The following is a 54,160-nucleotide window of genomic DNA, read 5'->3' as shown; positions in this document are numbered from 1 at the left end:
GCCTTTTTGGGTTTGGGGCGAAAGCCGGCATGTTTCCAATGCACATCTGGCTGCCCAAGGCCCACCCGGTGGCGCCGGCACCGGCTTCGGCGCTCTTGTCCGGCATCCTGACGAAATCTGGTATTTATGGGATTTTAGTCATCAGCTGCAATCTCTTTCTATATGATGTGCCATGGGGCAAGCTCATTTTGCTGTTAGGCGTGATCACCATGCTGGGGGGCGCGGTGCTGGCGGTGTTTTCCATCGACCTGAAGCGGACCCTGGCCTGCTCGTCCATGTCCCAGATCGGGTTCATCCTCCTGGGGGTGGGGATGCAGGTGCTGCTCAATGAGGAAAATGCGCTGGCCGCGGCGGGAACCGTGCTGCACCTTGTGAACCATTCGCTGATCAAGCTGGTGCTGTTTGTGGCCGCAGGCGTAGTCTACCGGGGCACCCATTCGCTGAACCTCAACGTGGTGCGGGGCTTTGCAAACGACCGGCCCGCCCTGGCCACTGCCTTCACCATCGGGGCGCTGTCCATCTGCGGCGTGCCGATGTTTTCCGGCTATGTGAGCAAGACGCTGCTCCACGAGAGCATTGTGGAGTACATGCACCTTCTGGCGGCGGAGGGGCTGAGCACTGCGGCCTTACAGGCGGTGGAAGTGCTGTTCCTCCTGACCGGCGGACTTACAGTGGCCTATATGACCAAGCTCTTTGCGGCGCTGTGCATTGACCCAAAGATGCCCGGGCACCATGTACCGCCGGCCCAGTATATGGACCATTCCACTGCCGCGGCCATGGGAGTTGGGGCGCTGGCGCTGGTGGGAATGGGGATGACGCCCGCTCTCACCATGGAGCGGCTGGCCCGCTTCTCTCAGGGGTTTCTCCGCGCCGCGCCATTGGAAGGCCACGTCCACTATTTTGCCTGGGTGAACCTGAAGGGGGCGCTGATCTCCCTTGGCATTGGGCTTTGTGTCTACTTTTTGTTCGTCCGGACCTGCCTGATGAAGCGGGGGCACAACGGAGAGTGGGTCTACCTGGATCGTTGGCCCAGGTGGCTGGACATTGAGGAGGCAATCTACCGTCCGGCTTTGGATGCTGCGTCCTTTCTTGGTGCCATGGCGGCGCGGACCCTGGCCTCCGCGGGCGACACAGTGCTGGAGATGGGACGGAGGGTGCTCTTTTTGAAGGCGCCGGGGATTATCGTGCCAAAGGGCAACGAGGAGTTCGGCACCTATGCAAAGGAGCCCCGCAAGCACACAGTGCTCAAGACATTTTCCTTTGACCTGCTCTTGGCGGGGCTGGGATTGGTGGCTGCGCTGCTTTACATTTTAATCCGTACATAGGAAAAAGGGAGAGGCTGCCTCTCCCTTTTTTGATCGCCATGCACAGAGGAGAACAAACGGCAAGAGGGAAGGAAAGGAATCATGCATGGGGGTTATAGGAAGCATTTTGACCATCACCGCCATTGCCGGCGTGGGCGGCACTGGGCTGGGCGGCGCGGCGGCCACCTTGTTTCGGCGGGACTCGGACAGGACGGTGAGCCTGCTCATGTCCTTTGCGGCCGGTGTAATGACCAGCGTGGTCTGCTTTGACCTGCTGACAGACGCGCTGGACCCGGCGAACAATGCGGGGGTCTCCAATGTGCTGGCGGTGGTGCTTGGCGTATTGATAGGGTATGGCGTCATCGGGCTGCTCAACGGCTGGATAGAGGGAAAAGGCGAGCAAAAGCGCAGGGTCATGCTGGTAAACCTGCGGGGCGCAAGGAAGAAGGAGCAGTCATCAGACCGGGAGCATTCCCGCAGGCAGCTCTTTATAGCGGGTGTGGTCATGGCGGCGGCCATTGCGCTCCACAATATGCCGGAGGGCATGGTGATCGGAGCATCTTTCGCCCGCTCGGGGGAAGAGGCGTCCCGGGGCGGTATCCTGATGGCAATTGTCATTGGCCTGCACAACATTCCGGAGGGGGTGGCGGTGGCGGTTCCGCTGATTGCCGGAGGGATGGGTGCCGCGAGGGCGGTGGGCATTACGGCTCTGTCCGGGCTCCCAACGGTCATAGGCGCGCTGATTGGGTTCTACCTTGGTTCCATGGGCCCGATGGCGCTGACACTGTCGCTGAGCTTTGCCAGCGGCGCCATGCTCTATGTGGTGTTCGGGGAGCTTTTGCCGGAGGCAACGGAGATGTGGAGGTCCAAGGCTCCGGCCTTCGCCGCCACGGCCGGGATGATGGTGGGCCTGATCATCGTTTACGCGTGAGGCGGGGTATGCGGATTCCGGAGACAGCCACATATCCTTCCGGACGTGACAAAAGAATTAAAAAAAGAGATTCCATCCCGTACGGGATGGAATCTCTTTTTTGCCCGGAGGAGGTGAGAGGCTGTCTTGTGATAGAGATCAATATGTAGTATGGGGAGAGATGTAATTTTAAAAGGCTCCGGGCAAGAGAAAGGGTGAAGATTGAAATTCAGCGGCCTTGAGAGGGAATTCCTCTCCTACCAATTTTATTCTATCAGATTTTGTCAAAAATACACGTTAAGAGTGTGCCAAGTTTCCAGCTCATAAAGAAGAGCGTGTGGTCCTCTAAACCCATCTAAGGAGACCTGTGAAAAAGAGTTTCCCACCGCAGATGAAAGACTGCGGCGGGCAGACAAAAGGCTGGCGCGAAAGCGTATAAAAAGGCGCTGCCGTCAAGGCAGCGCCTTTTATTCAGTCACCTTCAGCCAAACGGTACCCTACACCCACCTCCGTGAAGAGATATTCCGGTTCGGCGGGGTTCTTTTCCACTTTTCGCCGGATGTTGGCCATATTGACCCGGAGAATCTGGTTGTCGCCGCTGGCCCGGGGGCCCCACAGTTCCTTGATGATAAAGTCATAAGTCAGCACCTTACCAGCATACTTGCCTAACAGCGCCACAATGCGGAACTCGCTGAGGGTCAGATGGGCGTTTTCCCCGCGGACCAGCACCTGGTGCTTGTTATAGTCAATGGTGAGGTCCCCTACTGTGTAGGTGCCCTTCTGGGCAATCTCATCGTTGCCGGAGGAGGTGCGAGTATGGCGGATGGCCGTGCGCACCCGGGCCAGCAGCTCATCGGTGCCGAAGGGTTTGGTGAGATAATCATCGGCGCCCAAGTCCAGGGCGTTCACCTTATCGTGTTCATGGGAGCGGGCGGAGACCACCACCACCGGGAGACTGGACCAGCTCCGCAGGCTGCTGAGGACATCCAGGCCATCCATATCCGGCAGCCCCAAATCCAGGATGATCAGATCCGGGCAGTGGGAGGAAATCATGGAGAGGGCCTCCTCCCCCGTGCGGGCCTGCATGGTTTCATAGCCGTTGGAGTTTAAAATGGTGCAGATGAAGTGGGAGATGCTCTTTTCATCCTCCACCACCAAGACTTTTTCACGAATGGTCATAGGGATTCCTCCTCAAAAAGGGGCAGACGAAATGAAAATTCTGCGCCTCTATCTAAATTTTTGGCTTCCATGGTGCCATTGTGGGCCCGGACGATAGCCATGCAGACGGAGAGCCCCAGGCCCATGTTGCGCTTGCCGTCTCCGGATGCAGTTTCATTACGCTTGAGGGTGCCGTCAAAGAGGGTGGGCAGCTCCCTTGGGGGAATTCCGCAGCCGTTGTCCGCCACGGAAAATCGGGCATAGCGGCCCTCAGACTGGACGGAGAGCAGGATGCAAGTGGTGGTCTCCCCGTGGAATACGGCGTTTTCCAGCAGGTTGGACAGGACCTGCTCAATGAGGATTGCATCCATGGGGACCAGAAGCAGTTCCTCCGGAGCCTCTACCCGTATAGAGACCGAGGGGAAGCGCTTACGGAACTTCCGCACGGCCTCGCCCAGCACTTCTTCCGCCGCCTCCGGCTCCTTTGTGATCTGGGCCTGGGCGTCGCCGATCCGGGTGATGGACAATAGATTCTCCACAACCCGGATGAGCCACTGGGCCTCGTCCCGGGCATCCTCCAACAACTTTTTCTGCTCCTCTTTGGAGAGGCTTGGATTTTCCAGCACAGCTGAAGTGGAGCCCATGATGGAGGTCAGGGGAGTGCGGATGTCGTGGGAGACGGAGCGGAGCAGGTTGGCGCGCATCTTCTCCTTTTCCGTCTCCGCCCTCAGCCGATCCTGCTGCTTGATCTTTGTGGTCATGGTGCAGGTAATCAGGGAGACGCCAAGCAGCGTGAGAAAGGTCAGGGGGTAGCCGGAGATGGTGAAGTTGAACGCCCAATAGGGATAAGTAAAGATATAATTGACGCCGATGACGCCCAGAATGGCAGAAATCAACCCGAAGAGATAGCCTGTGGTCAGGCGGGAGATCAGCAGCACGGCAAGCACGAAAATCGGCGAGGCAAAGCCGTCGGAGGTATCCGCCATCCTCAGCAGGATACATAGCTCCACCGCACAAAAGAGAATTCCCACAGAGATCAGCAGGTCTTTCCAGGAAAATGGGAAAATCTGCGGCTTTTTTGTGTTCAAAAGGCACCTCCTTTTCTCCGCAAAGGCCGGAGAAACAGATGATTGCTGCATGGGCTGGCCGAGACGGACTGCAAAACAACGCTTACTACTATAACACAGAAATCCCAATTTGCACAGCGGATTCTGCTGGAAAGGAATTGCCTGTTGTTTATGGATACGCAGTTCTTTGCGCTGCAGCGGACGACTATTTTCGACTATTATAACAAATGACGCGTTAAATTTCCGCTAAAATCGAAGAGGGAGACCAAGTGGCTGGGGGCCTTCTTGACAACCGCTTAACAAGGGGGCATTGAGCTTTAGCAGCAGTTGAACGGGTTCTTCCCGTATAATAAAAGCAAGCAGAAGACCTGCATAAGCTGATAAAGGAGTGTGTCCTCATGGAGAAAGAATTGAATGATTTTCTGAGAAAGAATGAAGTGGTGCGCTGGCAGGGCAAGCCGACGGACTTTCCACTGTTGGACGGCGAGAACAAATTCCGCATTTTGCGCACCTGGATATTGACGGTGGCTCTTACCATCGGTTTACTGATGCTCTACTGCTCTAAAAACGAGGAGTGGAGCATGGGGTTCATTGCTTTGACGCTGGCGGTTGCCACGCTGATTATGGTGTCCCCCATCTTAGAACGGATCAATCTGCGCAAGCAGAAGTACTGGCTCACGGACCAGCGGGCAATCGTGATGACAAAGGGCAAGGCCCTCTATTATATGGAGCTCTCCGACGTTGACGATTTTCAGATGGTGACGGATGTGGCGACTCAGGATTGCCTCGTCTTAGGCAGCGAGCTCTTCAGCGAGGTGCACAAGCAGCTCCGGTGGCGCGCCTGCCACCCCAAGATCGACGTGATGACCAACGACGATCAGGACTGCGCCGCAGGGTTGGTGTTCTACTGCATCAGCAACGCGGAGGCCGCTGCCCTGATTTTGGAGCAGGGCAATATAAAGCGCAGCGCGTAAAAACCGCATCAGACGGGATACCGCAGGGAAGATTCCCTGCGGTATTTTTTTGCCCGCAGGCACTGCTGCGGCAAAAGAAACCCGGTTCAAATGCATACAGGCGTGCAATTTTGAACAGCCGCCGAGGAGTGTATGAGAGGACGGAGGTGAAGAGGATCGTGAAAGAGATGTGCGCCGGAGGGGACCGGCAGAAATTCTGCGAGGCATATCTGCGGACCATGGACCCGGAGCGGGCCGCGGCTAAGGCGGGCTGCCGGGACGGATTTTCCGCCCTGTCCCGAAAGAGCGTGCAGGAGCAGCTGGAAAAGATGCGGGAAGCGGCATCGGGACAGCTCAAGCGGGAAGATGTGCTGCGGCGTTTGGCGCAGCTGGCATTTGGACGGGTCAACGACGCCATTCGGCTGGCGCTCCATGAAGGAACATACGACCCCGATGAGCTGGACCTGTCTGCAGTGGCGGAATTCAAGGCAACGGACAAAGGCCTGGAGGTAAAGTTCGTGGATCGGGTACGGGCCCTTGAGGCGCTTTACTCCCTGTTGGGAGATGGAGCAGGGGACGGGGCCGTGGACTTTTTTCAGGCTCTTGAGGATGCCGGGAACGAATGAGGATCAGACGGTTTTCCCCAAAGCAAAGAAAAGTCCTGACCTGGTGGATGAAGGACAATCATCACGAGGCGATCATCTGCGACGGGGCCGTACGAAGCGGCAAGACACTGTGCATGGGCATCTCGTTTGTCTTTTGGGCAATGCGCTGCTTTGACCGCAGGCAGTTTGGACTGTGCGGAAAGAGCATTGTCTCGCTGCGGCGCAATGTGCTCAGCGAACTGCTGCCTTATCTGAGGCAGCTTGGCTTTCAATGTCTGGAAAAGCGTTCGGAGAATTTGATTCTGATCCGGTATGGCAGCCGGGAGAACCGCTTCTATCTCTTTGGAGGCTACGATGAGTCCAGTGCCGCACTGATCCAGGGCATTACGTTTGCCGGAGTGTTGTTGGACGAGGTGGCGCTGATGCCCCGCTCCTTTGTGGAGCAGGCCTGCGCCCGGTGCTCCGTATCGGGAAGCAGGCTGTGGTTCAGCTGCAACCCCGAGGGGCCCCAGCACTGGTTTTACCAGGAGTGGATTTTAAAGAGCTGTGAACGCCGCGCCCTGTACCTCCACTTTACCATGGAGGACAATCCGGCCCTTTCCGAGCGAATCCGCGCCAGGTACCGAAATTCCTACAGCGGCATCTTTTACCGCAGGTTCGTCCTGGGGGAATGGACCGCCGCACAGGGCCTGATCTACGACTTTTTTGAGCCGGAATCCTGCTGCGTCACACCGCCGGAGGGGGAGATGGAGCGCTACTGCATTTCCGTGGACTACGGAACGGCCAACCCCACCTCCTGCGGTTTCTGGGGGCTTAGGGACAATGTGTGGTACAGGCTGCGGGAGTACTACTACAATTCCCGGAAGGAGGGGCGCCAGAAGACGGACGCCGAATATGTGGAAGCCATCCGCGCTCTGGCGGATGGACGGCCGCTGGCGGCGGTGCTGGTAGACCCCTCCGCCGCCAGCTTCATCGAGGCCCTTCGGCGGGAAGGGTTCCCTGTGGAGCGGGCCAAAAACGACGTGTCCGACGGAATCCGGGTGACGGCGGATCTTTTGAAGCGGAAGCGGATCGTGATCTGTAACACCTGCGGCGACTGCATCCGGGAGATGGGGCTTTACACCTGGGACGAGCGGTTGGGCCATGACGCGCCCAAGAAAGAAAACGACCACGCCATGGACGACATGCGCTACTTTGCCATGTGGGTGCGAAAGCAGGAGGAGGGTGGATTCGCCGCCACATACGTGGAGCGGTAGTTTGAGTTTTCATGAAAAAGGAGAGTCAGATGGGCTTTTGGAAGAAGAAGGAGACGGCACCTGCATTTGTCCAGCTGCGCCAGCCGGACCAGCATCCCTTTGGGCTGCTGAACAACTGCGTGCCCATGCGCGGAGGCGAGACCCAGCTCTGCCGCGCGGTACGGGAGGCGGTGCCCATTGTGGACGCGGCCATCTACAAACTGATCCGCCTGGTGGGAGGCGTCCGGGCCCAGTGCCCGCAGGCCCGGGCTGACGAGGCGCTGAATCAATTTTTGAAGACGGTCAGCGTGGGGCGCGGCCAATTTGGGCTGAATTCCTTTGTGGACTGCTATGTGGATTCCCTGCTGACCTGCGGCAGGGCCATTGGAGAAATCGTGCCGGAGCGGGGAAACCGGGACATTGCGGCGCTTCTTTGCGGCCGGGTGGACAACCTGGAAATCCGGGAGGGGCGCAACCCGCTGGAATTTGTGATCTGCGGCCCCGATGAGCATGGGGCTGTCGTTCCGCTGCCCTATCAGAACCTGCTGCTGTTCACGCCCCTCAATCCGGAGGCGGACAACCCCTATGGCGTGTCGCTGCTGCGCTCACTGCCCTTTTTGAGCGATATCCTGTTGAAGATCTACAACGCCATCGGCGTCAACTGGGAACGGTGCGGGAACGTCCGGTTTGCCGTGGTGTACAAGCCTCAGGAAAAGGAACTCTCCGGCGTGCAGGCCCAGGAGCGCGGGCAGCAGCTTGCAAGGGAGTGGGCCAGCGCCATGCAGAGCACGAAAAGCGGAAGCGTCCGGGACTTTGTGGCTGTGGGCGATGTGGACATCCGGGTCATTGGGGCAGACAACCAAATTTTAGACAGCGAGGTGCCGGTGCGGCAGATCCTGGAGCAGATTGTGGCCAAGACGGGGATCCCACCCTTTATGCTGGGGTTGAGCTGGTCCTCCACGGAGCGGATGAGCTCCCAGCAGGCGGATCTTCTGACCACGGAGATCACAGCCATCCGGCGGACGCTGACGCCCGTGCTGGAGCGGATTTGCCGGCTGTGGCTCAGAATGCAGGGCATGAGCGACCAGGTGGAAATCCTGTGGGATGACATCAATCTCCAGGATGAGCTGGAAGAGGCCAAGGCTGCCCTATACAGAGAACAGGCAAGAAAGCTGCGGATTGAAAACGACGCGGCGGAACCACAGCAGTGAAGGAGGAGAACATGGAAATCAGAAAAGAGCGGGAGGGGACGCTGAGCTGCCCCGCAGACGAGGCGGATTTGGCGCTCATCAACCAATTGGCAAAGAGCAAGCTGACTGCGGAGCAGGTGTACACCTTTGCCGTGCGGCTGTGCGACAACGAGGTGGACCGGGACTATGAGCGCTTTGACGAGCCAGCCCTCCACAAGCTGGGCGACCTCTTTGTGGGCAAAAGCGGTATTTTTGACCACCAGTGGGCCTCCAACGGGCAGACCGCCCGCATCTACCGCACAGAGGTATGTTTTGAGCCGGAGAAAAAGACATCCCTGGGGGAAACATCCTGTTATCTGAAGGGGTATGCCTACATGCTCCGCAGTGAAAAGAACAAGGACCTGATTGCGGAGATTGAGGGCGGCATCAAAAAGGAGGTCAGCGTGGGATGCAGCGTGGAGCGGAGCGTCTGCTCCATCTGCGGCAGCGAAATGGGGAGCTGTAAACACCAAAAGGGAGAGGCTTACGGCGGCAAGCTCTGTTTTGCGGAGCTTCGCAATCCCACGGACGCCTACGAGTGGTCCTTTGTGGCCGTGCCCGCCCAGCGCCATGCCGGCGTCATCAAGCGCTTCGGCACGCTGAAGCAGCTTGTGGAGACGGCGGAACAGGGCGCGTGCCTGGAGGAGTGGAAGGCGCTGGAGCAGCAGGCGGAGTTGGGTCGCAAGTACCTGGGCGCCTTACGAGCTGAGGTGAGCCGTCTGGCCGCGCTGAGTGACGAATCGCTGGATGCGGAGATTTTTTCCGGGATCGCAGGCAAGCTGAGCGAACCGGAGCTCCTGGAACTCAAGCGGGTATATGAGAAGCAGATGCGGAGCAAATACCCGCTGCAGACCCAGCTGCAGGACATGGAGCGGGCCGCAGACAACAAAGCTGTTTTTCTCGTGTGATGAGAGAGCGGAATATAAAAAGGGAGGACGACAATGAACATTTCTTTTGACGGCATGAACCAGTGGACGGCGACCTTTGCCACCTCGGACGCAGTGGAGGGGCACGTGGTCAAGATGACCGCAGGCGCCACGGTGGGCGCCTGCGCCGACGGCGACAGCTTCTGCGGCGTTACCGCCGCTAAGCGGGCGGGGGACGCCTGCGCCGTGCAGCTTGCCGGCGTGGTGACGGCGCCCTACACCGGCACCGCGCCCACCGTGGGCTACGCTAAGCTCTCGGCCAACGGAACCGGCGGCGTCAAGGCCAGCTCCACCGGCCGGGAGTACCTGGTGCTGGACATCGATCCCAGCGCAAATACCGTAACCTTTGTACTGTAAGGAGGAAGATGGACATGGCCTATCATTTTGACAATTTGAAGCTGGACAAGGGCATGTATGCCCAGTCCGGCAAGAGCTTCACCCAGACCCTGGAGGAGATGGACCCCAGCGAAAACTACCGGGGCACCGCCCTGGAGGGGATGGACGCCTTCCAGCGCCAGCTCAAGCGCTTTGACATCCATGTCAAGGGAGTCGGCAGCGACATGGTGGAGAAGTTCTTCCACACCACGGATTCCGCAGTGCTGTTCCCGGAGTTCGTATCCCGGGTGGTGCGCCAGGGCATGGAGTCGGAGAATATCCTGCCCAGCATCACCGCAACGGTGACCAATTTTGACGGTATGGATTACCGCTCCATCGCCTCTGTGCCCACGGAAGAGGAAAAGTCTCTCCGGCGTGTGGAGGAGGGCAGCGAAATCCCCACCACCTCCATCCGCACCCAGGAAAACCTGGTGCGGCTGCACAAGCGGGGCCGGATGCTGGTGGCGTCCTATGAGGCCATCCGCTTCCAGCGGCTGGACCTTTTCTCCGTGACGCTGCGCCAGATCGGCGCCTACATTGCCCGGATGCATCTGGAGGACGCCATCTCCGTCATCCTCAACGGCGACGGGAACAACAACGCCGCCAAGAGCTTCGCCGTGGGCACAAAGCCCATCGGCGGAACCGCGGGCACCCTGAGCTATGATGCGCTGCTGGACTTCTGGGCCCAGTTTGACCCCTATGCCCTGAACACCATGCTGGTTGCAGACGACGTGATGCTGGCCATGCTGAAGCTCAGCGAGTTCCAGAACCCGCTGACCGGGTTGAACTTCCAGGGCACCGGAACCCTGACCTCCCCTCTGGGGGCAAAGCTGCTGCGCACCTCCGCCATGCCGGCCGGCAAGATGATCGGCATGGACAAGAACTACGCCCTGGAAATGATCAACGGCAGCGACGTGACGGTGGAGTATGACAAGCTGATCGACCGGCAGCTGGAGCGTGCCGCGATCACCAGTATCTCCGGCTTTGCCAAGCTTTACAGCGACGCCTCCAAGGTGCTGTCGGTGTGAGTTAAGGCCGCGCGGAGCGCGGCAGGGGGAGGACGAACATGAGTGATGAAATTTTGAGACTGGCAAAGACGCTCAGCGGCGCATCGGAGCAGGAGTCAGAGCTGTTGGAGACGCTGTGCGCCGCCGCGGAGGACTCCCTGCGCACAAAGCTGCGTCAGGGCATCACGCAGCAAAGCTGCGCCGCAGCCTATCCCTGCGCGGCGGCGATGCTGGCCGCCGCCAGCCTTCTGGAATGCCGGGGCGGCCAGGGCGGATTTTCCTCCTTTACGGCGGGCACGGTCTCTGTCAGCGGCATGTCTGCGGCAGAGGCCGGCGCCTCCGCTGACCAGCTGCGCCGGGAGGCCTGGCGCCTGATGGAGCCCTATGTGAACGAGAGCTTCTTGTTTTGCGGGGTGAGAGGATGACAGAGCGGCTGTCAGAGATTGTGTCCCGATACGGCCAGGAGGCGACTTTGATCCGGGATGGGGCAGAGACTCCCATCCGGGCTTTTATCCAGCCCTCGGCCGACCGGAACCGGCTGGAAGACGCGGCGGACGTATTGGGACGAGGAGACGAACGCCTCTACGTCTATCTGGGGCGGACGGCCGTGGAGCCGGGGGATGTGCTGGTCTGGCAGGGGCTGCGGCTGCGGGTAAGGACCTCCTCCCCCTACTATGTGGGGCGGGAGCTGAGCCACTACTGGGCGGCCCTTCGGATGGAATGGGAGGCGGCGGTATGACAGGAATGAATCAGGTGCGCGGCGCGGTGATCCGCTGCTTGCAGGAGGCTGGGCTGGAGGCTGTCCCCCGGCTGGGACAGCAGCGGGAAAAGCGCCCCGCCGGAGCTGTGGCGGCCGTGGGCGTCCGGCAGAGCAGCGGACGGGCCATGGGCTTTTGCAGCTATCTGGGACAGGTTTATGACGAGGAAAAGGGGACGGTCCGGGAGCTCTACGGCAAACGGCTGGAGGTGGAGTTGGCGGTGGACGTCTACGCGCCCGGAAATGACGAGTGTGAAGCCGCGGTGGAAACGGCGGCAGAGGTGCTGCTGGCCGGCCTGCCCTCCGGACTCAAGCCGCTGGAGGCCAGCTGGGGTGAGATGAAATGGGATCGGGACCGGGAGCTGTACGTTCGTCAGGGAGCGGTCCGGTGCACGGCGTACTTTACAGCGACAGGCAGCGAGGAGAGCGGAGCGCTGCTGGATTTTGAATTGAAAGGTGTGGTACTTCCTTGTTGAGTACAGTTCATGAGCGCCCGGGGGTCTATTCCTCCTACGACGCTTCCGCCGTGTTAAACGGCGGCGCCGCCATCCGGATCATCGGCTTGGCGGCTTCAGCCACAAAAGGGACGGCCAATGAAGCCGTGACTCTGACCAGCTATGCTGCGGGGCTTGCCGCCTTTGGCGAGGATGCCGAAGGCAGCGCGGGCATGTCCACGCTGCTGAGGCTGCTGTTTGCCGGCGGCGCGTCCACTGTGGTGGCGGCCGCGGTGGAAGAGAAAACGGTCAGCGGCTATACTGCGGCCTTCGAAGCCCTGGCCCAACAGGAGAATATTCAGATTGTGGTCTGCGACAGCGCCGATGCCGAAGTGCATCAGGCCTTGAGGCAGAGTGTGGATTCCACTTCCCAGAACCGCAGGGAACGCATCGCGGTGGTGGGGGGCAGCGGCGAGAGCGCGGCGCAGCTCAAGGCCCACGCAGCGCAGATCAACAGCGAGCGTGTGGTGCTGGTGGGTCCTGACGCACTGGACGAGTCCGGAAAGACCCTGCCCGGCACCTGCAGCGCGGCGGCAGTGGCCGCGGCCATTGCGGTCAACCGCGACCCGGCTGTGCCCCTCAACGGCGTGAAGCTCTACGGCCTGGGCGGAGTGAGCCAGCGCTACAGCGACAACGACATTGATCTGCTGGTGCAGGGGGGCGTGATGCCTCTGGAGGAGGTAGCGGGAGTGATCTCACCCGTCCGCGGCATCACCACCCGCACCACCACCGGCGGCGCGGCCGACAGCACCTGGCGGGAGCTGACCACCATCCTGATTGTGGACAATGTGATTCCCGCCATCCGAAACTCCCTGCGCAGCAAATTTACCCGTACCAAAAACACGGCCCAGACAAGAGGAGCCATCCGCTCCCAGGTGGTGGTGGACCTGGAGAGCAAAGTCAAGGCGGAGATCATCGACAGCTACGGCGAGGTGTCGGTGAGCGTATCAGAGGAAAATCCCACCGTCTGTCTGGTGGAGTTCAGCTTTGCCGTGGCCCATGGGCTCAACCAGATCTATCTCACGGCCCACATTACGGTTTAAGGAGGCGAGTTCATGGAGATTGCAGGTTTTCCCACCAGCGCGGACATCTATCTGGAACTCAACGGAAAGAAAGTGGCGGTGGTACAGAGCTACTCCGCGAAAGTCACCCGGAGCAGCCAGACCATTGAGGCCTTCGGCGAAAGCGAACCGGTGGCCACCATTCCCGGCCAGTGCAAATACACCCTGGAGCTGACCCGGCTCTACGCCACCGACGAGGCCATCAGCGACGGCATCAGCTTCTACCATCTGGAGGACTTCTCCCTTGTGATCTGCAAGCCGGACCGCAAGGTGATCTACAGCGGCTGCCAGTGGAGCAACATCTCCGAGCAGGGGGAGCTGAACGCCATGGTGGCGGAAAAGGTGACAGTGCTGGCCACGGGCCGCATTGAGATCGCCGCGTGATGAATGGAATCGACGAGCTGCGGCCAGTGACGGCGGCCCAGCTGCTGAAGCTGCGGCGGGACCCGCTGCTCAGCCAGTGCGCGCCGGAGGAGTCCGGCCTTCTGGGCAATGCCCTGGTCCTCTCCAAATGCTGCTATCAAGAGGGCAAGCCGGCATTTGAATGCGCCGCACAGGTAATGGAGACGCTGACGGCGGAGCAGATCGAGCGGCTGATCCGCCTGCTCTGCGCCGGGGAGCAGCCAAGGGAGCGCCCGCTGGACGCAGGAAAAAGTGCCGCCTTTGACCAGGAGCGGTTTCGCTGTATGCAGGAGGAGACCACATGAATTACATCGAACAGCTCCTGCTGCGGCAGAGCCAGCTTTGGAGGACGCTGCTGACGGGGGAAGAGCAGGAGGAGCAGGAGGGGCAAGAGCCCTGGGCCGAGGCCGCCGAGGCGCATACGCAGCAGAAGAGGCGCCGGGAGGCGCTGCGTGCCTGGGAGCAGGAGGGCTCCTTTCAGGCGGAGGAGAGCCGGGAGGCTTTTCAGGCGGCCGGGGAGCAGAGGGATGAGAGGATCGACTTCCCATCCCGGCGGCTGCTCCTGAACGAGGGCGTGGCAGCTGCCCGGAAGGCGGTCCCCCAGGAACCGGAGGGGTGGGGAGAGCCGCAAGACGCGATCAAAGCAGCGCTCCCACAAGGAGAATCGCCGGCGGACGTTTCCCGGCAGATTCAAAGGGATGCCCGCCGATACGACGGCGGATACACCCTTTACTGATCAGGAGGGATCGGATGGAACTGACGCCCATGCGCTTTAAGGACTATGTATGGCCCCACAACCCGGCCACCTACAGCATCACCTACCAGAGAAAGGTGGCGGTTCACAAGGTGCCCTTTGGCAGGTACTGCATGCAGGACCTGGACCTTGGGAACAGGGTGATGCGTGGCGAGGGAGAATTTGCCGGGGAGGGAGCCTATGATGAGTTCCGCAAACTGGCGGTGGTATTTTACAAGAAAGGGCCGGGACTGCTGGTGCATCCTGTGTGGATGGCGGCCAACGCCTACTTTATCTCCCTGAGCCTGGCCCAGCAGCCAAGACCCGATTACGTCAAATACACGTTTGAATTCTGGGAGAGCTTTGACGGCTACGGGCCCTTCAGCGTGGACCAGGAGGCCAGCGGAAGCACTGTCAGCCGGGGAAGCGGCAGCGTTTATTACACCGTGGTCAAAGGCGACACGCTCTGGGGGATCGCAAACCGGTATGGAGTCACGCTCCAGTCTCTGATTGCCAACAACCCACAAATCAAAAACCCCAACCTCATCTACCCGGGAAATCAGGTGAAAATCCGGTGAAGGGACAGTTGAAAACATACGACGGTGTGGTATACACGCTGCCGGTCCTGCTGAGCTGGGAGGTCATCCGGACCGGAGGGGTGCCCTGCGACAGTTTCACCGCGGTGTGCCTCTATGAGCGGTCCATGGCGGAAGTGCTGCCCAAAGTGAACCGCTTCCGCGCGGCGGTGGATGGGGTCAGCGTTTTCTATGGCGTGCTGGATGAATACGAAATCCGCCAATCAGAACAGGGCCTTTTGCTGACGGTGGCCGGCCGGGGGCTGTGCGCGCTGCTGTTGGACAACGAAGCCACTGCGGCCAACTACCAGCGGGCTACCACAGAGGTGATTTTACGCAACCACGTGACGCCCTACGGACTGACGTGCAGCGCGGTTCAGCCGCTCTCCGGTGCCTATGCCGTCAGCTCCGGCGTCAGCCAATGGAAGGCGCTGGATGGATTTACCCGGCGCTATGGTGGGTTTTCCCCCTATTTCGACCATGTGGGCAGATTGATTCTTCAAAAAACCGTATCCGGAAAGACGCTTACCCTGACCGACGGCTCCCCGGTGCTCTCCCTGGTAAAGCGGGAACAGCGCTACGGCGTTTTGTCGGAGGTGCTGGTGGTGGACAAAGCCCGGGGCATCTCCCACCGGGTGAAAAACGAGCCCTTTTCCAGCAGGGGCGGGAGTTGTCGGCGGGTGCTGTACACGCCGGGAAAGAGTACATATGAGGCCATGCGCTACACGGGAACCTATCAGATCGAGGAGTCCCGGAAGGATCAGCTGTCCGTTGAGGTCAAGCTGCAGGGCGCGTTTGCCGCGGAGCCGGGCGACCAGGTGACGCTGCACATGGAGAGGACGGGCATCTCCGGAAGCTACCGGGTGGAAGAGGCCCGCAGCAGCCTGGACGAGAGCGGGGAAACCTGCCTTTTGACACTGAAGGAGAGATAATCGGTATGTGGCTATCAAGACAGCTGAGAAGCGCCCAGGGGACGGCGGGACTTCCTGCCGCCGATCTGGGTGTGACCACCATCTGCGGAGAGAGCGCAGGCGTTCTGGCCCGGGGAGAGGTACGGAACCTTCCGGTCATGGGGCCGGGTGGATTCGCCTGGAAGCCGGACAACGGTGCGGCCGCTCTTTTAATCCGGGGAGGCACTGGGGCCGAGGAGTGCTGCGTGGCCGGAGTGGAGGACCCGGAGGGAAAGAATTTGGAGCCAGGCGAACTCCTCATCCACTCCAACGGAGCCTCCATCCGTCTGAACAACAACGGGGAAATCCATCTGTCCGGCAGGCTTTATATCAACGGCGAGGAGTACCAGGCGCCGGTCATTGGGGAGTGAGGGCATGGAACTGAAGATCAAGGACGGAGACTATGTGACCGACGGAGCCGGCGGGCTCAGGCATGTCAGTGGCCGGGAGGCCCTATTGCAGCGGGTGCTGTTCAAGCTGACGGCCCGCAGGGGGGCCCTGCCCTTCCTGCCCCGGTTGGGCAGCAGGCTTTATCTGTTGGGCGGCGAAAGCCCTGTGGGGCGGAAGGGGGCCGCGCTGCAGTACGTGACAGAGGCGCTCTCCGACGAGGAGGACGTAAGCGTGACGGATGTGGAGCTTGGCAAGGACGAGCAGGGGCGGATGAACATCAAGGTCCATCTGCTCTATGGGGGAGAGGAACTCAAAGTGCCCCTCACAGTCCGGTAAGGAGAAGAGGATGAAAACAATTGACGAAATCTATCAGGAGCTTCTGGAAACCTTTGCGGAAAAGGCGGGATTTGTTCCGGAGGAATCCTGCGACCTGAGCGTCCGCCTCTACGCCGTGGCGGCCCAGGTACAGTCGCTGCTGATTCAGGCGGACTGGGTACTGGATCAGAGCTTTCCCCAGACCGCCCAGGGAAAGTATTTGGATTACCATGCGCAGCTCAGAGGAATTACTCGCCAGGAAGCGGCCCGTGCCCAGGGCACACTGCGCTTTCTGACAGACAACGCGCTGGCCACGGACCTGATGATCGAGGCAGGCACGGAGTGTATGACGGAGGACAATGTGCGCTTTGTCACCACCAAGGAGGCCACCATGGCGGCGGGGACGCTGTCAGTGGACGTGCCAGCCGCAGCTGTGGTGGCCGGCAGCGCGGGCAACGCAGTGGCGGGGTCCATTGTGTGGATGGCCGCCATGCCGGTGGGGATTACGCGCTGCACCAACCCCAACCCCTTTGCAGGGGGAAGCGACGCGGAGGACGACGAATCCCTGCGCAAGCGCATCCTTGAGAGCTATCAAAGACTGCCCAACGGCGCGAACGCCGCCTTTTACCAGAAGATCGCCATGAATCACGCCTCAGTGGCTGCCGCCACCGTGGTGGGGCGGGCCAGAGGCATCGGCACGGTGGACGTCTACGTAGCGGCTGCCACCGGGATTCCCTCAGAGGAGCTGCTGGAGGAAATCCGGGCGGATCTCCAGGAAAAGCGGGAGATCGCCGTGGATGTCCAGGTCCTTGCGCCCCGGACCCGGGAGGTGGCGGTGACGGCACAGGTGAAGGTGCAGAGCGGGTATGCGTTTGAATCGGTGAAGACCAGCGTGGAGGAGGCGCTTGTCCAGCATTTCTCCGGAAAGCAGTTGGGCAAGGCGGTGACCCTGGCACAATTAGGAAACCTGATCTACCACGCGGAGGGTGTGGAAAACTACCACATTGCGCTGCCTACCGAGGATATTCCGGAGGACAGCAAGGTGCTGCCTGTGCTGGGCGCTGTGACCATCAGCGAGATGAAGGGCTAAGGAGGCTGGAACATGGGGTATGAGACCTATCTGAAGGACCTGCTGCGGCCCCTTGGCATCTACCAGATGAAGGAGGGCAGCCTCAGCGGAGAGGAACTGTCCGCCGCGGGCAGGGGGCTGGATTCATGCGCCGGGGCGCTGGACCGTGCCGAGCGGGAGGGGATCAACGCCACGGCGGAAGACGAGGGGCTGGACCGGAGAGAAGCGCTGTTTGCCCGAAAAAACGCAGCGCCCACCACTGAGCTTCGGCGGGAGGCAATTGCAGCCCTGATGCGCATTGACGGAGACAGCTTTACCCTCCAGGCCATCAACGACACCATCGGCGGATGCGGGATTCCCGCCCAAGCCATTGAGTTGGAGGACCGGATTCGGATCGTGTTCCCGGGCCTGGTCGGCATGCCGGAGGAGTCTCGGCGCATTGAGGAAATCATCCTGGACATCATTCCGGCCCATTTGGAGACGGAGTTCTACTACAGGTATTTGACCTGGGCGGAGTGTGAGGCCCATGGTTACACCTGGGCCATGGTGGAGGCCGCGGGCTATACCTTCCTCGAGTTTCAGATGGCGGTATAAAAAGAGCCAATGGCACGGCGCCGGAAATTGACTATACTGAATAAGGCGCCCCGGAGGCCTGGGGGCGCGCTCAAACGGGACACGCGGAATCAGGCCGTATAGGTGATTGAAATGATCAACAGCAGAGACATTTCCCGATTGCGCTCCGATGTGGAGGCCAACTGCCGCAGTTTGCTTGCGCTTTGCAAAGAGCGGGGCCTGGCAGTTCTGGTGACCAACACGGTGCGGGACGACGAATATCAGGCATATCTCTATGAACAGGGCAGGACACGGCCGGGGAGTATTGTCACCAACGGGAAAATCCCCACCTTTCACTCAGTGAGGGCCGGGCTTGCTTTTGACATCAGCAAGAACGTAAAGGGTGAGGAATACAGCGACCCGGACTTTTTCCGAAAGGTGGCCGAGGTGGCCAAACAAATGGGATTTACCTGGGGCGGAGACTGGAAATCCATTGTGGACCGTCCCCATTTTCAGTGGGACGACAAGGGCAGCTACACCAACGCGGATATCCGAGCCGGCCGATATCCGCCGCCCATGCCGCTTTACAGGCAAAAGGAGGAACCCATGACGCAAGAGCAGTTCAATAAGATGATGGAAACCTATCTGGAGGCCCGCGCCAAACACGAGCCCTCCGATTGGAGCGCTGAGGCCAGAGCCTGGGCGGAACAGAAGGGGATCATCCGTGGCGACAAGGATGGGAATATGATGTACAAAAGCTTCTGCACCCGGGAGGAACTGGCTGTCTTTCTGGAACGGATGGCAAAGACATTGGAATAGAAAAAGGCCCCGCCTTATAAAGGCGGGGCCTTTTTCGTCAGACAAACAGCACCAGCAGATGAGAGAGCACGGCGCAGAGGACAATGCCGATGACAGTGGGTAGGGCAATGGCCAGCAGCGTCCAGCGGATGCTTTTTGTCTCCTGATAGATGGTCAGGCAGGTGGTGGAGCAGGGCCAGTGAAAAAGGGAGAAGAGCATCACGCAGAGCGCGGTGACCCACGTCCAGCCGTTGGAGGTGAGCAGGATCTGAAGGGAATGCAGATCCGTCATCTCGATGATGGTATCCTGGGCCGTATAGGCCATGAGGATGATGGGGACCACAATCTCATTGGCCGGAAAGCCCAGGATAAAGGCCAGCAGGATGACTCCGTCCAGGCCGAGGAACTGCCCCACAGGGTCCAGTGCAGACGCAAGGCGGGACAAGAGGGAGACCCCTCCGGGGGAGACATTGGATAAAAGCCAGATCACAAAGCCCGCTGGCGCGGCCACGGAGACCGCCCTTCCCAAAACGAACAGGGTTCGGTCGAAAATGGAGCGGACGATGACCTTGCCCACTTGGGGACGGCGGTAAGGGGGCAGCTCCAGCGTGAAGGAGGAGGGGACGCCCCGCAGCAGCGTCCGGGACAGCAGGCTGCTGGCAGCCAGCGTCATTCCCACGCCAAGAAGGACCAGGGCGGTCAGCAGCAGCGCCGACAGCAAAGACGACTGGCGCTCCACGCCCACAAAAAATATAGTGAGCATGGTGATTAATGTGGGGAAGCGGCCGTTGCAGGGGACGAAGCTGTTGGTGACAATGGCGATCAGACGCTCCCGCGGGGAGTCGATGATGCGGCAGCCCGTGACGCCCGCAGCATTGCAGCCAAACCCCATGGCCATGGTCAGCGCCTGTTTCCCGCAGGCGCGGCACCGGCGGAAGCTGTGGTCCAGATTGAAGGCAACCCGGGGAAGGTACCCCAAATCCTCCAAAAGTGTGAAAAGGGGGAAAAAGATGGCCATGGGCGGCAGCATGACAGAGATCACCCAGGCCAGCGTCCGATAGACGCCGTCCACCAAAGCGCCGCTGAGCCAAGTTGGCGCGCCCAGGGTATGGAGCAGGCTGCGGATCGGCTCTTCAAGGGAAAGAAGAGCCGAGGAGAGCAGCGAGGAGGGATAGTTGGCGCCGGTGATGGTCAGCCAGAAAATCCCGGCCAGGAGCGCCAGCATCACCGGAATGCCGGTTTTCCGGCTGGTGAGAATGTGATCCAGGCGCCGGTCCCGCTCTGTACGCCGATCATCCTGCTGCGAGACCACACTGTGCCCAATCCGCTCCGCCGTCTCCACAATCCGGGATACCACGGCGTCCTGCAGATCACCGGGGGTGGGGTAAGTATCTTGGAGCAGGACCTGAGCCTCCTCCAACTGGGGACAGTTGTCAGGGGGCGGCAGGTTCCCGCAGAGCATCTGGAGCGCAGCCCAGCGGGGGTGGGCGCTTGACTCGCAGAGCGCGGGTGAGAGAAGCCCCACAGCTTCCTCGATGGCCGGTGGGTAGATCACCGGGCGGCAGGCTCCGTCGTCAAGCTCTGCCTGGCCGGCGGCGGCATCCATCAGCTCACTGAGCCCTCTGCCGCTGCGGGCGGCGGCGGGAATCACCGGGACGCCCAATTTGGCGGAAAGTGCCTCTATGTCCACGGATACGTTCCGGCGCTTTGCCTCGTCCATCAGATTGACGCAGACCACCGTCTTTGCCGTGATCTCAAGCGTCTGAAGGACCAGGTTGAGATTGCGCTCCAGGCAGGTGGCGTCGCAGACGACAATCACCGCATCCGGCGCCCCGCCGCAGAGGAAGTCACGGGCTACTTCCTCCTCGGCGGAGTGCGCCAACAGGGAATAACAGCCGGGCAGATCCACCAGTAAGTACGATTTACCGCCGTGTTGGCAGATCCCCTGCGCGGTTGCCACTGTTTTGCCGGGCCAATTCCCGGTATGTTGGTTCATACCTGTCAATGCGTTGAACACCGTTGATTTTCCCACATTGGGATTTCCGGCCAGGGCGATCACGGCCTCCTGTTCTCCACTGCTGCGCAGCCCTGTGTCAATGGCGGCTCTGCCGGTGGAACCGACGGTAAGACCCAATTCGATTCACCTCCAAAGAAAAGTTCACGCGGGAAGGACCATGACCTGATCGGAATCCTCCCGGCGCAGCGCGATGAGCGCACCTCGGATTTGATAAGCAGCAGGGTCGCCGGCGGGGCTTTTCAGGACACATTCCACTTCCGTTCCCTCGATCAGCCCGATATCCTGAAGCCTGCGCCGCATACTGTCGCGGGTGAGCAATGAGACCACCTGGCCCCGCTGCCCTTCCCGTAAATCTGATAAAGCAGTCATAAGAGTTAGCCTCCGAATAGTTTTTCGGAGAGAACCCTTGGTTCTCTCCTGTTAACAGAATATGCGGCTGTGCGCCATTGGGTACAAAAAAGGGAAGGGCGGTATACGCCCTTCCCTTTTGAAGGAATCCGACTTTTTAAGGGATGGGCGCAAAGTGGTCCGCGTCCACATGGCACACCGGGCAGGTATAGCCCTCCGGCAGGGAATCCCCCTCATATACGTAGCCGCAGACACTGCAGCGAAACCCCTTCGTTTTTTCTTCCTCCACAGGGGCCTTCCCGGCCGCGGCACTGTTCACGGAGGCCGCAATGGCCTTCGCCAGGGCGTCAAGCTGCTCGTACTGGCTCTCGGCCAGCGCGGAGCGCAGGGTGAGGCTCTGCTCCAGAAGCGTCATGTTCTTCATGGAGCCCACCATCTCCCGCATCAGCCGTCCGGACATGGGGCCCCAGGAGCCGTTTTCCACAATGGCCACAGTCCGGTTTTGCAGCGCATGGGCCTTCAGGTCTGTCAAAAGCGTCTCGATATTGCAGAAGATGCCGCCGTTGTATGTGGTGGAGGCCAGCACGATGTGGCTGCACCGGAAGGCCTCGGAGACTATGTAGGAGGGATGGATGGCGGACACGTCGTAAAGAGAGACGTCCGTGACCCCCGCGTCGGCCAGGCGGCAGGCCAGGGCCTCCGCGGCGGTTTCGGTGTGGCCGTAGACAGAGGCGTAGGGAATCAGCACCGCCTGGTCCTCCGGGGTGTAAGTGCTCCACTTCTGATACTTGTCCAACAGGAGGGACAGATTGCTGCGCCAGATCAGGCCGTGGAGGGGGCAGATCATTTGGACATCCAGGGCCGCGGCCTTCTTCAGCACGGCCTGCACCTGGGCGCCGTATTTGCCCACGATGTTGGCATAGTACCGGCGGCATTCATCCATCCAGTCCTTTTCCAAATTCACCTCGTCCGCAAAGAGGCTGCCGGAGAGCGCGCCGAAGGAGCCAAAGGCGTCGGCGGAAAACAAGATACCCTTGGACTCCTCAAAAGAGGCCATGGCCTCCGGCCAGTGTACCATGGGCATCATCAAAAAGCGGAAGGTGTGGCTGCCGACAGAGAGCTGATCCCCCTCCGCCACCACAAGGGAACGGTCCTTCAGATCCAGGCCGAAAAACTGTTGGATCAGCTGGAAGGTCTTTGTATTCCCCACCACGGTGGTCTCCGGATGGCGGCGCAGCAGGTCGGCCAGGGTGGCGCAGTGATCCGGTTCCATGTGATTGACCACCACATAGTCCAGGGGCCGCTGGCCCAGCAGGTGCTCTAAGTTGTCAAAAAAGACCTCTCCTGCCGCCTTGTCCACCGTATCCAGCAAAACGGTCTTCTCATCCAAAAGAAGGTAAGAGTTATAGGAGATGCCCCGGGGTACTGGAAACACATTTTCAAACAGTGCAATTCTCCGGTCGTTGCCGCCCACCCACCAGAGATCTGGCAGGATCTGCCTCAAACAGTACATCAATAAGACCTCCTTGCCGCAATCCAATGCGGTTCATAAAAATCGTTCCAATTATAAAGCCGATGGCTGGTAAAATCAATGGAAATGATATGGATGGAGGCGCAAATAATATGACAGAAGGGGAAGAATATGGTATACTTCTATGAGAAAAAGCCATCTTGAGTGTAAATCCGGCTGCGGACAATGGCACCCGCGGCAATTTCAGAAAGGATGAGAACGCATGGACGAGAAAGAGAAGATTCGGGAGCAGGGAGAGGCCCAGTGCCTGTCCAACCGCTTCATGCAGTATAATCACATTTCACTGGCGGCGGTGGAAAAGGACTTCGCCGCAGTGGAGCTGACCGTAGTGCCGGAGAGCTGCAACCCCTATGGGATGCCCCATGGCGGCGCCTATTACACTATGGCCGATACGGCGGCAGGCACGGCGGCCCGTACCGACGGAAGGCGCTATGTGACGCAAAACAGCAACATGCAGTTCCTCAGCACCGTCAAAGAGGGGACCATCCGGGCGGAGGCAACCATTATCCACCGGGGCAGGACTACCTGTGTGGTCCGTTCGGAGGTGCGCAGCAGCGATGGAAAGCTGCTGGTGACAGGGGACTTCACCTTTTTCTGCCTCAACCCGTGAGGATTCGCTCAGATTTACAAAACCCCCTCCCCGGAATCCGGGAAGGGGATTCCTATTTATCGCCCGGTGTCCCAGTAGACAAGAGCCGTCATGCCCGCGCCCACGTGGGAACCGATGACAGGCCCAATGGGGGCAATGAGGGTGGTTTGAATCCCAGCGTCCCGGGCCATCTGGGCCAATTTCTCCGCCGACACCGGCGCGTCGCAGTGGCCGATGTAAGCGCAGGTGAAATCGGTGCAGGTTTCCTTCATCCGGGCAATCATGGACTGATAGGCTTTGACGGTGCCCCGCACCTTCCCGGCCACCTGAAGATGCCCCTCCCGGTCCAAGGTAAGGATGGGCTTGATCTGGAGCATGGTGCCTGCCACGGCCGCTGTCTTGGAAAGACGGCCGCCGCGGTGCAGGTGGTTCAGGTCCTCCACGGTGAACCAGTGGGCGACCTGGAGCTTGCGTTCCTCCGCCCAGCCGCACAGCTGCTGGAAGGAATCTCCCTCCCGCTGGCGCTGGAGCGCCTGATAGACAAAAAAGCCCTGGCCCACGCTGGCGGCAAGTGTATCGATGCAGACGATTTTCCGCTGGGGGAATTTTTCCCGGAGCACGGCCATGACCATATGGGCCGACTGGATGGTTCCCGAGAGGCCGGAGGAGAAACAGAGGTAGACCACATCCTTCCCGGCCTTCAGCGGGGGGATAAACGCACGCAGATAGGTGAGGATGTTGATCTGCGCCGTCTGGGGCATGGAGCCGCGGCGCAGATGGTCGTAAAACTCCTTGGCGGGCATTTCACGGAAGTCGCAGTAATGGTGGAAGGTGCGGCCCTCCATAGTGACCGGCATGGGGATTACCTTCAGCTCCGGCGCGGCGGCGGTCTGGGGGTCCAGATCGGCGGTGGCGTCGGTGATAATCTGGTAGGTGTTGTCCATAGATGGATTCTCCTTATCTATACCGCGGCAGTCGGCGGCCTTTTGGTCCATAACAATACCATTATAGAGTATAGGGAATTTCCGCAAATTTCAACCATGTTCTGAAAAAAAGATGAAAAAATCAAACCACTTCCGGGGGAAGCGGCTGGGCGTCAAACTGGTTCAGAAGCAGGCGGACCTCTTTCCACGAGGGGTAAAAACGGTCCATGGCCTGGCGGAACTGCGGCCCGTGCCCGGGGATCAGCAGATGGGTCAGCTCATGGACCACCACGTAGTCCAGGCACGCAACAGGGCGGCGGACAAGCTGCAGATTGATGCGGATGGCGCCGGTTTTGGGTGTACAGCTGCCCCAGCGGGTGCGCATGTCCCGGATGTTCCACTGCTGCGCCTGGAGCCCGGTGGCTGCCCTGCCACGGGCGATGGCCCCGGGAAGAGCCGATTGCAGCTCCTGACGGTACCAATGATCCAGCAGGGCCAGGCGTTGGGAAACCGTGCTGCCTGGCGGGACAACCATCCGGATTTCCCGGCGCTGGGAAAGCGATACACCGGGGGAAGGGCCCTCCTCCACACGGAGGGGAAGCGGCTCCCCCCAGAGGAAAAACCGCTCTCCGGAGCTACAGGTACAGGGCGGCCGCGGCGGCCGCGCGGACCGCTGCGCTTCAATCCAGCCCCGGCGGGCGCGGATAAAGGAAGCCACCGTCTGGTCGCTGACAGAGCGTGGGGCAGTGACGTACAGCGGCCCGTCCGCAGAGGAGAGCCGCAGGTACATGTTTCGAATAGGCTTGCGGTGGATCAATACCGTCTCACCGTCCACTGTGATCTGCTGCACGCAATACCTCCTGCTGTTTACAGACAGCACCCGCGCAAAAGGCGGGAGTGTGTTATTGAAAATGGAAGGCGGGTCAAAGCGCGGTGCCCGACGCGGGGACAAACAGGCCGGACAGGTCGGCGCCCTCCAGCTCCAACAGCTTCTTTTTCACCGCGACCCCTCCGGCGTAGCCCGTCAGGCTGCCGTTTGCACCCACCACCCGGTGGCAGGGGATGATGATTGAAATCGGATTGTGCCCAACGGCGCCGCCCACCGCCTGTGAGGACATGGTTTCGCGGTGCAGCCTTGCCGCCGCCCGTCGGGCGATCTCCCCGTAAGTGACTACCCGGCCATAGGGAATCTCCTGTAGAAGCTCCCAGATCAGCTGGCGGAACGCACTGCCGGCAGGGCACAGCGAAAGGGCGTCGCAGCTGGGCCGCTGGCCGGCAAAGTATCTGTCCAGCCAGCCCTTTGCAGCATTCAGAACCGGCAGGTCATGGGCCGGGGTCAGTTCTCCGGCAACAGAGCCGCCAAAATACTTCTGCCCCTCCAGCCATAGTCCCGTCAAGTGGCTGCCGTCACACGCAAGGGTGAGCATTCCCACGGGGGATGGATATGTGGTGGAATAATACATGGTGATCCTCCCAGATCTGCCGCGCCTGTTGCTGCGAATTGGTCATGGCAGTTTTTCCGGCGCAAACGCGCTCGTATCAAAATCCTTTGAGTATTATAGCAAGTTTTTCCGGGGTTGTCCCGCTGATTTCGACGGTTTTTGAGAAAAGACGGAAAAACGCGGCAGCGGATCAGGCGTCCTGTCCGCTGCCGCGTTTCATTTTATAGAAGACCGGAAATCGGGCGTAACCGGGAAAGAATTAGATGTCGGAGACTCTGGTGCGCCAGGCAATCTCCAAATCCAAATCTTTTTTCAGCTTTTCATTTTCCGCCATCAGCTCGTCATAGTGGCGGCTTTGGACATAGTATTTGACAAAGCCGAAGGTGGCCTCCTGGAACTCCTCATCCGAATATTCGGGAAGCAGGGAGCCGTTGATCCGTCTGAGCCCCTGGACGGAGATGGTCACGAGGCGGCGGTGCTTTTCCGAAAGCTGAATGATCTTCAGCGTTTCCGGAATCTCCAGTTTCAAATCGTAGATTGAGTTTACCATTTCCAAAAGCCTGCGCTGCTCGGGCTTTGCCGAGACGACCACGCCGTACTTTGCAAACAGGTCCTTCAAATAATCAGCGGAAACCGTCTCCCGGGTGATGGTCCCTTTGCCGATTCCCGAAAACATGGTGTCGGACAGAGAAAAGCCGACATATACCTCGTTGCCTGTCTGAGGATAGCCCATGATCGTTACCTCCCGATATTTTCAAAATTTCAAAGGCGGGGTTTTGCTGTATATCCATTATAGCATGACTTGCGCAAATTTCAACCGGCATTTGCGTAAATTTACACGAAACATTTTTGCACAGATCAAATCACAGTGGAACATGACGGCCGCACTGGTACTCTATGCGGCGGGGAGGCCGGCTGATCACCGCGCGGCTCTTTTTTTGGCGCTGCCCAAGAAAAATCCGTTTTGAGCGGTCCCCGGACGCCGAATTGCCGGGGCGCACATCAGCACTCGGCTTTCATGGCCCGGTAGCCGATGACAACCGTCCACACGTATGCGCAGGTCTTGGGGATCATCAGCATACCCACAGCGGGCACTGCGTCGGCGAACAGTACGACCGGGATGTAGCAGGCAAAACTGAGCACCACGGTGAGCCACAGAAAACGGAACGGGCGGTCGCTGTGCGCCTTGGCACTGTGGTAGAAGAGCACCACAATCAGCAGTCCCAGCAGGGCAAAGGGAATGTTGCGGTAAATGCCCCAGGAAAGGGGGGGATTGGCGCTGGTCCAATGGTTTTGGGGTGCCAGGCAGAGGAGAATCCTCAGCAGCGACAACCCCCAGACCGCCGCGGTCAGCCCGGCCTTTCCGGAGACCCGGTACCGCGACCGCCAAACATAATAGAGCAGAACATAAAATATGGTCATGGTCACAGAGGTGATGAGCTTTCCAATCCCCAGAGCCGCGGTATACGCCTCAAGCCCTGTGGTGCAAAGAGCGATCGCGCGGGGCACCAGGTGGAAAGCGTCTCCGCAGCCCAGCACAATGGCCATGGTTCCGTACAGCCGGAAGGCGGGGGTTCCCTTGCAGCCGCGAAGCATCCTGCACCCCAAGGTGAGGATGGCTGTGAGATAGGCAATGTCGAACAGTGTTTCAAAAATAGCCTGCATGGATTGGCTTCCTTTCTATTTGAACGGTAATTGAGAGCCTGTCAGGCTCGGGATTCATACAAGGACCGGCGGATTACTTCCAGCAGAATTTCGCAGGTGTCCTTCTGCTGGGCCAGCAGCGTCAGAAGGTTCGTCAGGACGAACTCAATGAACTCCGGCTCCTGAAAGTCGGATGAAAACGCGTCCTGCCGGACGTTGGAATCCGCCCGCAGGGCCTGCGACAGTTCGGCCTTTATGTGGGAGACATACTGCTCCATGGTACTGCGGGCCTGCTGTTTGGAGGTGCTGGCAAAGCTGATGGAGTGGGCGGTAAAGAAGTTGGGATAGGCCCGCATGCCCGATTGGACACGTTCAAAAATCCAGCGGACATACTCGGGGAAAGACAGCCCTTCCCGGCAGGGTTCCGTGTGGAAGATATCCTGCCAGACGCTTCCGATGGCCGCAAGGATCAGCTCCTCCTTGGAGGAAAAGTAATTGTAGAGGGAACCAAGGGCCACGTGGCATGCCTCTGCCACCGAACGCATGTTTACGGAGGCCAGCCCTTTTTCCGCCACCATGTCCCGGCAGGTTTTCAAAATGGCTTCTTTTGACGTCACAGATGTATTGATAAAATCACCTCCCCAAAATGAACGCTGTTCATTATAGCCGCTGATTTCGCTTTTGTCAAATGCTGGGTTCCAGTGGCTGCTGCCTTTCCGATCCGCAAAAGAACAGGAGAGAACTGGCAAGAGAACTCGCCAAAAGATAAGAAAATGCCTGGGCTTTCCAAGTGAGAAAACCCAGGCATTCCAAGTGGTGCCGGTGGCCGGACTCGAACCGGCACGCTGTCGCCAGCGGTGGATTTTGAGTCCACTACGTCTACCAATTCCATCACACCGGCAGATGAACGATGTTATTATACCTGAAAGAAACTGCAAATTCAAGAGGAACTTTTGAAAAGAACCACTTGGCTGCAAAGAGCATATGGGCAAAAATGAACAAAAGAAAAACTCCTTTGAAAAACAGCAAAAAAGCTACACAAACGGGAAGCGATGTGCTATCATGTATAAGTTAAAGTATGTTCTGAAACGGGAAGGAAAGGGGATTGCCAGTGGGCCGTATGATGAAAAGATGTTGGATGGCTGCCATTTTGCTGGCAGTCACCTTCTGTTTGTCGGGGTGTTTGTTCAACGCCTCGGTGGAGGAGCTTTACAGCCTGCCGCAGCTTCCCCCGGAGTACACGGAACTGAGGGAGCGAATCGATGCCATCATGGCCGGGGGCGGGGAATACGCCGCGCCCCAGTCGGGCAGCAACATCCAGCCCGTGCAGATGGTGGACCTGGACGGGGACGGGGAAGAGGAGGCGCTGGCCTTCATGCGCAAGAGCGCGGATGAGCGGCCTTTGAAAATCTATATCTTCCGGTCCGTGGACGACTCCTATGAGGAGGCGGCTGTGATTGAAGGCAGCGGCAGCGCCATTTACAGCATTGCCTATACCGACATGGATCAGGACGGCTTGCAGGAGCTGATCGTGGGATGGCGCGTCAGTACGGAGCTTCAGGCGCTGACGGTTTACTCCCTGAAGGACTTCCAGCCTGTGGAGCTGCTGCGCAACACCTATTCCCGCTACGCGGTGCGGGATCTCAACCAGGACGGTTTGCAGGAGCTGGTGATGATCCGCTCCGACGACCAGGGCAACACGGTGGCGGACTACTATGCCTGGAGCGACCAGACGCTGGTTCAGCGCCCCTCCGCCAAGATCTCCGTCTCCATCGCCGAGCTCTCCTCGGGCCGCGTCCGCTCCGGCATGCTGGAAGGCGGCGTCCCGGCCCTGTTTGTCACCGGCGTGGAGGACTCCCTGTTCCAGGTCACGGATATCCTGGCGGTGAAAAATGACGAGCTGGTGAACATCACCATGAACAACGCCACCGGCGTCTCGACCGAGATTTTCCGCTATCAGCCCCTGTTTCCCACGGACATCGACGGCGACGGGCTGACGGAGGTCCCGGCGCCCTTTGACCTTGCCGGCTGGGGCAGCACCGACGCCTGCTACCCCATCAACTGGAGAAGGTATGACCTGAATGGCTCGCCCTCGCTTGCCATCAGCACCTACCATGATGTGGCGGACGGGTGGTACCTCATTCTGCCTGAGGAGTGGAAAAAGCGGGTGACAATCTCGCGTGATGACGGCGATCCGGACGAGATTGCCGTGACCTTTGCCATCCAGGGCAGCGATACGGAGCCCTATCAGGAATTCCTGAAGATATACACCATCAGCGGAAGCAGCCCGGAGTATAAGATCACCCAGGGCAGCCGCTTCCTGCTCAGCCGTCAGGCGGAGACCATTTTCGCAGCGGAGCTGTTAGACGCCAATGAAAGTTGGGACTTCGGCATCACGGAGGACGAACTGCGCAGCAGCTTCAAACTGATCGTCACCGAATGGGCGTCGGGAGACGATTGATGAAACGGAGGCAGCCATGAAAAAAGTATTGGTTTTGGAAGATGAGTCCAGCATCCGCAGCTTTATTGTCATCAACCTGCGCCGAGCCGGATATGAAGTAGTGGAGGCGGAGAGCGGCGAGGAGGCGCTGGACCGGCTGAAGGACAACCCGGACACCAAGGTGGCGCTGCTGGACATTATGCTCCCCGGCATCGACGGGTTTGAGGTGTGCCGCAGGATTCGGGCCACCAACACAAAAATCGGCATCATCATGCTCACCGCCCGCTCCCAGGAGATGGACAAGGTGACGGGGCTGATGACCGGCGCCGACGACTATGTGACCAAGCCCTTCTCTCCGGCGGAGCTCACCGCCCGGGTGGACGCCCTGTTCCGCCGGGCCGGCGGCGGAGCGGACGAGCAAAGCGGCGAAATCCGGCAGGAGCCCTTCCTGCTCAACACCCGCAACCGCACGCTGGAGAAGAACGGGGAGCGGATCAAGCTGACCCAGGTGGAGTACTCCATCATGAAGATGTTCATGGAGAACCCGGGGAAGGCCCTTTCCCGGGAGGAAATCCTGGATATGGTCTGGGGCCGGGACTACTTTGGCGAGCTGAAGATCGTGGACGTGAACATCCGCCGCCTGCGCCTGAAGATCGAGGACAATGTGACCAACCCCACTTACATCACCACCGTGTGGGGATACGGATACAAATGGGGCTTTTAAGCATGGGGCAGGGCCGCCGGGCCGCAGTTGCCGTGCGGTGTGAAGGAGACAATGGCCAGTAAGACAGCATGGGAGCGGGAGTATACCCGGCTCTGGAAGCGGGAAAAGCGGTTCTTGGAGCAGAACCGGGTTGAGCGCACCCCCTATCTGAACCGCAAATTGGAGCCGGTAGTGCCGAAAACGCTGCAAAGGACGCTGGAATCCGCCTTTGAAAAGGCGTTTTCTACGGTGTTTGAGAAAGGGACCGGCCTGATCGAGGGGGTCAGCGGCAGGCAGAAGCGGGAGCGGGAGTACCTGCTGCGCCGCTATGCGGCCCAGCTTCAGCCGGACGGCCGGTCGCTGCGGGCCTTTTCCCGGGCAGCGGCGGGAACGGGGCGGAAAAATCTGTTGCTCTCCGGCGTGGAGGGCGTGGGGCTGGGCCTGGTGGGCGTGGGCCTGCCAGATGTGGTGCTCTTTACGGGGATGCTGCTCAAAAGCCTCTGCGAGCTTGCGGTGAACTATGGCTATCCCTGGGACGATGCGGAGGAGCGCCGGTTTGTGCTGGAGCTGATTCGCACGGCCCTCTCCTGCGGGGAGGAGCTGAGAGCGGGGAACACGGAGCTGAACCGCTTCCTCCAGGAGGGGGAGTGGGCCGCGCCTGCGCCGCAGGAGGAGCTTCGGCGCTCCGCAGCGGCGGCCCTTTCCCAAAATCTCCTGTATATGAAGTTCCTTCAGGGGATTCCGGTGGCCGGCGCCGTGGGCGGCGTATGGGACGCGGTGGTCTTGGAGCGGGTACAGCGCTATGCGGAACTCAAGTACCGCAGGCGGTTTTTGCTGGATTGGAAGAGAAAGGAGGGGGCGCCATGGAGTACTCCGAACATATGAAAAACATGAAAAGCACCCTCCAGATCCGGGGCCTGCGCCAGCGCTGGGTGGTCAATACCATCATGCCGGTGCTGGTGATGGTGGTGCTGACCGTGTGCCTCTTTTCCGCCAGCGTCACAAGCTATTACTTCAGCACCATGCAGAATACCCTGCGGTCCAAGGCAAAGGCAGGGGCCGACTTTGTCACAAGCTATTCGCTGAACAACTACATGCAGTACTATCAGATTGCCAACAGCTATGCCGAGGGGTTTGAGGACAAGGACCGGCTGGAGCTCCAGTTTTTAAACGGCGCCGGCCAGATCCAGATCTCCTCCTACGGCCTGACCACCGGCACTTCCCCCGGAACCTCCGATATCCAGGAGGCCATTGAGACCGGGGAAATCGCCTCCTTCCGGGGCCGGGACCCCCAGACCGGGGAAAACATCATGTCTGTCTCCTGCCCCCTCTCCTTCAATGGGCGGACCGTGGGCATCATGCGCTATGTCACCTCGCTGCAGCAGGTGAACCGCCAGATTCTCATCAGCATTCTGATCGTCATCCTCATCGCCGCGGTCTGCATCGCCATGGTGGTGTTCTCCAATCTGTTGTTCATCAACAACGTGGTGGAGCCGGTGGCGGAGGTCAGCCAGGCCGCCAAGCGCATCTCCGCCGGCAGCTACGGCATCCAGGTGGAAAACCGGTATTCCGACGAACTGGCGGAGCTGGTGGACAACATCAACGACATGTCGCTGAAGATCAGCCAGAGCGAAAAGATGAAAACGGAGTTCATCTCCTCGGTCTCCCACGAGCTGCGCACGCCGCTGACCGCCATCAACGGCTGGGCCGAGACCATGATGGAGGACACCAGCGGCGACCCGGAGCAGCAGCGCCGGGGCCTGGGCATCATCATGAAGGAGTCCCGCAGGCTGACCAACATGGTGGAGGAGCTGCTGGAGTTCTCCAAGATGGAGGACGGCCGCTTTACCCTCAGCGTGGAGCAGGTGGATTTGCAGGCCGAGTTTGAAGACGCCATCTACACCTACAGGGAGCTCTTTAAGCAGGAGGGCATCGAGCTGACCTACGACGACGGCGGGGAGCTGTACGAGCCCATCACCGGCGATCCGGAGCGGCTCAAGCAGGTGTTCTGCAACGTGTTGGACAACGCCGCCAAGCACGGCGGCTCCGGCAAGCGGATCGACGCCTCCATTGCCAAGGAGGGCGTGTATCTGGTGATCCGTGTCCGGGACTACGGCCCGGGCGTCCCGGCCCAGGAGCTGCCCTTTGTCAAGCAGAAGTTCTACAAAGGCTCCTCCAAGGCCCGGGGCAGCGGGATCGGGCTTGCGGTGTGCGACGAAATTGTCCGGCTGCACAACGGCACCTTTGACATCGGCAACGCCGAGGGCGGCGGAGCCGTGGTCACCATCCGCATTCCAACCGCCAATTGAAAATAGAACAATTGTTGCATTATGAAAGAGACTGTGATACAATCTCAGTCGGGAAAGGGAACTATGGCAGAGGAAAAAAACAAGTTTCGCACCAGCATCGGCGGACAGGCGCTGATCGAGGGCATTTTGATGCGCGGCCCGGAACGGCAGGCCATTGTGGTCCGGGACCAGGAGGGCCGGCTGGTGGAGAAGGTGGAAGAGCTGAAGCTGATCCGGGACAAGCACCCCATTCTCGGCTGGCCGCTGATCCGAGGCACGGTGAACTTCCTGGACTCCATGGTCAAGGGCGTCCAGGCGCTGATGTACTCCGCTGACTTCTATCCGGATGACGAGAACGCCAAGCCCTCCAAATTTGACCAGTGGCTGGAAAAGCACTTTTCCAGCAAAAAGGTGGAGAGCTTCATCATCGGCCTCTCCGTGGTGCTGGGCGTGGGGCTGTCCGTCTTTTTGTTCCTGGTGCTGCCCACTTTTTTGACCGGCGGGCTGCTGCACTTTTTCCCGGGCCTGCCCATGTGGGGCCGGAACCTGGTGGAGGGCGTGCTGAAAATCGCCATCTTCCTGATCTACCTCATCGTCTGCTCCCGGCAGAAGGATATTTACCGGGTGTTTCAGTACCATGGGGCGGAGCATAAGACCATCTTCTGCTACGAGGCGGGACTGCCGCTGACGGTGGAAAACGTCCGCGCCCAGCCCCGCCATCACCCCCGCTGCGGCACCAGCTTTTTGTTCGTGGTGATCTTTGTGTCCATCCTCTTTTCCAGCGTGGTCTTTGGCATCTGGCCCATCACCAACGTCTGGCTGCGCACGGCGGTGCACCTGGTGCTGCTGCCTCTGGTGGTGGGTGTGACCTATGAGTTCAACCGCTGGGTGGGCCGCAACGACAACGCACTGACCCGGGCGCTGACGGCGCCGGGGATGTGGATGCAGAATTTCACCACCAATGAGCCTGACGACTCCATGATCGAGGTGGCCATCCGCTCTTTGGAGCTGGTGCTGCCCGGGGAAAAGGGCAAGGACGCGTGGTAATAGACAACAGGAGTGAGTGTTTTGGCAGTCACCTATAACAATTTATATCTGGACCTCCGGCGGCAGCTGAAGGCCGCTGGAGTGGAGATGCCCACGTTGGAGGCCCGGGAGCTCACGTGCTTCGCCGCGGGGAAGACCCGGGAGGAGCTGTACCGGGACGGCGCGCTCTATGCTTCCCCCGCCATTGAGCAGCGGGCACGGGAGCTGTTAGAGCGCCACTTAAAGGGCGAGCCGGTGGCCTACCTCATCGGCGAGTGGGAGTTTTACGCCCTGCCCCTGGACATCTCCCGCCATGTGCTGATCCCCCGGACCGACACGGAGGTGCTGGCCTCGGAGGCCATCTCCTATCTGAAGGACCAGGGGGAGTGCCGGGTGCTGGACCTGTGCGCCGGGAGCGGCTGCGTGGGGCTGGCGGTGGCCGCCCACACGCCCCAGGCCCATGTGGTGCTGGCGGAGCTGTCGGAGGAGGCGCTGAAGGTCTGCCGCCAGAACATCCGCCGGTGCGGCCTGTCCGGCCGGGTGGTCTCTGTCCGGGCGGACGCCGCGTCAAAGCCTGTCTCCATGGGGGAGTTCCGCTGCATCGTCTGCAACCCGCCCTACATCCCCACGGCGGATTTGGACACATTGGATGTGTCCGTCCGGGACTATGAGCCCCGTATGGCCCTGGATGGCGGCCCGGACGGCTACCGCTTCTACCGCCTCATCTCCGAGCTGTGGCGCCAGGCACTGGCTCCCGGCGGCCGGCTCTATTTCGAGGTGGGCGTGGGGCAGGCGGACGAGGTGCTGCGGATCATGCGGTCCCAGGGCTTTGGAGACATTCAGATCGTACGAGACACAGCCGGGATTCCACGGGTGGTCTACGGCACCCTTTGCACGGAAATTTAGCCGGGAGTATAGGAGGAAACAGAATGGCAGAGAAAAAGATGACCAAGACGGCCACTGCGGTGGCGGCATCGGATAAGAAGCAGGCCATTGATACGGCGATGGCCCAGATTGAACGGATGTACGGCAAGGGCTCCATTATGCGGCTGGGGGACAACATGAACGTCAACGTGGACTTCATCCCCACCGGCTCCCTGGCGCTGGATGTGGCGCTGGGCATCGGCGGCATCCCCAAGGGCCGCATTATAGAGATCTACGGCCCCGAGTCCTCCGGTAAGACCACCCTGGCTCTGCACATCCTGGCCCAGGCTCAGAAAAAGGGCGGGGAGGTGGCCTTTGTGGACGCCGAGCACGCCCTGGACCCCACTTACGCAAGGGCCCTTGGTGTCGACATCGAGGACATGCTGATCTCCCAGCCGGATACCGGCGAGCAGGCCCTGGAGATCACCGAGGCCCTGGTGCGTTCCGGCGCCATCGACGTGGTGGTGGTGGACTCTGTGGCCGCCCTGGTGCCCCGGGCTGAGATCGAGGGCGAGATGGGCGACAGTTATGTGGGCCTCCAGGCCCGGCTGATGAGCCAGGCCCTGCGCAAGCTCACCGGCGCCATCGGAAAGACCAACTGCGTCGTGGTTTTCATCAACCAGCTGCGTGAAAAGGTGGGTGTGATGTACGGAAACCCGGAGGTCACCACCGGCGGCCGGGCCTTAAAGTTCTATGCCAGCGTCCGCATCGACGTGCGCCGGATCGAGGCGCTGAAAAACGGCAGCGAGATCATCGGCAACCGCACCCGGGCCAAGGTGGTGAAGAACAAGGTGGCGCCGCCCTTCCGGGAGGCGGAGTTCGACATCATGTACGGCGAGGGCATCTCCCGGGAGGGGGAGCTGGTGGACCTGGGCGTGAAGCTGGACCTGGTGCAAAAGAGCGGCTCCTGGTTCTCCATGGGGGAGACCCGCATCGGCCAGGGCCGGGATTCGGCCAAAAACTACCTGAAGGAAAACCCCGAGGTGGCGGAGAAGCTGGAAGCCGCCATCCGCAGGGACTTCCCGAAGCTGATGAGCAACCAGGCGCGGATTGCCGCCAAGGCTGCTGGCCGGGCGGTGGATGTGTCCGCCGAAGAGTTCAACGATGAGGATTGAGCGGCTGGAGCGGTCCAAGCATAAAAAGGGCCGCATCCTGCTGTTTATGGAGGGCGGCGAGCTGCTGAAGGCCACGGAGCAGGAGCTGCTGGAATTCGACCTGCGCCCGGGCCGGGAGCTTCAGGAGGAGGAGTGCGCGGCACTGCGCCGGGCGGCCGGCGTGTCCGACACAAAGGCCCGTGCCGCCGAGCTCATCGGCAGCCGGGCCATGTCCCGCCGGGACCTGATGCGCAAGCTCCAGGAAAAGGGCGCCACGGAGGCGGAAGCCCGCTATGCCGCCGAGTGGCTGGAGGCCATAGGCGCCATGGACGACGGCGCCTACGCGGCCATGGTCGTGCGCCACTACGCCGCCATGGGGTACGGCCCCGGCCGCCTGCGGGACAAGCTCTATGAAAAGGGCGTGCCCCGTGAGCTGTGGGACGCCGCGCTGGAGGAGTCCCCTCCGGCGGAGGAACAGATCGATCGGTTTTTGCGCCAAAAGCTCCGGGGGCGTCCCGTGGACGAGAAGGAGAAGAAGCGGCTCTGCGACGCCCTGGTGCGCCGGGGCTACTCCTGGGGGGAGGTACGCTCCGCCTTCGGCCGGCTGGGCGCGGAGATAGAGGACGAGTGATGCGGCTTGAGGCCGCGGCTCCCGGGCGCCCTTACGGCTGGATGCCGTCAAAAAGCTGGAGCGTCAGCTGGGCGCCGAACTCCGCCCCGGCCTGGAAGGCCCTGTTCCGGTACTCCTGGGCCAGTATGCGGATGTCGTCCAGAAGCCTGTCCGCCTCCTTTGGGCCAAGGGGCTCCAGCTGGTCGCGGATGGCCCGCTCCAAGGGCGTGCAGGGCGGCGCCAGGGGCATCTTGCCCTGAAGGCCCAGCGGTTCGTCGTAGTAGATGGATGAGAGAAAGTCAAACATCGGAATACCCCCATAGATATAAATTGTTCCTTTAGGTGGAGTATACTCCACCTAAAGGAACAAGTCAAGAGGTGTTTTTATGCGTACAACGCTTTTATTAAGCAAACGGGTCCACCAGCTGCGCAAGGCGGCGCATCTCAGCCAGCAGGAGTTGGGAGAAGTTTTGGGACTGACCCACAAATCCATCAGTATGCTGGAAAGCGGCGGAAGGAGCACCACCATTGAAAAGTTAGTGCTCCTGGCGGAGTATTTCCACGTGTCCACAGACTACCTGGTGGGCATCACCGACGACCCCACCTGGCGGGGAAAGGAAGGGACATCACTTTGAGTTACAACGTTGCATTCATCTCCCTGGGCTGCGCCAAAAACCAGGTCAACTGCGAGCAGATGATGGCCCTGGTGGAGGGTTCGGGCCACCACGTCCAGGCGGAGCCGGACGGCGCGGATGTGGTGGTGGTCAACACCTGCGGCTTTTTGAGCAGCGCCAACGAGGAGGCCATTGACAACATTTTGCAGATGGCGGAGCTCAAGCGTGCCGGCCGGATTCAAAAAATCCTGGTCACGGGCTGCATGGCCCAGCGCTACAAGGGCGATGTACTGGAGGAGCTGCCGGAGGTGGACGGCATCCTGGGCACGGGGAGCTATACGGAGATCGTCTCCGCCGTGGAGCAGGCCATGGCCGGGCAGCGGCCCAGCCGCTTTGGAAGCATCCACACGGCGGAGCAGGGGGGAGAGCGCATCCTCTCCACGCCGCCCTGGTACGCGTATCTGCGCATCGCCGAGGGCTGCGACAACCACTGCGCCTACTGCGTCATCCCCTCCCTCAGGGGCAAGTACCGCAGCCGCCCCATGGAGGAGCTGCTGACTGAGGCGGCTGAGCTGGCGGACGCCGGGGTGAAGGAGCTGATCGTCATTGCCCAGGATATCACCCGCTACGGTACGGACCTCTACGGCGGCCACGCCTTGGCCCGGCTGCTGCGCCAGCTTGCCAAGCTGCCCTTCCACTGGATCCGCCTCCATTACCTCTATCCCGACGAGATCACCGACGAGCTGATCGACACCGTGGCGGAGGAGGAGAAGGTGCTGCCCTACATCGACCTGCCCATCCAGCACTGCAACGATACGATCCTCAAGGCCATGAACCGCCGGGACACCAAGGCGGAGCTTCTGGCGCTGCTGAAAACGCTCCGGGAGCGGATTCCTGGGCTGGTGCTGCGCACCAGCCTGATCACCGGCCTTCCCTATGAGACGCCGGAGGCCTTTGAGGAGCTCTGCGACTTTTTGCGTGAGGTGAAGATCGAGCGGGCTGGCGTGTTTCCCTTCTCCCCGGAGGAGGGCACCAGGGCCGCGGCCATGGACCATGTGCCCACGGAGGAGGCGGTCCGCCGGGCGGAGCTGGTGGTGGACGTCCAGTCCGACATCATCGACGCCTACAACGCGTCCGTCCTGGGCCAGAGCCGGGAGGTGCTGTGCGAGGGATTCGACGGCCAGGCTCAGATGTTCTTCGGCCGCAGCTATGCCGAGTCGCCGGACATCGACGGCCGCATCTACTTCACCGCGGAAAAGGACCCGCAGATCGGCGAATTTGTCACCGTGCGCCTCACCGGCGTCATGGACGGCGAGCTGACCGGCGAGCTGGAAGACCGGTAGTGGCTACAAAAAGGAGAGAATGGAACATGAACTTACCCAATAAGCTGACGCTGCTGCGCATTCTGCTGATCCCCGTCTTCATGGTGGTGCTGTACTGGGGCTTTCCCGGTGCGTCCTATGTGGCCCTGGTCATTTTCATTGCGGCCAGCCTGACGGACCTTTTGGACGGAAAGATCGCCCGGAAGTACAACTTGGTGACGGACTTCGGCAAATTTGCCGACCCGCTGGCGGACAAGATGCTGGTGGTGGCCGCCATGCTGTGGTTTGTGGAGAACCGGCAGATGCCGGCCTGGGCGCTGCTGATCGTGATCGTCCGGGAATTCGCCGTCAGCGGCCTCAGGATGCTGGCCTCCGACGAGGGGCGGGTCATCGCCGCGGGGTGGTCCGGAAAGGTAAAGACCGCCGCCACCATGGTGTGCATCGTGCTGATGTTCCTTCCCCTCCCAGCGGTGGTGAATGCGATCTGCGTGTGGGTGATCGTGCTGACCACGCTCTATTCCGGCGTGGAGTATTTCTGCAAGAACAAGGATGTGTTCCGGAGTATGTGACTGGCGGACAAACCACAAGCGCGGGCTATCTTGGCCCGCGCTTATTTTGTAGTTTGCCATGTTGTGGAAACTGCCGGGCATCTGGGACGAATACCCAATATTTTGTGGGAAAACGTGGGGCGCTTTGTGATTTTGAACATGGACACGGGGAGCAATTTAGTTATATGATATACGAAACTGTTCAAAAGAGAGAGAAAGGCGAAAAACGCCCTTCCAGCTGCTGAGCGGACAGGACATCAGGAACAGGGGGAAAGACAGATGATTGAAATTCGTTGGCATGGCCGGGGCGGCCAGGGCGCCAAGACCGCGGCGCTGCTGCTGGCGGACGTGGCTTTCACCAAAGGCATGTACGTCCAGGGATTCCCGGAATATGGCCCTGAGCGCATGGGCGCTCCCATTACCGCGTATAACCGGTTGGACAGTGAACCGATTTCCATTCACTCCAACATTTATGACCCCGACCTTGTGGTGGTGGTGGACGAGTCCCTGATTGAGTCCGTGGACGTCACCGCGGGGCTGAAGGAAGGCGGCGCCCTGATTCTCAACAGCTGCAAAAGCGCCCAGGAGATCCGGGCCATGCTGCCGGGCTTTGCGGGCAGGCTCTACCGGGTGGACGCCCGGTCCATTTCGGAGCGGGACATCGGAAAGAACATGCCCAACACGCCGCTGCTGGCCGCGGTGGTCAAGGTGTCGGGCATGATGGAGCCCCAGGAGTTTTTTGAGAACATGCACGGGTCCTTTGCCCACAAGTTCGCCTCCAAGCCGGAGGTTTTGGAGGGCAACATGAAGGCGATCCGCGACGCGTGGGAGGAGGTTGTTGCCCTGTGAAAAACATCCATGAAAAGAGCCCCTGGCGGGATATGACCGTAGGCGGGGTGGTATACGGCGGGGCCAACTCCCCGGAGGTGAAGACCGGCGAGTGGCGCACGGTGGCTCCCGTGTTCCATCCGGACAAGTGCAGGCAGTGCCTGCTGTGCTTCCCGGTCTGCCCTGACAGTTCCATTCCCGTCCAGGACGGCAGGCGGCTGGACTTTGACTATGACCACTGCAAGGGCTGCGGCATCTGCGCCGCAGTATGCCCCTTCGGCGCCATTACATACGGAGAGGGAAAGGAGGAGAAGTGATGAGCAGAAGAGACCGGCTTTCCGGAAATGAGGCGGTGGCCAATGCCATCCGCCAGATCGATCCCGACGTGATTGCGGCGTTCCCCATCACGCCCTCCACGGAAATTCCCCAGTACGTCTCCTCCTTCCTGGCGGAGGGGAAACTCACCACGGAGTTCATCACCGTGGAATCCGAGCACAGTGCCATCAGTGCCTGCGTGGGCGCCGAGGCGGCTGGAGTGCGGGCCATGACCGCCACCAGCTCCGCCGGGTTTGCCTATATGCATGAAATGCTCTACGTGGCGGCCTCCGACCGGCTGCCCATCGTCATGGCGGTGGTGAACCGGGCGCTGACCGGCCCCATCAACATCAACTGCGACCACTCCGACTCCATGGGGTCCCGGGACAGCGGCTGGATGCAGCTCTACAGCGAGGACGCCCAGGAGGCCTATGACAACATGCTCATGGCCCACCGCATCGCCGAGGACCCGGAGGTGCTGCTGCCCATCATGGTCTGCCAGGACGGGTTCATCACCAGCCACGCGGTGCAGAACCTGGTGCTGGAGGACGATGAGACGGCAAAGCAGTTCGTGGGGGAGTACCACCCGAAGCACTATCTGCTCAACCCCAGGGAACCGGCGGGCTTCGGCCCCTACGGCATCTCCGCCTACTATATGGAGCTCAAGCGCCAGCAGACGGAGGCCATGAACCATGCCGCCGCGGTCATTGAGCGGGTCTCCAGGGAGTACGGCGACCTGACCGGCCGCTATTATGGACTGATCGAATGCTACCGGATGGAGGACGCGGAGTACGCCGCCGTGTGTATCGGCTCCTCCGCCGGCACCGGCAAGGCGGCCATCGAAACGCTGCGCAGCCGGGGCGTCAGGGCGGGCCTTGTGAAGATCCGCGCCTTCCGTCCCTTCCCGGCCCAGGCCATTGCCCAGGCCCTGCAGAACGTGAAGGCGGTGGCCGTCATGGATAAGGCCGACAGCTTCTCCGCCTGCGGCGGCCCCCTGGGCGCCGAGGTCCGGGCTGCGCTGTACCAGTATGGCGCCCGGGTGAGCGCGGTGAACTTTGTCTACGGGTTGGGCGGCCGCGACGTGCGGGTGGATGACTTCTACGCCATTTACCGTGAGCTCCAGGAAGTATCTGACGGCAAGGACTACCCGATGTTCCAGTACATCGGCGTAAGAGAGTGAGGGGAGACGAGATGGCATACAATTTGAAAGAACTGGCGGGCCGTCCGGAGCGCTTTGCACCGGGACAGCGGATGTGCGCCGGCTGCGGCAGCCCCATTGCCATGCGGGCGGTGCTCCGCGCCCTCCATCCGGAGGACAAGGCCGTCATCACCATGGCCACCTCCTGCCTGGAGGTCTCCTCCCTGATCTACCCCTACTCCGCCTGGGAGGACTCCATCATCCACGCGGCCTTTGAAAATGCCTCCGCCGTGACCAGCGGCGCCCAGGCGGCCTACACGGCCATGAAGAAAAAGGGCAAGCTGGACGAGACCTATAAGTTCATCACCTTTGGCGGCGACGGCGGCACCTATGACATTGGCTTCCAGTCCCTGTCCGGCGCCATGGAGCGCGGGACGGACATGGTCTATGTCTGCTACGACAACGAAGCCTACATGAATACGGGCATCCAGCGCTCTTCCTCCACGCCCAAATACGCCGAGACCACCACCACGGCGGTGGGCAGCGAGAGCAACGGCAAGGTTCAGACCAAAAAGGACCTGACCCGCGTCCTGGCCGCCCACAACATCCCCTATGTGGCCCAGACCACCTTCCTTGGCAATCTGAAGGACCTGCACGAGAAGGCGGAGAGGGCCATCTACACCAAGGGGCCGGCCTTCCTGAATGTGATGGCCCCCTGCCCCCGGGGCTGGCGCTATGACGCACCGGACATCATGAAGGTGTGCAAGGCGGCGGTGGAGAGCTGCGTGTGGCCCCTCTTTGAAGTGGTGGAGGGTCAGTGGAAGCTGAACTACCGCCCCAAGGAAAAGCTGCCGGTGGAGGAGTACCTCAAGCTCCAGGGCCGCTTCCGCCACCTCTTCAAGCCGGGCCGGGAATCCCTGATTGCCGAAATCCAGGCGGATGTGGACCGGCGCTGGGAGGAGCTCCTCAAGCTCTGCGGCGAATGAGGACTGTTTGACTGGGCTTTCACGCCTTCCCGGCCGCCCATCGTTTCAAGCGCAGGCGGAGCGGGGAATGCAAATCACTTACCTCAATCGAAAAAAGCCGGCCAAATCCAACGGATTTGGCCGGCTTTTTTGATCAATGTATCCTTTACTCGCCCATGGGCGCGCCGCACTGGGGGCAGAACTTGCTGTCGGAGGCTGCTCCGCAGATGGGGCAGACCTTCATGTCCGAGGGCGTGGGAACCGCCTCTTCCGGGTCCTCCTGTTTCTGGGGCTTGCTGGACTCCAGCTCGGCGATCTTTTTCTTGGACTCCACGATGGTGTCCACCAGGTCCTTCACCGCGTCGGGCACCTCGCCGTCGTATTCAGAGACAAACCATTCGCCGATGGTCTTGTAGTTCTTTTCGATCTCACGCTGTTCGCTGACGATGGCCATGTTGATCCTGGCCAGTTCTGCGGCGGCCTGGGCCTTTTCGCCGGCGACGGAAGCGGCTACCTTGGCTTTCTCAGTGGCAACTGCGGCGACCTCCTGGGCCTTTTTTCCCAATTCATTAAAAAATGCCATACCGTGAAACTCCTTTCAAGCCGCGGTTTTAAAAACCTCCGGCGCTCTTGATATGCTTCATGATAGCATACCCGTCCATGCAGTGCAATTGCGAATTTGTAAATTTTTCTGGCCTATTTCTCCATCCAATTGCCCGCCCGGGCCACGGCCCGCTTCCACTGGCGGTAGTCCTCCTCGCAGGCGGCCTGCTCCCTCTGGGGAAGGAACACATGCTGGCTGCGGCGCAGTGAGGAGACCTCCTCCTGATCCCGCCAGAGCCCGGAGGCCAGCCCCGCCAGGGCTGCGGCGCCAAAGGCGGTGGTCTCCACCATGACGGGCCGGTCCACGCTGATGCGCAGCAGGTCCGCCTGGGTCTGCATCAGAATATCGCTGACCGAGGCACCGCCGTCCACCCGCAGGCAGGTGACGGGCAGGTCCTGGCGCATGGCGGAGATCAGGTCCGCCACCTGATAGGCGATGGAGTCCAGTACGGCCCGGGCGATGTGGGCCTTTGTGGTGCCCCGGGTGAGGCCCACCATGGCGCCGCGGGCGTACATGTCCCAGTAAGGCGCGCCAAGGCCGGTGAAGGCCGGCACCACAAAGACGCCGCCGCTGTCCCGGACGCTCTCCGCCAGCCGGTCGCACTCCGGCGCGCTGGAAATGAGGCCCAGCTCATCCCGGAGCCACTGGATGGTGCTGCCCGCGTTGAATACGCTGCCCTCCAGGGCATAGGTGGTCCTGCCGCCGATGCTCCATGCCACGGAGGTCACAAGGCCCGCCCGGGAGCGCACCGGGGTCTCCCCCACATTCATCAGGGTGAAGCAGCCCGTGCCGTATGTATTTTTCGCCTGGCCGGACTGGAAGCACCCCTGGCCGAACAGCGCCGCGGCCTGGTCGCCCGCGCTGCCGCAGACAGGAATCCCGGCAAAGTCCTCCAACTCCGCAAGGCCGGGCTTGACCCTGCCATAGCACTGGCAGGAGTCCACCGGCCGGGGGAGCATGGCCATGGGAATGCCTAACGCATGGCACAGCGATTCGTCCCAGCAGAGCCTGCGGATGTCGAAGAGCATGGTGCGGGAGGCATTGGAGTAGTCGGTGACGTGCTGGCCCGTCAGGTTCCAAATCAGCCATGAGTCCACCGTGCCGCAGAGGAGCTCCCCCCGCTCCGCCCGGGCCCTGGCGCCGGGGATGGCGTCCAGGATCCATTTGATCTTGGTGCCGGAGAAATAGGCGTCAATGAGCAGCCCCGTGGTTTCCGCCACCTGTTCGGCCAGCCCCTGGGCCTTCAGCTGGTCACACAGCGCGGCGGTGCGGCGGCACTGCCAGACGATGGCGTTGTAGATCGGCTTGCCGGTTTTACGGTCCCAGAGGATGGTGGTCTCCCGCTGGTTGGTGATGCCGATGCCGGCGATGCTGTGGGGGTCCGCATGGGCCGAGCGGACGGCCTCGGCCATGGCCCGGCGCTCTGTGGCCCAGATTTCCAGGGGATTGTGCTCCACCCAGCCGGGCTGGGGATAGATCTGGTGAAAGGGGTATTGGGCCTTGGAGACAATCTCGCCCCGACGGTCAAAGAGGATTGCCCGGGAACTGGTGGTTCCCTGGTCCAGGGACAGGATATAGTCCAAAAAATCACCTTTCCTTTCGTTCATAGGGGTTTGCAGGGGAGGGGAAAATCGGTGCTGTTCCGCTTGGCGTTTCCCGTGCCGGGGATTTGCTTGACCGGCTGCCCGGGAAAACGCTGTTTTGCAGCAGGAAAGGTTTTCTCCGCCAACGTTTTGTGCTATAATACCGGAAAGCGGAAACGGTATCCTTTGCCGATCCTGACTGATGCCGGCCTTCCACAGTGGAAAGGAAAGACAGAGGAGCGGATTCAATCCCATCGCCCTTTGCGGCTATTGTATCACAGGGAGGTTTGATTTTCCATGACAAAACGTGAATTCACCTACCCCTCCCGGAATGGGACCACCCAAATCCACGCGGTGGAGTGGCTGCCTGAGGGGGAGATCAGCGGCGTGCTGCAGATTTCTCACGGCGTGGCGGAGTATATCGACCGGTATGAGCCCCTTGCCCGGTTTTTGACGCAGCAGGGGATCGCGGTAGCGGGCAACGACCACCTGGGCCATGGGTATTCCGTGGAACAGGGCAAACCGCGGCTGTACTTTGGCCCAAAGGGCAGCTGGCAGACCGTGGTGGACGACCTCTACACCCTCTATGGGATGGAGAAAAAGCATTTCCCGGGCCTGCCCTACTATTTGCTGGGCCATTCCATGGGCTCTTTCTTGGCCCGCACCTACCTGATCCGCTACCCCGGGACCGTGGATGGGGCCATTGTGATGGGCACGGGGCAGATGCCGCCGGCCGTGGTGGCCGCCGGACGTGCCGTTGCCGCCGCGGAAGGGCGCCGGGTGGGCTGGGACAAGATGAGCCCTGTGGTGGAAAAGCTGGCCTTTGGCGCTTACAACAGGACTTTTGCGCCCAACCGCACGGAATACGACTGGCTCTCCGTAAACGAGGAGAATGTGGACGCCTACATCGCCGATGAGCTCTGCGGCGGCAACGCCACCGTGGGACTGTTCCGGGAGATGTTGGGCGGCATCCGATTCATCACCGACCGGGATAACCTGATGCGGATGAACATGAATACCCCCATTTTATTCCTCTCCGGAGAGAAAGACCCGGTCGGGGACTGCGGCAAGGGAGTGCGCCGGGCTTATGAAAGCTTCCGACGCGCGGGGGTGCGCCAGGTGGAACTGAAGCTCTACCCGGGCCTGCGCCACGAGATTCTCAACGAATCCAGCCGGGAGGAGGTCTATGGGGACATCCTCCGGTGGCTGAAGAACAACATAGAGAAGACAAGGATGGGATAGCATGACAAAACGGCGTACACGGCAATACTATGTAGCCTGCCTGGTGGCACGGCTGGCGGCGTTCGGCGCATTGATCGTCTATGGGGCGGATTACGCCCTGCAAGAGGACCTGTACGCCGGATTGGATCGGTTTTCCCTCCTGACGGTGCTGTGGCTGGCGCTGATGGCCTCCATGGCCTTCCGGCTGTTTCCCTCGAAAATCGAGAGCATGGGGTGCCAGAAGGAATTTGCGGCCCGCTGCCGCCCCACGGGCAAGGCGCCGGAGCGGTCGGAGCTTCGCCAGGCGAACCGGGGCGCATGGTGGGTGCTGGCCACCTGGACTGCGGTGAACGCCCTTTTCTTCCTGGGCTACGCCCTGAAGTGGTATGATGAGCGGATGCTGGTGTGCCTGGCCGGGTTCTACGGCGTGTGCGACATCATCTGCATCCTCTTCTACTGCCCGTTCCAGTCCTGGATGATGCACAACCGCTGCTGCACCACCTGCCGGATCTACAACTGGGACTATCTGATGCTGTGCACGCCCCTGCTGGCCATCCGCAGCTTCTACACCTGGTCCGCCTGCGCACTGGCGGCTGTGATCTTCCTGCGCTGGGAAATCGTCTTCCACCGCAGCCCGGAGCGGTTTTTTGAGCGCAGCAATGACGCCCTCAAATGCAGCCAGTGCCAGGAGCAGCTGTGCGCCTATAAGCGCCATCTCACAGCCGCCGGGAAGCGGAATACAGCCGGTGAACATTGAGCAGCTCCGTGTCGTGATAGAGGGATAGGAGCCGCGCCGAGAAGACGAGGTCTGCCGTCACAAGGAGCAGCGCCCCATAGGTGGCCCAGCCCGGAATGCGGAAGACAGCCAGGCGGATAAGGGGCTGGAGAAAGACCACGGCCGCCGTGGTGAGGATGCCCCAGATCAGGGAAAAGGGGACGCAGACCCGGCCCCTTACGTTTCCAAAGGTGCTGGAGTAGTCCCAGAACCGGACGCCGAAAAGTGTATCGTAGAACCAGTGGACGGCGTATTCCACCGCCGTGGCGGTGAACGCCCCCCAGAAGAGGAGGCTCCAGGGCGAGCGGACCAGCCCTTCGGGCAGTGACAGCAGCGCCGCCATGGCCAGACCGTAGACGGGACACAGCGGCAGCAGCAAAAATCCCTTCCGGTTTTGCTTGTTCGCATGGGTGGCTTTGGCAAACGCTTTCTCCAGGCCGTAGCCCAGGAGACTATATATGAAAAAATACCAGAAAAACGGCATGCGGTTCCCTCCCGGCCTATTGTGCCCGGAGCGGGGACGAACATGCGGAGCGGAGTGAGAAATGGACAACTGGAACGATTTAAAAGAGGAATGCCTTACGTGCCAGGCCTGCGCCCTGTCCGCCAGCCGCAGGCACGTGGTGTTCGGCGACGGCAGCGAGAGCGCAGAAATCCTTTTGGTGGGGGAGGGGCCCGGTGCCAACGAGGATGAGCAGGGCCTTCCCTTTGTGGGCAAGGCCGGCATGCTGTTGGACGACATGCTGGCCATGATCCACCTGGACCGCACCAAGGTCTACATCACCAACACCGTCAAGTGCCGCCCGCCGGAGAACCGGGACCCCATGAACGTGGAGCAGGCCGCGTGCCTTGGCTGGCTGCGCCGCCAGACCGCCCTGCTCAAGCCGAAAATCGTGGTCTGCCTGGGACGCATCGCCGCGGCGGAGCTCATCAAGCCGGATTTTAAGATCACCCGGGAACACGGCCAGTGGTTTGAGAAAAACGGCGTGTATTTGACCGCCCTCTACCATCCCTCCGCGCTGCTGCGGGACCCGTCCAAGCGGCCGGACACCTTTGAGGACCTGAAGGCGATCCAGGCGAAAATCCTTGCGGTCTGCCAGAGGACAGCCGTTTGACTGTAGCAGCCAAGATGTTAACCAATAAATTAAAATAGGTTGACAATAGGACGGGCCGGTGGTATACTCCTTTCAGATTGAAAAAGGAGTTGGAACAATGTCTTCTGTTGCTGTGGAGAAACCAAAGTGGAGCACCCGTGATATGGCTTACATCGCGGTGTTTGCCGTGCTGATTGCCGTCTGTTCCTGGATTTCCATTCCCACCACCGTGCCTTTTACCCTTCAGACCTTTGCCGTATTTGTATCGGTGGGACTACTGGGGGGCAGGCGGGGAACGCTGGCCGTGCTGGTGTACATTCTGTTAGGCGCTGTGGGAATCCCGGTGTTCGCGGGCTTCAGCGGAGGGATCGGAATCCTGATGAGCACCACCGGCGGATACATCATTGGCTTTTTGGGTTCTGCGTTGCTCTATTGGGCCATTACCGCCCGGTTTGGCGCAAAGACAGCTGTCCAGGCCGCTGCTATGGTGTTGGGACTTGTGGTCTGCTATGCATTTGGCACGCTTTGGTTTATGCAGGTTTACGCCAGAACCTCCGGACCGGTGGGGCTGACGGCCGCCCTGGGCTGGTGCGTGATTCCCTTCATTGTACCGGACCTGTGCAAGATTGCGCTGGCCCTGTGGATGAGCCGCCGGCTGGTTCGCCATGTCAAATGAGCTGCGGCCCCATCACGGGCTGTGCCTCCAATTTTTTGAGGGGAAGGGGTACAGCGAAGGGTTTACCGCTCACATGGCCCGAATCCATGGGGAGCTGACAGAGGATGCGGAGGTGCGTCTTACCGAAGGGGAGGATGTGATCTGCGCCCACTGCCCCAACAGCGGTACCGGGTGCCCTGATGCCGTCCGGTACGACCGGGCGGTGCTGGAGCTGTGCGGCCTGCCTCCGGGGAGGACTCTCACCTGGGGCCGGTTTTCCGATCTGGTCCGCCGCAGAATTTTGGCGGCTGGGAAGCTGAGCCAGGTCTGCGGTGACTGCCAGTGGGCCCAGGTGTGTGGGACAAAAGAGATATAAAAGAGCGGCTGCTATGCAGCCGCTCTTTTCTTTTATCCAAATTGTTTCATGCAAGGATGCATGGGTCACGTTTTTAAGACACGGGAGGCAAGGTAGGCCTTGGCCTCCCCACAGCTTTCAAAGCGGGGGGCGTTGTCAAATAAATACTGCAGCAGGTCGTTCCACTGGCTCAGGGAAAAGTCGGACCGTTCCAGTATCGGATCAATGCGGATGGTGCCCGGATCCCGATACCGCAGGTCCGAAATCAGACAGTGATTGCTGCGGGCAAGGTATTCCAGCAAGTCCATAGCGTCCTCCCATAAAATTACAGTTGCAGAAGAAAACCAATTTAGCATAGTATGAGCTTTTTCTCCAAAAAAGTCAAGTTTTAATCTTGTATGTCGAGTTTTAAAATGGTTATTGTTCCGAATTGAAATGGATACTATAAAGGGGGAGATGCAGACAGGAGGAGACCGGATGACCTATGATACAAAGCTGATCGGCAGCAGGCTGAAGCAGGCGCGAAAGGCAAAACATTACACCCAGGACTATGTGTCCGCCCGGGCCAACATTGGGGAGAAGTTCCTCAGCCAGATTGAACGGGGAAAGGCCGGGCTGTCTGTGCAGACGCTGCTGTCGCTGTGTGAGATTCTGGAAGTCAGTCCCAATTCCATCCTGCTGGCGCAGAGTGATCTGTCGGATTCCCGGCTGGAGGAGCTGATGGGCCGGCTGACGCCCCGGCAGCGGCAGGACGCGGAGGCTATTTTGACGGTGTTTGTCCGCAACTGCCTGGAAAAGGCAAATTAAAGTCGTGGGGGACAGGCTGGTTTCCCGCGGCTTATTGCTTATCAGGTGCCGCGCGCTGTTCAGGGCTTCCGGTACTGGTACAATAGGTGCATGCGTACGGTGGCGTTGCTCCGGTTTTCCACCTGGAATGGCTGGTCGGCGTCAAAACGGATGGCATCCCGTTCCATCAGCCGGTAAAGTTCCGCGCCCACCGTCACCTCGGCGGTGCCGGACAGCACAGTCAGGAAGGCGGTACACCCGGGCACCTGAGGGCCCGGCGCAAAGCGCCCGCTGATGAAGACGTCCACGTGGCTGCTCTCAAGCCGGGAACGCTCGTCAAAGTAAAAAATGGGCCGCTGGACCACCTTCCCGCCGTCCAGCCGCACCGGCTTTCGCTCCAGCTCCGGTGCCAGCAGTACCTCTTTGCGCTCCCGGCTCTCCACCAGCTGCTCCACAGAGACCTTCAGGGCGCAGGCGATCTTTCCCAAGGTGGCCACGGAGGGATTGGCCTCGCCCCGTTCGATCTGACCGAGCATGCTTTTTGAAACACCGGACTCCAGGGCAGTACGCTCCAGGCTCATCTTCTGGATCTTGCGCAGGCGTTTGACGTTTTCCGCCACAGATTCGTTGATCTCTGCCATGATGCACCCACTTCAATTGATATAATATGGAAAATTGTTACTATAGTACACTTTTTGCGGAATTTTGTCAAGAAAAAGCCTCCTCTGGAACTGTTTCCAGAGGAGGCTTTATTTGCTGTGTCAGCTCCGCTTCCACTTGGCGCCGCCGGGAACGTCTGTGATCTCAATGCCCTGCTGGTTCAGTTCGTCACGGATGCGGTCGGCCTCCGCAAAATCCTTGGCCTTTTTCGCCTCCGCCCTCCGCAGCACCAGCGCGTCGATTTCCGGGTCTCCCTCGCCCTGGATGAAGAAGCCGCCGGCGGCGGACTTGGCGGAGGATTCCTCTGCCTTGCGCTTTTCCGCGGCCTTCTCCAGCAGGCTCAGCCCCAGGACCTGGTCAAACTCGCCCAAAAGGCGGAGCTTGGTCTCGTCATTGGCCTGGCACTTGAGCACGTCATAGAGGACGGTGACGGCCAGGGAGGTGTTCAGGTCATTGTCCAGGGCGGCTTTGAACTTCTCCCGCAGGGGCTTGGCGGCCTCCTCGTCCACGGCGGCGGCGCTGTCTTTCAGGGCGGCGATGCGGCCAATGAGCTTTCCATAGGCCCCGGCTGCGTTGTCCAGGTTCTCCCAGGAGAACACAAGGGACTTGCGGTAATGGCTCTGGAGGCAGAACAGCCGGTAGGCCAGCGGATCGTAGCCCTTCTCCTCCAGCAGAGACACGGTGAGAAACTCGCCCTTGGACTTGCTCATCTTGCCGGAGGTGGTGTTCAGGTGCAGCACATGCACCCAGTAGTTGCACCACTTGTGGCCAAGATAGGCCTCGGACTGGGCGATTTCGTTGGTGTGGTGGGGGAAGGCGTTGTCAATGCCGCCGCAGTGGATGTCCAGGTCCTCGCCCAAGTGCTTCATGGAGATGCCGGAGCACTCGATGTGCCAGCCGGGATAGCCGACGCCCCAGGGGGAGTCCCACTTGAGGGCCTGGTCCTCGAATTTGGATTGGGTGAACCAGAGGACAAAGTCGTTCTTATTGCGCTTGTTCGTGTCCTCCTCCACGCCCTCACGGACGCCCACGGCCAAATCATCGGCGTCGTGGTCGTTGAAGATATAGTACTTCTCTAACTTGGAGGTGTCGAAGTACACATTGCCTCCGGAGCGGTAGGCGTAACCCTTTTCCAGCAGCCGGGAGATGATCTCGATATACTCGTCGATGCAGGCTGTGGCGGGCTCCACCACGTCGGGGCGCTTGATGTTTAAGCGGCGGCAGTCCTCGAAAAAGGCGTCGGTGTAAAACTGGGCGATCTCCATGACGGTCTTGTGTTCCCGCTTGGCGCCCTTGAGCATTTTGTCCTCGCCGGTGTCTGCGTCGGAGGTCAGGTGCCCCACGTCTGTGATGTTCATCACCCGTTTCACGTTGTATCCGGCATAGCGCAGGTATTTTTCCAGCACATCCTCCATGACATAGGAGCGCAGGTTGCCAATGTGGGCGAAGTGGTAGACTGTGGGGCCGCAGGTATACATCTTTACGATGTCCGGATGGTTGGGGACGAATTCCTCTTTTTTGTGGGAAGCGGAGTTGTACAGCTGCATATCAGGCAGTCCTTTCCTTTGAGTTTTTCAGTTCTTGTTCCAGTTCCTCGATACGGGCGGTCAGGGCGCACAGCTCCTGATGCACCGGATTGTCCACATGGATCTGATCCACCTCGTCTGTGAAGTGGATGGGTTCCCCACGGCCCCGGGCGATCTGGGCGGGTACGCCCACCGCGGTGCAGTCCGGGGGCACCTCATCCAATACCACCGCGTTGGCGGCGATACGGGCATTGTCGCCCACCTTGAAGGGGCCTAACACCTTGGCACCGGAGCCGATCATTACATTGTTGCCGATGGTGGGATGGCGTTTTCCCTTATCCTTTCCTGTGCCGCCCAAGGTTACGCACTGATAGAGCAGCACATCGTCGCCGATCTCCGTGGTCTCGCCGATGACGATGCCCATGCCGTGGTCGATGACCAGACGGCGGCCGATTTGGGCGCCGGGATGGATCTCAATGCCGGTCTTTTTCCGGCTCCTCTGAGAGACCCAGCGGGCCAGGAAAAAGCGGCGGCGCACATAGAGATAGTGGGCCACACGGTGGTACAGGACGGCTTTTACGCCGGGATAGAGTAAAAAAATCTCCAGCTTGCTCCGGGCCGCAGGGTCACGGCGCTGATAAGCGGACAATAATTCATTGAGACGGTTCAAGTTGAGTTCTCCTTTATTCAATCAGATGTCGGCAGGATGCGCGGCAACATCGAAGGAGTGTGAAGATGGTCATAAGTCCTCCCCACCCGGAGGCAGCTGTGCCGGGGGAGACAGCTCAGCCTATGCGGGTCAAAATAAAAACGCCCCTCATACCCATTAGGGTACAAGAGACGTCGAAAGACGCGGTTCCACTCTTGCATTTTGCTCATGCCGGCCAAACAGCCGGACAGCCCGGTAACGGCGGCTCCGCCGGGGGCCATTACGCCCCGCGCTCCCGGATGCACTTCACACCCTCCGCCGTAGGCACGCTTCCAGCCGCTGGCGCGCCCTCTCTGCCCTTTGGATAGATGCTACTCTTTCCGATCATTGCACATTTGTACTCAGTATATTATCAGCCTTTCCGCCGCGTGTCAAGGGATTTTTCCACTCGCCTGCGCCAGATGGCGGTTGCCCCGGAGAAGGCGGTGTGATAAGCTAAGGGTAACTTGAGAAACGGAGGAGCGGTTCCATGATACGAGCGGGAAACGAGGCGGACATCGGTCCCATTGAGAAAATCTATCACCGGATTCTGGAGCGGCAGGAGGCCGGCCTTGCGTCGGTGGGCTGGATCCGGGGTGTCTACCCCACCGCACAGACGGCCCGGGAGGCCCTTGCGGCGGGAGAGCTTTTTGTGCTGGAAGCGGACGGGGCCGTGGCCGCTGCGGCGCGGATCAACCAAAGGCAGGTCCCGGAGTATCAAAATGCCAGATGGCGGTACGCCGACGCGCCTGATGAGCAGATCATGGTTCTGCACACGCTGGTGGTGGATCCGGAGCAGTCGGGCATGGGGTATGGGACGGAGTTCGTCCGGTTCTATGAGCGCTATGCCCTGCAGCGGGGCTGCCCCTATCTCCGCATGGACACCAATGCGGTGAACGCCGCAGCCCGCAGACTGTACCGCGGCCTGGGCTATTGGGAGGCAGACATCGTGCCCTGCGTATTCAACGGCATTCCCGATGTACAGCTGGTGTGCCTGGAAAAGCGAATCGGTCAATAGAATAAAAGCCTCCGCCGTTTTCCGGCGGAGGCTTTTCCTGTAAAAATGGACCGCCCAATCCCGTCGGAGCACAATCGAATCGGTAGATCAGCCTTTCAAGCTGCGGAGCTCCAGCTCCGCAATAAAATGAAGGAGGTTCCGTGTGGTGAGCCGCAGCCCCTCCTCGCTGTGGGCCATGGCCTCCTTTAAGGCCATGGGCTGGCGGTGGATGGGGAAGATGCCGCTCACGCCCTGGCTGTAGGCCTCGTCCACATCGCCGGCCGCGGACCCCACCAGCGCCGCCGTGGGGACTCCGGCCGCCTTGGCCCGCCGGGCCACGCCAAGGACTACTTTGCCCCGCAGGCTCTGGCGGTCCAGCCGCCCCTCGCCGGTGATGACCAGGTCCGCCTGTTGGAGCAGCCGGTCGAACTGCACCGCATCCAACACGGTTTCAATGCCCATTTGTAAACGGCCTCCAAGGAGGGCTACGGCGCCGGCCCCCATGCCTCCGGCTGCGCCGCCTCCGGGCAGGTCCAGCACGTCCACCCCCAGATCCCGGCGGACCACCTGCGAAAAATGAAGCAGCCCCTCGTCCAACAGCCCCGCCAGCTCCGCATCCGCGCCTTTTTGCGGGCCGAATACGAAGCTTGCCCCGGCGGGGCCGCAGAGCGTGTTGTCGATGTCGCACATGGCCACCACGTCTATGGCTCGCAGCCGGGGCAGCAGGCCGCTGGCGTCGATGCGCCCCAGGCGGTGCAGCGTGCCGCCTGTGGGCAGGAATTCCTGCCCGGCAGCGTCCAAAAATCGGACGCCCAATGCAGCCGCGGCGCCGCAGCCGCCGTCGTTGGTGGCGCTGCCGCCCAAGGCCAGGATCAGCCGTCCAGCGCCCTGCTCCAGGGCCGATGCGATCAGTTCGCCCACTCCAAAGGTGGTGGTCTGGTCCGGGTGGAGGCGCCCGCCCGTTAGGGGAAGCCCCGCGGCCGCGGCCATCTCCACCACGGCGGTGCCGTCCGGCAGCAGGCCAAAGAACCCGGTCCGCTCC

General features: G+C 60.5%; 67 protein-coding genes and 1 tRNA gene (2 of these 68 running past the window's edge). 47 read left to right on the top strand and 21 right to left on the bottom strand.

The annotated features are described in order from the left end of the window. Together H8790_RS09635 and H8790_RS09630 are read left to right on the top strand one after the other, a co-directional pair. Positions 1-1,325: the 3' portion of a complex I subunit 5 family protein gene (locus H8790_RS09635; protein ID WP_187332318.1), read on the top strand. It extends 631 nt beyond the left edge of the window; only the last 1,325 of its 1,956 coding nucleotides appear in the window; its start codon lies off the left edge, out of view; it ends in the stop codon at positions 1,323-1,325. 85 nt (positions 1,326-1,410) lie between these two features. Next, positions 1,411-2,235: a ZIP family metal transporter gene (locus H8790_RS09630; protein ID WP_187332317.1), complete on the top strand. Its 825-nt coding sequence runs from the start codon at positions 1,411-1,413 to the stop codon at positions 2,233-2,235. 450 nt (positions 2,236-2,685) lie between these two features. Here the strand turns inward: H8790_RS09630 and H8790_RS09625 are convergent, their stop codons facing one another. Together H8790_RS09625 and H8790_RS09620 are read right to left on the bottom strand one after the other, a co-directional pair. Further along, on the bottom strand, positions 2,686-3,393 hold the full coding sequence (locus tag H8790_RS09625) for a response regulator (protein WP_187332316.1): 708 nt from the start codon (positions 3,391-3,393) through the stop codon (positions 2,686-2,688). Further along, on the bottom strand, positions 3,390-4,460 hold the full coding sequence (locus tag H8790_RS09620; RefSeq protein ID WP_243208479.1) for a sensor histidine kinase: 1,071 nt from the start codon (positions 4,458-4,460) through the stop codon (positions 3,390-3,392). The genes H8790_RS09625 and H8790_RS09620 overlap by 4 nt, the downstream gene beginning before the upstream one ends. 377 nt (positions 4,461-4,837) lie before the next feature. Here H8790_RS09620 and H8790_RS09615 point away from each other — a divergent pair, with 377 nt between their 5' ends. From H8790_RS09615 to H8790_RS09515, 21 genes are all read left to right on the top strand, one after another. Next, on the top strand, positions 4,838-5,413 hold the full coding sequence (locus H8790_RS09615; RefSeq protein ID WP_187332314.1) for a hypothetical protein: 576 nt from the start codon (positions 4,838-4,840) through the stop codon (positions 5,411-5,413). Between the two features lie 146 nt (positions 5,414-5,559). Next, entirely contained in the window at positions 5,560-6,018 is a 459-nt protein-coding gene (locus tag H8790_RS09610; RefSeq protein WP_187332313.1) for a terminase small subunit, read from the top strand. After that, positions 6,015-7,253, top strand: a complete 1,239-nt coding sequence (locus H8790_RS09605; RefSeq protein WP_187332312.1) for a PBSX family phage terminase large subunit — start codon at positions 6,015-6,017, stop codon at positions 7,251-7,253. Before H8790_RS09610 ends, H8790_RS09605 begins: the two co-directional genes overlap by 4 nt. Before the next feature lie 29 nt (positions 7,254-7,282). Continuing rightward, entirely contained in the window at positions 7,283-8,443 is a 1,161-nt protein-coding gene (locus H8790_RS09600) for a phage portal family protein (RefSeq protein WP_187332311.1), read from the top strand. Positions 8,444-8,454: 11 nt separating this feature from the next. Continuing rightward, entirely contained in the window at positions 8,455-9,369 is a 915-nt protein-coding gene (locus H8790_RS09595) for a hypothetical protein (RefSeq protein WP_187332310.1), read from the top strand. 33 nt (positions 9,370-9,402) lie between these two features. After that, positions 9,403-9,744 carry a hypothetical protein gene (locus H8790_RS09590; protein ID WP_187332309.1) on the top strand — a complete coding sequence of 114 codons (342 nt, stop codon included), beginning with the start codon at positions 9,403-9,405 and terminating at the stop codon, positions 9,742-9,744. Between the two features lie 14 nt (positions 9,745-9,758). Continuing rightward, a complete protein-coding gene (locus H8790_RS09585) occupies positions 9,759-10,790 on the top strand; it encodes a phage major capsid protein (protein WP_187332308.1) in 1,032 nt (343 codons plus the stop codon). Between the two features lie 38 nt (positions 10,791-10,828). Continuing rightward, positions 10,829-11,194: a hypothetical protein gene (locus tag H8790_RS09580; protein ID WP_187332307.1), complete on the top strand. Its 366-nt coding sequence runs from the start codon at positions 10,829-10,831 to the stop codon at positions 11,192-11,194. Then, entirely contained in the window at positions 11,191-11,508 is a 318-nt protein-coding gene (locus H8790_RS09575; protein WP_187332306.1) for a hypothetical protein, read from the top strand. Before H8790_RS09580 ends, H8790_RS09575 begins: the two co-directional genes overlap by 4 nt. Next, entirely contained in the window at positions 11,505-12,002 is a 498-nt protein-coding gene (locus tag H8790_RS09570) for a hypothetical protein (protein WP_187332305.1), read from the top strand. Before H8790_RS09575 ends, H8790_RS09570 begins: the two co-directional genes overlap by 4 nt. Further along, positions 11,996-13,063: a phage tail sheath subtilisin-like domain-containing protein gene (locus tag H8790_RS09565; protein ID WP_187332304.1), complete on the top strand. Its 1,068-nt coding sequence runs from the start codon at positions 11,996-11,998 to the stop codon at positions 13,061-13,063. Before H8790_RS09570 ends, H8790_RS09565 begins: the two co-directional genes overlap by 7 nt. A 12-nt stretch (positions 13,064-13,075) precedes the next feature. Then, entirely contained in the window at positions 13,076-13,465 is a 390-nt protein-coding gene (locus H8790_RS09560) for a hypothetical protein (protein WP_187332303.1), read from the top strand. Further along, complete coding sequence (locus tag H8790_RS09555; protein WP_187332302.1) at positions 13,465-13,788, top strand: hypothetical protein; 324 nt, start codon at positions 13,465-13,467, stop codon at positions 13,786-13,788. The genes H8790_RS09560 and H8790_RS09555 overlap by 1 nt, the downstream gene beginning before the upstream one ends. Next, complete coding sequence (locus H8790_RS09550; RefSeq protein WP_187332301.1) at positions 13,785-14,219, top strand: hypothetical protein; 435 nt, start codon at positions 13,785-13,787, stop codon at positions 14,217-14,219. Before H8790_RS09555 ends, H8790_RS09550 begins: the two co-directional genes overlap by 4 nt. A gap of 14 nt (positions 14,220-14,233) precedes the next feature. Next, the gene (gene safA / locus H8790_RS09545) at positions 14,234-14,794 is read left to right on the top strand and encodes a SafA/ExsA family spore coat assembly protein (RefSeq protein ID WP_243208478.1); all 561 of its coding nucleotides are present in this window, start codon (positions 14,234-14,236) and stop codon (positions 14,792-14,794) included. Beyond that, entirely contained in the window at positions 14,791-15,723 is a 933-nt protein-coding gene (locus tag H8790_RS09540) for a hypothetical protein (RefSeq protein ID WP_187332300.1), read from the top strand. The genes safA and H8790_RS09540 overlap by 4 nt, the downstream gene beginning before the upstream one ends. 5 nt (positions 15,724-15,728) lie before the next feature. Then, a complete protein-coding gene (locus H8790_RS09535) occupies positions 15,729-16,112 on the top strand; it encodes a hypothetical protein (RefSeq protein ID WP_187332299.1) in 384 nt (127 codons plus the stop codon). A 4-nt stretch (positions 16,113-16,116) separates the two neighbouring features. Continuing rightward, the gene (locus tag H8790_RS09530) at positions 16,117-16,467 is read left to right on the top strand and encodes a hypothetical protein (RefSeq protein ID WP_187332298.1); all 351 of its coding nucleotides are present in this window, start codon (positions 16,117-16,119) and stop codon (positions 16,465-16,467) included. A 10-nt stretch (positions 16,468-16,477) separates the two neighbouring features. Then, on the top strand, positions 16,478-17,536 hold the full coding sequence (locus H8790_RS09525; RefSeq protein WP_187332297.1) for a baseplate J/gp47 family protein: 1,059 nt from the start codon (positions 16,478-16,480) through the stop codon (positions 17,534-17,536). Between the two features lie 12 nt (positions 17,537-17,548). Next, complete coding sequence (locus H8790_RS09520; RefSeq protein WP_187332296.1) at positions 17,549-18,109, top strand: hypothetical protein; 561 nt, start codon at positions 17,549-17,551, stop codon at positions 18,107-18,109. A gap of 111 nt (positions 18,110-18,220) precedes the next feature. Next, complete coding sequence (locus H8790_RS09515; protein WP_187332295.1) at positions 18,221-18,886, top strand: M15 family metallopeptidase; 666 nt, start codon at positions 18,221-18,223, stop codon at positions 18,884-18,886. A gap of 37 nt (positions 18,887-18,923) precedes the next feature. Here H8790_RS09515 and feoB read toward each other — a convergent pair whose 3' ends face one another. From feoB to H8790_RS09500, 3 genes are all read right to left on the bottom strand, one after another. Further along, complete coding sequence (gene feoB, locus H8790_RS09510; RefSeq protein ID WP_187332294.1) at positions 18,924-20,999, bottom strand: ferrous iron transport protein B; 2,076 nt, start codon at positions 20,997-20,999, stop codon at positions 18,924-18,926. Positions 21,000-21,023: 24 nt separating this feature from the next. Next, positions 21,024-21,251 carry a FeoA family protein gene (locus H8790_RS09505; RefSeq protein WP_187332293.1) on the bottom strand — a complete coding sequence of 76 codons (228 nt, stop codon included), beginning with the start codon at positions 21,249-21,251 and terminating at the stop codon, positions 21,024-21,026. 136 nt (positions 21,252-21,387) lie between these two features. Then, positions 21,388-22,743, bottom strand: coding sequence for an oxygen-binding di-iron domain-containing protein (locus tag H8790_RS09500; protein ID WP_187332292.1), 1,356 nt, complete (start codon positions 22,741-22,743; stop codon positions 21,388-21,390). Positions 22,744-22,963: 220 nt separating this feature from the next. On the opposite strand from H8790_RS09500, the gene H8790_RS09495 reads away from it, so the two are divergent. Continuing rightward, entirely contained in the window at positions 22,964-23,371 is a 408-nt protein-coding gene (locus H8790_RS09495) for a PaaI family thioesterase (RefSeq protein WP_187332291.1), read from the top strand. A 56-nt stretch (positions 23,372-23,427) separates the two neighbouring features. Here H8790_RS09495 and H8790_RS09490 read toward each other — a convergent pair whose 3' ends face one another. The 4 genes from H8790_RS09490 to H8790_RS09475 all read right to left on the bottom strand — a co-directional run bounded on the left by H8790_RS09490 (position 23,428) and on the right by H8790_RS09475 (position 26,448). Further along, entirely contained in the window at positions 23,428-24,294 is an 867-nt protein-coding gene (locus H8790_RS09490) for a DegV family protein (RefSeq protein ID WP_187332290.1), read from the bottom strand. A 121-nt stretch (positions 24,295-24,415) separates the two neighbouring features. Further along, on the bottom strand, positions 24,416-25,123 hold the full coding sequence (locus H8790_RS09485) for a M48 family metallopeptidase (RefSeq protein WP_187332289.1): 708 nt from the start codon (positions 25,121-25,123) through the stop codon (positions 24,416-24,418). A 73-nt stretch (positions 25,124-25,196) separates the two neighbouring features. Further along, on the bottom strand, positions 25,197-25,736 hold the full coding sequence (locus H8790_RS09480; protein WP_187332288.1) for a methylated-DNA--[protein]-cysteine S-methyltransferase: 540 nt from the start codon (positions 25,734-25,736) through the stop codon (positions 25,197-25,199). Positions 25,737-25,974: 238 nt separating this feature from the next. Beyond that, positions 25,975-26,448, bottom strand: coding sequence for a hypothetical protein (locus H8790_RS09475; RefSeq protein ID WP_187332287.1), 474 nt, complete (start codon positions 26,446-26,448; stop codon positions 25,975-25,977). Here H8790_RS09475 and H8790_RS09470 point away from each other — a divergent pair. Next, positions 26,447-26,683, top strand: coding sequence for a hypothetical protein (locus H8790_RS09470; RefSeq protein ID WP_187332286.1), 237 nt, complete (start codon positions 26,447-26,449; stop codon positions 26,681-26,683). The genes H8790_RS09475 and H8790_RS09470 overlap by 2 nt on opposite strands. A 34-nt stretch (positions 26,684-26,717) precedes the next feature. On the opposite strand, the gene H8790_RS09465 is transcribed toward H8790_RS09470, so the two are convergent. From H8790_RS09465 to H8790_RS09455, 3 genes are all read right to left on the bottom strand, one after another. Next, positions 26,718-27,380, bottom strand: coding sequence for a hypothetical protein (locus H8790_RS09465; protein ID WP_187332285.1), 663 nt, complete (start codon positions 27,378-27,380; stop codon positions 26,718-26,720). A 41-nt stretch (positions 27,381-27,421) separates the two neighbouring features. Then, the gene (locus H8790_RS09460) at positions 27,422-27,955 is read right to left on the bottom strand and encodes a TetR/AcrR family transcriptional regulator (RefSeq protein ID WP_187332284.1); all 534 of its coding nucleotides are present in this window, start codon (positions 27,953-27,955) and stop codon (positions 27,422-27,424) included. A gap of 218 nt (positions 27,956-28,173) precedes the next feature. After that, a tRNA-Leu gene (locus H8790_RS09455) sits at positions 28,174-28,260 on the bottom strand. 237 nt (positions 28,261-28,497) lie between these two features. Between H8790_RS09455 and H8790_RS09450 the strand changes: the two genes are divergently transcribed. From H8790_RS09450 to H8790_RS09415, 8 genes are all read left to right on the top strand, one after another. Beyond that, on the top strand, positions 28,498-29,820 hold the full coding sequence (locus H8790_RS09450) for an FG-GAP repeat domain-containing protein (RefSeq protein WP_243208477.1): 1,323 nt from the start codon (positions 28,498-28,500) through the stop codon (positions 29,818-29,820). A gap of 16 nt (positions 29,821-29,836) precedes the next feature. Then, on the top strand, positions 29,837-30,523 hold the full coding sequence (locus tag H8790_RS09445; protein ID WP_187332282.1) for a response regulator transcription factor: 687 nt from the start codon (positions 29,837-29,839) through the stop codon (positions 30,521-30,523). A gap of 51 nt (positions 30,524-30,574) precedes the next feature. Next, complete coding sequence (locus H8790_RS09440) at positions 30,575-31,387, top strand: EcsC family protein (protein WP_187332281.1); 813 nt, start codon at positions 30,575-30,577, stop codon at positions 31,385-31,387. After that, positions 31,366-32,811: a HAMP domain-containing sensor histidine kinase gene (locus H8790_RS09435; RefSeq protein WP_243208476.1), complete on the top strand. Its 1,446-nt coding sequence runs from the start codon at positions 31,366-31,368 to the stop codon at positions 32,809-32,811. Before H8790_RS09440 ends, H8790_RS09435 begins: the two co-directional genes overlap by 22 nt. 63 nt (positions 32,812-32,874) lie before the next feature. After that, positions 32,875-33,837: a DUF1385 domain-containing protein gene (locus tag H8790_RS09430; RefSeq protein ID WP_187332280.1), complete on the top strand. Its 963-nt coding sequence runs from the start codon at positions 32,875-32,877 to the stop codon at positions 33,835-33,837. A gap of 21 nt (positions 33,838-33,858) precedes the next feature. Beyond that, entirely contained in the window at positions 33,859-34,722 is an 864-nt protein-coding gene (gene prmC, locus H8790_RS09425; protein ID WP_187332279.1) for a peptide chain release factor N(5)-glutamine methyltransferase, read from the top strand. Between the two features lie 23 nt (positions 34,723-34,745). Further along, positions 34,746-35,855, top strand: a complete 1,110-nt coding sequence (recA, locus tag H8790_RS09420; RefSeq protein WP_187332278.1) for a recombinase RecA — start codon at positions 34,746-34,748, stop codon at positions 35,853-35,855. Then, complete coding sequence (locus H8790_RS09415) at positions 35,845-36,465, top strand: regulatory protein RecX (RefSeq protein WP_187332277.1); 621 nt, start codon at positions 35,845-35,847, stop codon at positions 36,463-36,465. The genes recA and H8790_RS09415 overlap by 11 nt, the downstream gene beginning before the upstream one ends. A 31-nt stretch (positions 36,466-36,496) precedes the next feature. On the opposite strand, the gene H8790_RS09410 is transcribed toward H8790_RS09415, so the two are convergent. Beyond that, positions 36,497-36,751 carry a hypothetical protein gene (locus H8790_RS09410; protein ID WP_187332276.1) on the bottom strand — a complete coding sequence of 85 codons (255 nt, stop codon included), beginning with the start codon at positions 36,749-36,751 and terminating at the stop codon, positions 36,497-36,499. 79 nt (positions 36,752-36,830) lie between these two features. On the opposite strand from H8790_RS09410, the gene H8790_RS09405 reads away from it, so the two are divergent. The 7 genes from H8790_RS09405 to H8790_RS09375 all read left to right on the top strand — a co-directional run bounded on the left by H8790_RS09405 (position 36,831) and on the right by H8790_RS09375 (position 42,195). Continuing rightward, positions 36,831-37,079, top strand: coding sequence for a helix-turn-helix domain-containing protein (locus tag H8790_RS09405; RefSeq protein WP_187332275.1), 249 nt, complete (start codon positions 36,831-36,833; stop codon positions 37,077-37,079). After that, positions 37,076-38,401 carry a 30S ribosomal protein S12 methylthiotransferase RimO gene (rimO, locus tag H8790_RS09400; RefSeq protein ID WP_187332274.1) on the top strand — a complete coding sequence of 442 codons (1,326 nt, stop codon included), beginning with the start codon at positions 37,076-37,078 and terminating at the stop codon, positions 38,399-38,401. The genes H8790_RS09405 and rimO overlap by 4 nt, the downstream gene beginning before the upstream one ends. 26 nt (positions 38,402-38,427) lie before the next feature. Continuing rightward, complete coding sequence (gene pgsA / locus H8790_RS09395) at positions 38,428-38,949, top strand: CDP-diacylglycerol--glycerol-3-phosphate 3-phosphatidyltransferase (protein ID WP_187332273.1); 522 nt, start codon at positions 38,428-38,430, stop codon at positions 38,947-38,949. Positions 38,950-39,207: 258 nt separating this feature from the next. Continuing rightward, the gene (locus H8790_RS09390; RefSeq protein ID WP_187332272.1) at positions 39,208-39,777 is read left to right on the top strand and encodes a 2-oxoacid:acceptor oxidoreductase family protein; all 570 of its coding nucleotides are present in this window, start codon (positions 39,208-39,210) and stop codon (positions 39,775-39,777) included. A 32-nt stretch (positions 39,778-39,809) separates the two neighbouring features. Further along, positions 39,810-40,073: a 4Fe-4S binding protein gene (locus H8790_RS09385; protein WP_187334282.1), complete on the top strand. Its 264-nt coding sequence runs from the start codon at positions 39,810-39,812 to the stop codon at positions 40,071-40,073. Beyond that, positions 40,073-41,251 (top strand): pyruvate ferredoxin oxidoreductase, encoded by a 1,179-nt coding sequence (gene porA / locus H8790_RS09380; protein WP_187332271.1) that lies wholly within the window; start codon positions 40,073-40,075, stop codon positions 41,249-41,251. Before H8790_RS09385 ends, porA begins: the two co-directional genes overlap by 1 nt. A gap of 11 nt (positions 41,252-41,262) precedes the next feature. Next, on the top strand, positions 41,263-42,195 hold the full coding sequence (locus H8790_RS09375) for a thiamine pyrophosphate-dependent enzyme (RefSeq protein ID WP_187332270.1): 933 nt from the start codon (positions 41,263-41,265) through the stop codon (positions 42,193-42,195). 145 nt (positions 42,196-42,340) lie between these two features. On the opposite strand, the gene H8790_RS09370 is transcribed toward H8790_RS09375, so the two are convergent. After that, positions 42,341-42,757, bottom strand: a complete 417-nt coding sequence (locus H8790_RS09370; protein WP_187332269.1) for a zinc ribbon domain-containing protein — start codon at positions 42,755-42,757, stop codon at positions 42,341-42,343. Positions 42,758-42,870: 113 nt separating this feature from the next. After that, positions 42,871-44,385, bottom strand: a complete 1,515-nt coding sequence (gene glpK, locus H8790_RS09365) for a glycerol kinase GlpK (protein WP_207724184.1) — start codon at positions 44,383-44,385, stop codon at positions 42,871-42,873. A 273-nt stretch (positions 44,386-44,658) separates the two neighbouring features. Here glpK and H8790_RS09360 point away from each other — a divergent pair, with 273 nt between their 5' ends. Both H8790_RS09360 and H8790_RS09355 read left to right on the top strand, forming a co-directional pair. Next, the gene (locus tag H8790_RS09360) at positions 44,659-45,603 is read left to right on the top strand and encodes an alpha/beta hydrolase (protein ID WP_187332267.1); all 945 of its coding nucleotides are present in this window, start codon (positions 44,659-44,661) and stop codon (positions 45,601-45,603) included. A 1-nt stretch (position 45,604) separates the two neighbouring features. Next, the gene (locus H8790_RS09355; RefSeq protein WP_187332266.1) at positions 45,605-46,339 is read left to right on the top strand and encodes a hypothetical protein; all 735 of its coding nucleotides are present in this window, start codon (positions 45,605-45,607) and stop codon (positions 46,337-46,339) included. Here the strand turns inward: H8790_RS09355 and H8790_RS09350 are convergent. Next, positions 46,299-46,841: a putative ABC transporter permease gene (locus tag H8790_RS09350; protein WP_187332265.1), complete on the bottom strand. Its 543-nt coding sequence runs from the start codon at positions 46,839-46,841 to the stop codon at positions 46,299-46,301. The genes H8790_RS09355 and H8790_RS09350 overlap by 41 nt on opposite strands. Positions 46,842-46,902: 61 nt before the next feature. Here H8790_RS09350 and H8790_RS09345 point away from each other — a divergent pair, with 61 nt between their 5' ends. From H8790_RS09345 to H8790_RS09335, 3 genes are all read left to right on the top strand, one after another. Next, the gene (locus tag H8790_RS09345) at positions 46,903-47,472 is read left to right on the top strand and encodes a uracil-DNA glycosylase (protein ID WP_187332264.1); all 570 of its coding nucleotides are present in this window, start codon (positions 46,903-46,905) and stop codon (positions 47,470-47,472) included. A gap of 97 nt (positions 47,473-47,569) precedes the next feature. Further along, entirely contained in the window at positions 47,570-48,127 is a 558-nt protein-coding gene (locus H8790_RS09340; RefSeq protein WP_187332263.1) for a biotin transporter BioY, read from the top strand. Next, positions 48,117-48,482, top strand: coding sequence for a DUF1284 domain-containing protein (locus H8790_RS09335; protein ID WP_187332262.1), 366 nt, complete (start codon positions 48,117-48,119; stop codon positions 48,480-48,482). Before H8790_RS09340 ends, H8790_RS09335 begins: the two co-directional genes overlap by 11 nt. Before the next feature lie 65 nt (positions 48,483-48,547). On the opposite strand, the gene H8790_RS09330 is transcribed toward H8790_RS09335, so the two are convergent. Further along, complete coding sequence (locus tag H8790_RS09330; RefSeq protein WP_187332261.1) at positions 48,548-48,769, bottom strand: hypothetical protein; 222 nt, start codon at positions 48,767-48,769, stop codon at positions 48,548-48,550. A gap of 169 nt (positions 48,770-48,938) precedes the next feature. Here H8790_RS09330 and H8790_RS09325 point away from each other — a divergent pair, with 169 nt between their 5' ends. Further along, on the top strand, positions 48,939-49,268 hold the full coding sequence (locus H8790_RS09325) for a helix-turn-helix domain-containing protein (protein ID WP_187332260.1): 330 nt from the start codon (positions 48,939-48,941) through the stop codon (positions 49,266-49,268). A gap of 59 nt (positions 49,269-49,327) precedes the next feature. Here the strand turns inward: H8790_RS09325 and H8790_RS09320 are convergent, their stop codons facing one another. From H8790_RS09320 to epsC, 3 genes are all read right to left on the bottom strand, one after another. Further along, positions 49,328-49,888 (bottom strand): XRE family transcriptional regulator, encoded by a 561-nt coding sequence (locus tag H8790_RS09320; RefSeq protein WP_187332259.1) that lies wholly within the window; start codon positions 49,886-49,888, stop codon positions 49,328-49,330. A 120-nt stretch (positions 49,889-50,008) separates the two neighbouring features. Beyond that, positions 50,009-51,454: a cysteine--tRNA ligase gene (gene cysS / locus H8790_RS09315; protein ID WP_187332258.1), complete on the bottom strand. Its 1,446-nt coding sequence runs from the start codon at positions 51,452-51,454 to the stop codon at positions 50,009-50,011. 1 nt (position 51,455) lies between these two features. Next, positions 51,456-52,103 (bottom strand): serine O-acetyltransferase EpsC, encoded by a 648-nt coding sequence (epsC, locus tag H8790_RS09310; RefSeq protein ID WP_187332257.1) that lies wholly within the window; start codon positions 52,101-52,103, stop codon positions 51,456-51,458. Between the two features lie 508 nt (positions 52,104-52,611). Between epsC and H8790_RS09305 the strand changes: the two genes are divergently transcribed. Next, a complete protein-coding gene (locus H8790_RS09305) occupies positions 52,612-53,139 on the top strand; it encodes a GNAT family N-acetyltransferase (protein WP_187332256.1) in 528 nt (175 codons plus the stop codon). An 87-nt stretch (positions 53,140-53,226) separates the two neighbouring features. Here H8790_RS09305 and H8790_RS09300 read toward each other — a convergent pair whose 3' ends face one another. Beyond that, positions 53,227-54,160, bottom strand: partial view of a glycerate kinase family protein gene (locus H8790_RS09300; protein WP_187332255.1) — the 3' portion only. The gene runs 215 nt beyond the window's last position; the window shows 934 of its 1,149 coding nt (coding positions 216-1,149); its start codon lies beyond the right edge, outside the window; its stop codon occupies positions 53,227-53,229.

It is taken from the genome of Oscillibacter hominis, from assembly GCF_014334055.1.
GTDB classification, from domain to species: Bacteria; Bacillota; Clostridia; order Oscillospirales; family Oscillospiraceae; genus Oscillibacter; species Oscillibacter hominis.
Note: the sequence above shows the minus strand (reverse complement) of the source record. Positions and strands in the feature narration are given on the sequence as shown.

Bases quoted from the DNA above. Each gene is read 5' to 3' on its own strand.
- H8790_RS09445 (WP_187332282.1), top strand. From the start codon at position 29,837: ATGAAAAAAGTATTGGTTTTGGAAGATGAGTCCAGCATCCGCAGCTTT.
- H8790_RS09345 (WP_187332264.1), top strand. From the start codon at position 46,903: ATGGACAACTGGAACGATTTAAAAGAGGAATGCCTTACGTGCCAGGCC.
- H8790_RS09305 (WP_187332256.1), top strand. From the start codon at position 52,612: ATGATACGAGCGGGAAACGAGGCGGACATCGGTCCCATTGAGAAAATC.
- H8790_RS09555 (WP_187332302.1), top strand. From the start codon at position 13,465: ATGAATGGAATCGACGAGCTGCGGCCAGTGACGGCGGCCCAGCTGCTG.
- glpK (WP_207724184.1), bottom strand. From the start codon at position 44,385: ATGAACGAAAGGAAAGGTGATTTTTTGGACTATATCCTGTCCCTGGAC.
- H8790_RS09480 (WP_187332288.1), bottom strand. From the start codon at position 25,736: ATGTATTATTCCACCACATATCCATCCCCCGTGGGAATGCTCACCCTT.
- H8790_RS09440 (WP_187332281.1), top strand. From the start codon at position 30,575: ATGGCCAGTAAGACAGCATGGGAGCGGGAGTATACCCGGCTCTGGAAG.
- recA (WP_187332278.1), top strand. From the start codon at position 34,746: ATGGCAGAGAAAAAGATGACCAAGACGGCCACTGCGGTGGCGGCATCG.
- H8790_RS09490 (WP_187332290.1), bottom strand. From the start codon at position 24,294: ATGGACAACACCTACCAGATTATCACCGACGCCACCGCCGATCTGGAC.
- pgsA (WP_187332273.1), top strand. From the start codon at position 38,428: ATGAACTTACCCAATAAGCTGACGCTGCTGCGCATTCTGCTGATCCCC.
- H8790_RS09520 (WP_187332296.1), top strand. From the start codon at position 17,549: ATGGGGTATGAGACCTATCTGAAGGACCTGCTGCGGCCCCTTGGCATC.
- H8790_RS09605 (WP_187332312.1), top strand. From the start codon at position 6,015: ATGAGGATCAGACGGTTTTCCCCAAAGCAAAGAAAAGTCCTGACCTGG.
- H8790_RS09595 (WP_187332310.1), top strand. From the start codon at position 8,455: ATGGAAATCAGAAAAGAGCGGGAGGGGACGCTGAGCTGCCCCGCAGAC.
- H8790_RS09385 (WP_187334282.1), top strand. From the start codon at position 39,810: ATGACCGTAGGCGGGGTGGTATACGGCGGGGCCAACTCCCCGGAGGTG.
- H8790_RS09390 (WP_187332272.1), top strand. From the start codon at position 39,208: ATGATTGAAATTCGTTGGCATGGCCGGGGCGGCCAGGGCGCCAAGACC.
- H8790_RS09575 (WP_187332306.1), top strand. From the start codon at position 11,191: ATGACAGAGCGGCTGTCAGAGATTGTGTCCCGATACGGCCAGGAGGCG.
- porA (WP_187332271.1), top strand. From the start codon at position 40,073: ATGAGCAGAAGAGACCGGCTTTCCGGAAATGAGGCGGTGGCCAATGCC.
- safA (WP_243208478.1), top strand. From the start codon at position 14,234: ATGGAACTGACGCCCATGCGCTTTAAGGACTATGTATGGCCCCACAAC.
- H8790_RS09585 (WP_187332308.1), top strand. From the start codon at position 9,759: ATGGCCTATCATTTTGACAATTTGAAGCTGGACAAGGGCATGTATGCC.
- H8790_RS09335 (WP_187332262.1), top strand. From the start codon at position 48,117: ATGTCAAATGAGCTGCGGCCCCATCACGGGCTGTGCCTCCAATTTTTT.
- H8790_RS09475 (WP_187332287.1), bottom strand. From the start codon at position 26,448: ATGGGCTATCCTCAGACAGGCAACGAGGTATATGTCGGCTTTTCTCTG.
- H8790_RS09405 (WP_187332275.1), top strand. From the start codon at position 36,831: ATGCGTACAACGCTTTTATTAAGCAAACGGGTCCACCAGCTGCGCAAG.
- H8790_RS09370 (WP_187332269.1), bottom strand. From the start codon at position 42,757: ATGGCATTTTTTAATGAATTGGGAAAAAAGGCCCAGGAGGTCGCCGCA.
- cysS (WP_187332258.1), bottom strand. From the start codon at position 51,454: ATGCAGCTGTACAACTCCGCTTCCCACAAAAAAGAGGAATTCGTCCCC.
- H8790_RS09535 (WP_187332299.1), top strand. From the start codon at position 15,729: ATGTGGCTATCAAGACAGCTGAGAAGCGCCCAGGGGACGGCGGGACTT.
- H8790_RS09515 (WP_187332295.1), top strand. From the start codon at position 18,221: ATGATCAACAGCAGAGACATTTCCCGATTGCGCTCCGATGTGGAGGCC.
- H8790_RS09450 (WP_243208477.1), top strand. From the start codon at position 28,498: ATGGCTGCCATTTTGCTGGCAGTCACCTTCTGTTTGTCGGGGTGTTTG.
- H8790_RS09600 (WP_187332311.1), top strand. From the start codon at position 7,283: ATGGGCTTTTGGAAGAAGAAGGAGACGGCACCTGCATTTGTCCAGCTG.
- H8790_RS09550 (WP_187332301.1), top strand. From the start codon at position 13,785: ATGAATTACATCGAACAGCTCCTGCTGCGGCAGAGCCAGCTTTGGAGG.
- H8790_RS09560 (WP_187332303.1), top strand. From the start codon at position 13,076: ATGGAGATTGCAGGTTTTCCCACCAGCGCGGACATCTATCTGGAACTC.
- H8790_RS09470 (WP_187332286.1), top strand. From the start codon at position 26,447: ATGATCGTTACCTCCCGATATTTTCAAAATTTCAAAGGCGGGGTTTTG.
- H8790_RS09415 (WP_187332277.1), top strand. From the start codon at position 35,845: ATGAGGATTGAGCGGCTGGAGCGGTCCAAGCATAAAAAGGGCCGCATC.
- H8790_RS09505 (WP_187332293.1), bottom strand. From the start codon at position 21,251: ATGACTGCTTTATCAGATTTACGGGAAGGGCAGCGGGGCCAGGTGGTC.
- H8790_RS09410 (WP_187332276.1), bottom strand. From the start codon at position 36,751: ATGTTTGACTTTCTCTCATCCATCTACTACGACGAACCGCTGGGCCTT.
- H8790_RS09580 (WP_187332307.1), top strand. From the start codon at position 10,829: ATGAGTGATGAAATTTTGAGACTGGCAAAGACGCTCAGCGGCGCATCG.
- H8790_RS09375 (WP_187332270.1), top strand. From the start codon at position 41,263: ATGGCATACAATTTGAAAGAACTGGCGGGCCGTCCGGAGCGCTTTGCA.
- H8790_RS09615 (WP_187332314.1), top strand. From the start codon at position 4,838: ATGGAGAAAGAATTGAATGATTTTCTGAGAAAGAATGAAGTGGTGCGC.
- H8790_RS09525 (WP_187332297.1), top strand. From the start codon at position 16,478: ATGAAAACAATTGACGAAATCTATCAGGAGCTTCTGGAAACCTTTGCG.
- H8790_RS09430 (WP_187332280.1), top strand. From the start codon at position 32,875: ATGGCAGAGGAAAAAAACAAGTTTCGCACCAGCATCGGCGGACAGGCG.
- H8790_RS09325 (WP_187332260.1), top strand. From the start codon at position 48,939: ATGACCTATGATACAAAGCTGATCGGCAGCAGGCTGAAGCAGGCGCGA.
- H8790_RS09355 (WP_187332266.1), top strand. From the start codon at position 45,605: ATGACAAAACGGCGTACACGGCAATACTATGTAGCCTGCCTGGTGGCA.
- H8790_RS09330 (WP_187332261.1), bottom strand. From the start codon at position 48,769: ATGGACTTGCTGGAATACCTTGCCCGCAGCAATCACTGTCTGATTTCG.
- H8790_RS09630 (WP_187332317.1), top strand. From the start codon at position 1,411: ATGGGGGTTATAGGAAGCATTTTGACCATCACCGCCATTGCCGGCGTG.
- H8790_RS09495 (WP_187332291.1), top strand. From the start codon at position 22,964: ATGGACGAGAAAGAGAAGATTCGGGAGCAGGGAGAGGCCCAGTGCCTG.
- H8790_RS09465 (WP_187332285.1), bottom strand. From the start codon at position 27,380: ATGCAGGCTATTTTTGAAACACTGTTCGACATTGCCTATCTCACAGCC.
- H8790_RS09500 (WP_187332292.1), bottom strand. From the start codon at position 22,743: ATGTACTGTTTGAGGCAGATCCTGCCAGATCTCTGGTGGGTGGGCGGC.
- H8790_RS09625 (WP_187332316.1), bottom strand. From the start codon at position 3,393: ATGACCATTCGTGAAAAAGTCTTGGTGGTGGAGGATGAAAAGAGCATC.
- H8790_RS09435 (WP_243208476.1), top strand. From the start codon at position 31,366: ATGGAGTACTCCGAACATATGAAAAACATGAAAAGCACCCTCCAGATC.
- H8790_RS09360 (WP_187332267.1), top strand. From the start codon at position 44,659: ATGACAAAACGTGAATTCACCTACCCCTCCCGGAATGGGACCACCCAA.
- H8790_RS09340 (WP_187332263.1), top strand. From the start codon at position 47,570: ATGTCTTCTGTTGCTGTGGAGAAACCAAAGTGGAGCACCCGTGATATG.
- H8790_RS09320 (WP_187332259.1), bottom strand. From the start codon at position 49,888: ATGGCAGAGATCAACGAATCTGTGGCGGAAAACGTCAAACGCCTGCGC.
- H8790_RS09350 (WP_187332265.1), bottom strand. From the start codon at position 46,841: ATGCCGTTTTTCTGGTATTTTTTCATATATAGTCTCCTGGGCTACGGC.
- H8790_RS09570 (WP_187332305.1), top strand. From the start codon at position 11,505: ATGACAGGAATGAATCAGGTGCGCGGCGCGGTGATCCGCTGCTTGCAG.
- H8790_RS09530 (WP_187332298.1), top strand. From the start codon at position 16,117: ATGGAACTGAAGATCAAGGACGGAGACTATGTGACCGACGGAGCCGGC.
- H8790_RS09590 (WP_187332309.1), top strand. From the start codon at position 9,403: ATGAACATTTCTTTTGACGGCATGAACCAGTGGACGGCGACCTTTGCC.